The 56,738-nt window shown below is 56.0% G+C and carries 55 protein-coding genes, 1 tRNA gene, 2 pseudogenes and 1 riboswitch (1 of these 59 running past the window's edge); of the genes and pseudogenes, 28 read left to right on the forward strand and 30 right to left on the reverse strand.

Annotated features, from left to right (window positions below; translation table 11 throughout):
• Positions 1–139 precede the first annotated feature (139 nt).
• Genes HK24_RS12200 through HK24_RS12210 form a run of 3 tightly spaced genes read right to left on the reverse strand, consistent with a single transcriptional unit; the run spans position 140 to position 2,820 of the window.
• Positions 140–1,459: a restriction endonuclease gene (locus tag HK24_RS12200; protein WP_086634700.1), complete on the reverse strand. Its 1,320-nt coding sequence runs from the start codon at positions 1,457–1,459 to the stop codon at positions 140–142.
• A gap of 54 nt (positions 1,460–1,513) precedes the next feature.
• Positions 1,514–2,620: an HNH endonuclease signature motif containing protein gene (locus tag HK24_RS12205; RefSeq protein ID WP_086634701.1), complete on the reverse strand. Its 1,107-nt coding sequence runs from the start codon at positions 2,618–2,620 to the stop codon at positions 1,514–1,516.
• On the reverse strand, positions 2,617–2,820 hold the full coding sequence (locus HK24_RS12210) for a helix-turn-helix transcriptional regulator (RefSeq protein ID WP_086634702.1): 204 nt from the start codon (positions 2,818–2,820) through the stop codon (positions 2,617–2,619). Before HK24_RS12210 ends, HK24_RS12205 begins: the two co-directional genes overlap by 4 nt.
• A gap of 157 nt (positions 2,821–2,977) precedes the next feature.
• Between HK24_RS12210 and HK24_RS12215 the strand changes: the two genes are divergently transcribed.
• The 8 genes from HK24_RS12215 to HK24_RS12250 all read left to right on the forward strand — a co-directional run bounded on the left by HK24_RS12215 (position 2,978) and on the right by HK24_RS12250 (position 9,635).
• Positions 2,978–3,226, forward strand: coding sequence for a hypothetical protein (locus tag HK24_RS12215; RefSeq protein ID WP_086634703.1), 249 nt, complete (start codon positions 2,978–2,980; stop codon positions 3,224–3,226).
• Positions 3,223–3,639, forward strand: a complete 417-nt coding sequence (locus HK24_RS12220; protein ID WP_086634704.1) for a hypothetical protein — start codon at positions 3,223–3,225, stop codon at positions 3,637–3,639. Before HK24_RS12215 ends, HK24_RS12220 begins: the two co-directional genes overlap by 4 nt.
• Before the next feature lie 290 nt (positions 3,640–3,929).
• Complete coding sequence (locus HK24_RS13505; RefSeq protein ID WP_143412328.1) at positions 3,930–4,481, forward strand: hypothetical protein; 552 nt, start codon at positions 3,930–3,932, stop codon at positions 4,479–4,481.
• 362 nt (positions 4,482–4,843) lie between these two features.
• A complete protein-coding gene (locus tag HK24_RS12230) occupies positions 4,844–5,401 on the forward strand; it encodes a hypothetical protein (protein WP_233126257.1) in 558 nt (185 codons plus the stop codon).
• Positions 5,398–5,967: a hypothetical protein gene (locus tag HK24_RS12235; RefSeq protein ID WP_086634706.1), complete on the forward strand. Its 570-nt coding sequence runs from the start codon at positions 5,398–5,400 to the stop codon at positions 5,965–5,967. The genes HK24_RS12230 and HK24_RS12235 overlap by 4 nt, the downstream gene beginning before the upstream one ends.
• Positions 5,964–7,037, forward strand: coding sequence for a toprim domain-containing protein (locus tag HK24_RS12240; protein WP_198942135.1), 1,074 nt, complete (start codon positions 5,964–5,966; stop codon positions 7,035–7,037). The genes HK24_RS12235 and HK24_RS12240 overlap by 4 nt, the downstream gene beginning before the upstream one ends.
• Positions 6,988–8,901 carry a DUF927 domain-containing protein gene (locus HK24_RS12245; protein ID WP_086634707.1) on the forward strand — a complete coding sequence of 638 codons (1,914 nt, stop codon included), beginning with the start codon at positions 6,988–6,990 and terminating at the stop codon, positions 8,899–8,901. The genes HK24_RS12240 and HK24_RS12245 overlap by 50 nt, the downstream gene beginning before the upstream one ends.
• 185 nt (positions 8,902–9,086) lie before the next feature.
• Complete coding sequence (locus tag HK24_RS12250; protein WP_007282972.1) at positions 9,087–9,635, forward strand: recombinase family protein; 549 nt, start codon at positions 9,087–9,089, stop codon at positions 9,633–9,635.
• A gap of 737 nt (positions 9,636–10,372) precedes the next feature.
• Here the strand turns inward: HK24_RS12250 and HK24_RS12255 are convergent.
• The 8 genes from HK24_RS12255 to HK24_RS12290 all read right to left on the reverse strand — a co-directional run bounded on the left by HK24_RS12255 (position 10,373) and on the right by HK24_RS12290 (position 19,825).
• Positions 10,373–10,448: transfer RNA gene (locus tag HK24_RS12255), tRNA-Lys, on the reverse strand.
• A gap of 119 nt (positions 10,449–10,567) precedes the next feature.
• Complete coding sequence (locus HK24_RS12260) at positions 10,568–11,446, reverse strand: ParB/RepB/Spo0J family partition protein (RefSeq protein ID WP_046900405.1); 879 nt, start codon at positions 11,444–11,446, stop codon at positions 10,568–10,570.
• Positions 11,447–11,452: 6 nt separating this feature from the next.
• The gene (locus HK24_RS12265; protein WP_086634708.1) at positions 11,453–12,253 is read right to left on the reverse strand and encodes a ParA family protein; all 801 of its coding nucleotides are present in this window, start codon (positions 12,251–12,253) and stop codon (positions 11,453–11,455) included.
• Positions 12,243–12,824 carry a 16S rRNA (guanine(527)-N(7))-methyltransferase RsmG gene (rsmG, locus tag HK24_RS12270; protein ID WP_086634709.1) on the reverse strand — a complete coding sequence of 194 codons (582 nt, stop codon included), beginning with the start codon at positions 12,822–12,824 and terminating at the stop codon, positions 12,243–12,245. The genes HK24_RS12265 and rsmG overlap by 11 nt, the downstream gene beginning before the upstream one ends.
• Positions 12,821–14,677 carry a tRNA uridine-5-carboxymethylaminomethyl(34) synthesis enzyme MnmG gene (gene mnmG, locus HK24_RS12275; protein ID WP_086634710.1) on the reverse strand — a complete coding sequence of 619 codons (1,857 nt, stop codon included), beginning with the start codon at positions 14,675–14,677 and terminating at the stop codon, positions 12,821–12,823. The genes rsmG and mnmG overlap by 4 nt, the downstream gene beginning before the upstream one ends.
• Before the next feature lie 3 nt (positions 14,678–14,680).
• On the reverse strand, positions 14,681–15,976 hold the full coding sequence (mnmE, locus tag HK24_RS12280) for a tRNA uridine-5-carboxymethylaminomethyl(34) synthesis GTPase MnmE (protein WP_086634711.1): 1,296 nt from the start codon (positions 15,974–15,976) through the stop codon (positions 14,681–14,683).
• Positions 15,977–16,089: 113 nt separating this feature from the next.
• Positions 16,090–17,526, reverse strand: a complete 1,437-nt coding sequence (locus HK24_RS12285; protein WP_086634712.1) for a c-type cytochrome — start codon at positions 17,524–17,526, stop codon at positions 16,090–16,092.
• Positions 17,527–17,560: 34 nt separating this feature from the next.
• Positions 17,561–19,825, reverse strand: a complete 2,265-nt coding sequence (locus HK24_RS12290; RefSeq protein ID WP_086634713.1) for a PQQ-dependent dehydrogenase, methanol/ethanol family — start codon at positions 19,823–19,825, stop codon at positions 17,561–17,563.
• A gap of 423 nt (positions 19,826–20,248) precedes the next feature.
• Between HK24_RS12290 and HK24_RS12295 the strand changes: the two genes are divergently transcribed.
• Positions 20,249–20,734, forward strand: a complete 486-nt coding sequence (locus HK24_RS12295) for a methylated-DNA--[protein]-cysteine S-methyltransferase (protein WP_086634714.1) — start codon at positions 20,249–20,251, stop codon at positions 20,732–20,734.
• A 59-nt stretch (positions 20,735–20,793) separates the two neighbouring features.
• On the opposite strand, the gene rho is transcribed toward HK24_RS12295, so the two are convergent.
• The 3 genes from rho to HK24_RS12310 form a co-directional block, all read right to left on the reverse strand.
• The gene (gene rho / locus HK24_RS12300) at positions 20,794–22,095 is read right to left on the reverse strand and encodes a transcription termination factor Rho (RefSeq protein WP_046900397.1); all 1,302 of its coding nucleotides are present in this window, start codon (positions 22,093–22,095) and stop codon (positions 20,794–20,796) included.
• A gap of 254 nt (positions 22,096–22,349) precedes the next feature.
• Positions 22,350–23,879, reverse strand: a complete 1,530-nt coding sequence (locus tag HK24_RS12305) for a GMC family oxidoreductase (protein WP_086634715.1) — start codon at positions 23,877–23,879, stop codon at positions 22,350–22,352.
• A 14-nt stretch (positions 23,880–23,893) separates the two neighbouring features.
• Positions 23,894–24,526: a gluconate 2-dehydrogenase subunit 3 family protein gene (locus tag HK24_RS12310; RefSeq protein WP_086634716.1), complete on the reverse strand. Its 633-nt coding sequence runs from the start codon at positions 24,524–24,526 to the stop codon at positions 23,894–23,896.
• Positions 24,527–24,700: 174 nt separating this feature from the next.
• On the opposite strand from HK24_RS12310, the gene sucB reads away from it, so the two are divergent.
• From sucB to HK24_RS12330, 4 genes are all read left to right on the forward strand, one after another.
• Positions 24,701–25,798, forward strand: a complete 1,098-nt coding sequence (gene sucB / locus HK24_RS12315; protein WP_086634717.1) for a dihydrolipoyllysine-residue succinyltransferase — start codon at positions 24,701–24,703, stop codon at positions 25,796–25,798.
• Between the two features lie 110 nt (positions 25,799–25,908).
• Positions 25,909–26,889 carry a L,D-transpeptidase gene (locus HK24_RS12320; protein WP_086634718.1) on the forward strand — a complete coding sequence of 327 codons (981 nt, stop codon included), beginning with the start codon at positions 25,909–25,911 and terminating at the stop codon, positions 26,887–26,889.
• Positions 26,890–27,038: 149 nt separating this feature from the next.
• Positions 27,039–29,285: a TonB-dependent receptor gene (locus HK24_RS12325; protein WP_086634719.1), complete on the forward strand. Its 2,247-nt coding sequence runs from the start codon at positions 27,039–27,041 to the stop codon at positions 29,283–29,285.
• Positions 29,282–30,469, forward strand: coding sequence for a phosphoanhydride phosphohydrolase (locus HK24_RS12330; protein WP_086634720.1), 1,188 nt, complete (start codon positions 29,282–29,284; stop codon positions 30,467–30,469). The genes HK24_RS12325 and HK24_RS12330 overlap by 4 nt, the downstream gene beginning before the upstream one ends.
• Before the next feature lie 63 nt (positions 30,470–30,532).
• On the opposite strand, the gene HK24_RS12335 is transcribed toward HK24_RS12330, so the two are convergent.
• The 3 genes from HK24_RS12335 to HK24_RS12345 form a co-directional block, all read right to left on the reverse strand.
• On the reverse strand, positions 30,533–30,934 hold the full coding sequence (locus tag HK24_RS12335) for a DUF3597 domain-containing protein (protein WP_086634721.1): 402 nt from the start codon (positions 30,932–30,934) through the stop codon (positions 30,533–30,535).
• Positions 30,935–31,005: 71 nt separating this feature from the next.
• On the reverse strand, positions 31,006–32,301 hold the full coding sequence (gene ahcY, locus HK24_RS12340) for an adenosylhomocysteinase (RefSeq protein ID WP_086634722.1): 1,296 nt from the start codon (positions 32,299–32,301) through the stop codon (positions 31,006–31,008).
• Positions 32,302–32,391: 90 nt separating this feature from the next.
• Positions 32,392–32,745 carry a hypothetical protein gene (locus HK24_RS12345; RefSeq protein WP_086634772.1) on the reverse strand — a complete coding sequence of 118 codons (354 nt, stop codon included), beginning with the start codon at positions 32,743–32,745 and terminating at the stop codon, positions 32,392–32,394.
• Positions 32,746–32,940: 195 nt separating this feature from the next.
• Here HK24_RS12345 and HK24_RS12350 point away from each other — a divergent pair, with 195 nt between their 5' ends.
• A complete protein-coding gene (locus HK24_RS12350; protein WP_086634723.1) occupies positions 32,941–34,005 on the forward strand; it encodes a transporter in 1,065 nt (354 codons plus the stop codon).
• A 102-nt stretch (positions 34,006–34,107) separates the two neighbouring features.
• The gene (locus HK24_RS12355; protein WP_158093011.1) at positions 34,108–34,578 is read left to right on the forward strand and encodes a hypothetical protein; all 471 of its coding nucleotides are present in this window, start codon (positions 34,108–34,110) and stop codon (positions 34,576–34,578) included.
• Positions 34,579–34,883: 305 nt separating this feature from the next.
• Here HK24_RS12355 and HK24_RS12360 read toward each other — a convergent pair.
• The 5 genes and pseudogenes from HK24_RS12360 to mutY form a co-directional block, all read right to left on the reverse strand.
• Positions 34,884–35,400, reverse strand: a pseudogene (locus HK24_RS12360) (thiamine pyrophosphate-binding protein); the annotation flags it as partial.
• 28 nt (positions 35,401–35,428) lie between these two features.
• Positions 35,429–35,812: a hypothetical protein gene (locus tag HK24_RS12365; protein WP_233126259.1), complete on the reverse strand. Its 384-nt coding sequence runs from the start codon at positions 35,810–35,812 to the stop codon at positions 35,429–35,431.
• Positions 35,813–35,895: 83 nt separating this feature from the next.
• Positions 35,896–37,077: pseudogene (locus tag HK24_RS12370) on the reverse strand (Gfo/Idh/MocA family oxidoreductase).
• Between the two features lie 110 nt (positions 37,078–37,187).
• Positions 37,188–37,811, reverse strand: a complete 624-nt coding sequence (locus HK24_RS12375; RefSeq protein ID WP_086634726.1) for a hypothetical protein — start codon at positions 37,809–37,811, stop codon at positions 37,188–37,190.
• The gene (gene mutY / locus HK24_RS12380) at positions 37,808–38,869 is read right to left on the reverse strand and encodes an A/G-specific adenine glycosylase (protein WP_086634727.1); all 1,062 of its coding nucleotides are present in this window, start codon (positions 38,867–38,869) and stop codon (positions 37,808–37,810) included. Before mutY ends, HK24_RS12375 begins: the two co-directional genes overlap by 4 nt.
• A 10-nt stretch (positions 38,870–38,879) precedes the next feature.
• Between mutY and HK24_RS12385 the strand changes: the two genes are divergently transcribed.
• Together HK24_RS12385 and HK24_RS13510 are read left to right on the forward strand one after the other, a co-directional pair.
• Positions 38,880–39,398 carry a DciA family protein gene (locus HK24_RS12385; RefSeq protein WP_086634728.1) on the forward strand — a complete coding sequence of 173 codons (519 nt, stop codon included), beginning with the start codon at positions 38,880–38,882 and terminating at the stop codon, positions 39,396–39,398.
• 114 nt (positions 39,399–39,512) lie between these two features.
• Entirely contained in the window at positions 39,513–40,166 is a 654-nt protein-coding gene (locus tag HK24_RS13510) for a hypothetical protein (protein ID WP_143412330.1), read from the forward strand.
• A gap of 29 nt (positions 40,167–40,195) precedes the next feature.
• Here the strand turns inward: HK24_RS13510 and serB are convergent, their stop codons facing one another.
• Entirely contained in the window at positions 40,196–41,089 is an 894-nt protein-coding gene (gene serB, locus HK24_RS12400; protein ID WP_086634730.1) for a phosphoserine phosphatase SerB, read from the reverse strand.
• Between the two features lie 42 nt (positions 41,090–41,131).
• Here serB and miaA point away from each other — a divergent pair, with 42 nt between their 5' ends.
• From miaA to speE, 6 genes are all read left to right on the forward strand, one after another.
• Positions 41,132–42,139 carry a tRNA (adenosine(37)-N6)-dimethylallyltransferase MiaA gene (gene miaA / locus HK24_RS12405; protein WP_086634731.1) on the forward strand — a complete coding sequence of 336 codons (1,008 nt, stop codon included), beginning with the start codon at positions 41,132–41,134 and terminating at the stop codon, positions 42,137–42,139.
• A gap of 9 nt (positions 42,140–42,148) precedes the next feature.
• Positions 42,149–43,945, forward strand: coding sequence for a biosynthetic-type acetolactate synthase large subunit (gene ilvB / locus HK24_RS12410; protein WP_086634732.1), 1,797 nt, complete (start codon positions 42,149–42,151; stop codon positions 43,943–43,945).
• Positions 43,945–44,472: an acetolactate synthase small subunit gene (ilvN, locus tag HK24_RS12415; protein ID WP_064275493.1), complete on the forward strand. Its 528-nt coding sequence runs from the start codon at positions 43,945–43,947 to the stop codon at positions 44,470–44,472. Before ilvB ends, ilvN begins: the two co-directional genes overlap by 1 nt.
• Positions 44,472–45,491 carry a ketol-acid reductoisomerase gene (ilvC, locus tag HK24_RS12420; RefSeq protein WP_046900379.1) on the forward strand — a complete coding sequence of 340 codons (1,020 nt, stop codon included), beginning with the start codon at positions 44,472–44,474 and terminating at the stop codon, positions 45,489–45,491. The genes ilvN and ilvC overlap by 1 nt, the downstream gene beginning before the upstream one ends.
• Before the next feature lie 471 nt (positions 45,492–45,962).
• Entirely contained in the window at positions 45,963–46,442 is a 480-nt protein-coding gene (gene speD, locus HK24_RS12425; protein WP_046900378.1) for an adenosylmethionine decarboxylase, read from the forward strand.
• A 72-nt stretch (positions 46,443–46,514) separates the two neighbouring features.
• Positions 46,515–47,387, forward strand: coding sequence for a polyamine aminopropyltransferase (gene speE / locus HK24_RS12430; RefSeq protein ID WP_046900377.1), 873 nt, complete (start codon positions 46,515–46,517; stop codon positions 47,385–47,387).
• A 35-nt stretch (positions 47,388–47,422) separates the two neighbouring features.
• Here speE and HK24_RS12435 read toward each other — a convergent pair whose 3' ends face one another.
• From HK24_RS12435 to HK24_RS12445, 3 genes are all read right to left on the reverse strand, one after another.
• Positions 47,423–47,761 (reverse strand): MarR family winged helix-turn-helix transcriptional regulator, encoded by a 339-nt coding sequence (locus tag HK24_RS12435; RefSeq protein WP_232309318.1) that lies wholly within the window; start codon positions 47,759–47,761, stop codon positions 47,423–47,425.
• 230 nt (positions 47,762–47,991) lie between these two features.
• On the reverse strand, positions 47,992–48,261 hold the full coding sequence (locus HK24_RS12440; protein ID WP_086634733.1) for a DUF333 domain-containing protein: 270 nt from the start codon (positions 48,259–48,261) through the stop codon (positions 47,992–47,994).
• A gap of 1 nt (position 48,262) precedes the next feature.
• Positions 48,263–48,565, reverse strand: a complete 303-nt coding sequence (locus HK24_RS12445) for a putative quinol monooxygenase (protein WP_086634734.1) — start codon at positions 48,563–48,565, stop codon at positions 48,263–48,265.
• 98 nt (positions 48,566–48,663) lie between these two features.
• Positions 48,664–48,754: riboswitch (glycine riboswitch) on the forward strand.
• A gap of 139 nt (positions 48,755–48,893) precedes the next feature.
• Here HK24_RS12445 and gcvT point away from each other — a divergent pair.
• The 3 genes from gcvT (at position 48,894) to gcvP (ending at position 53,318) form a co-directional block, all read left to right on the forward strand.
• Positions 48,894–50,027 (forward strand): glycine cleavage system aminomethyltransferase GcvT, encoded by a 1,134-nt coding sequence (gene gcvT, locus HK24_RS12450; protein ID WP_086634735.1) that lies wholly within the window; start codon positions 48,894–48,896, stop codon positions 50,025–50,027.
• 17 nt (positions 50,028–50,044) lie between these two features.
• Complete coding sequence (gene gcvH, locus HK24_RS12455) at positions 50,045–50,404, forward strand: glycine cleavage system protein GcvH (RefSeq protein ID WP_064275498.1); 360 nt, start codon at positions 50,045–50,047, stop codon at positions 50,402–50,404.
• 76 nt (positions 50,405–50,480) lie between these two features.
• The gene (gene gcvP, locus HK24_RS12460; protein WP_086634736.1) at positions 50,481–53,318 is read left to right on the forward strand and encodes an aminomethyl-transferring glycine dehydrogenase; all 2,838 of its coding nucleotides are present in this window, start codon (positions 50,481–50,483) and stop codon (positions 53,316–53,318) included.
• 63 nt (positions 53,319–53,381) lie between these two features.
• Here the strand turns inward: gcvP and HK24_RS12465 are convergent, their stop codons facing one another.
• On the reverse strand, positions 53,382–53,852 hold the full coding sequence (locus tag HK24_RS12465) for a YbaK/EbsC family protein (protein WP_086634737.1): 471 nt from the start codon (positions 53,850–53,852) through the stop codon (positions 53,382–53,384).
• Positions 53,853–54,010: 158 nt separating this feature from the next.
• Here HK24_RS12465 and HK24_RS12470 point away from each other — a divergent pair, with 158 nt between their 5' ends.
• Complete coding sequence (locus tag HK24_RS12470; protein ID WP_233126260.1) at positions 54,011–54,322, forward strand: putative quinol monooxygenase; 312 nt, start codon at positions 54,011–54,013, stop codon at positions 54,320–54,322.
• Positions 54,323–54,406: 84 nt separating this feature from the next.
• Entirely contained in the window at positions 54,407–54,619 is a 213-nt protein-coding gene (locus HK24_RS12475) for a heavy-metal-associated domain-containing protein (protein WP_046900368.1), read from the forward strand.
• 21 nt (positions 54,620–54,640) lie between these two features.
• On the opposite strand, the gene HK24_RS12480 is transcribed toward HK24_RS12475, so the two are convergent.
• The 3 genes from HK24_RS12480 to glnA all read right to left on the reverse strand — a co-directional run.
• Positions 54,641–55,633, reverse strand: a complete 993-nt coding sequence (locus tag HK24_RS12480) for an MBL fold metallo-hydrolase (protein ID WP_086634739.1) — start codon at positions 55,631–55,633, stop codon at positions 54,641–54,643.
• 29 nt (positions 55,634–55,662) lie between these two features.
• A complete protein-coding gene (locus tag HK24_RS12485) occupies positions 55,663–56,292 on the reverse strand; it encodes a trimeric intracellular cation channel family protein (protein ID WP_064275503.1) in 630 nt (209 codons plus the stop codon).
• A gap of 84 nt (positions 56,293–56,376) precedes the next feature.
• Positions 56,377–56,738, reverse strand: the 3' end of a protein-coding gene (gene glnA / locus HK24_RS12490; protein ID WP_046900948.1) for a type I glutamate--ammonia ligase. The gene runs 1,021 nt beyond the window's last position; the window shows 362 of its 1,383 coding nt (coding positions 1,022–1,383); its start codon lies beyond the right edge, outside the window; its stop codon occupies positions 56,377–56,379.

Consider the following 56,738-nt stretch of genomic DNA (forward strand, 5'->3'; position numbering starts at 1 on the left):
AGCGTCAATCAGCACGCCAAAAGCCCAAAATCAAAACCAAGGTACATCAACCAATAGTTCTTCGATCCCTCCAACTGGTCCAAAAGCCGTAAAAGGCAATCTGTAAGAAATCCTTACAGGTTGCCGCCGAGAGTGGTATTTAAGCCGCCAATCGCTCGCAGAACGAAGCCAGTTCCTGATGATGCAGCAGATGCACGCCTGTTGTGGCTGCAAGCTGTCGGGCCGGAATTGTGTAACCGGCGTTTGAAGCCACGATAGCCTCATCTGCCTGCTGGTGCTGTTTGGCGGTGTAGATTTCCTGCACAGCTTTGTTTCCGACCGGCTGGCTATAGAGTTTGCATTGAACCACGATCTTCCGGCCGCCTTTGGTAGCAATGATATCCGCGCCCTGGTCGCCACTTGCCTGGGTGACGCGGGCGTTCCATCCGGCTTGCTCCAGAAGCAGCGCACAATGCCGCTCATAGTCGAAGGGGTCCATCTGAGGGTCGAATACACGTGGATCGCTCAGCGGCTTCTGATTGAGAACAGCGCCGGGCGGCATACGTTGGGCGATTTCTTCAATGCGTGCCTGTGCTTGGTCTGCTAGCCCCTGCCATTGATCGGCCAAGCCTTCTACCTGGAGAAGAGGTAGAACCCGGGTGTTGCAGAAATAGCCGACCTCCTTGGCCCATTTGGTCAAATGAATTGTGCCATAGGCGTCTGTTGTCACCAGTTGAAGGCGGCGAACCTGCAAAGCCGTTCCTTGGTCGCGAATTTCTTTGTCGATGATTTCCCAAGCCCGGCGTTTACGTGCGGCCCGGCGGCGTGCCCGAAGTACAAAATATCCGATCAGGCCTGCTGCTATCAGGGCGCATATCAGTAGTCCGCCCGAACCTGAATCTTGGGTTTTTGCAGAACTGGGAACAGCAGTGGATGTGACAGAAGGCGTGGGCTCACCTGGCGTATTGTCTTCTGGTGCCTCGTTGGTCGTGGCCTCTGTGTCGTGCCGTGGTTTCTGCCAGCCTTTAGGCAAAATATCCGTGGTCTCGCTAGAAGGCTGTGAGGCTTCTTGGTCTGGGCTTGCGGGGGCTAGCTGCACTGGCCCGTCTGCTGGGGCTTCTGCGGAAGACTGGGGAGGTATGGGTAGGCCAGCGGATACCTGCTCTGGAAGGAAGAACAGTGGGGGCATCCCTGCGCGTGGCGGATCGCGGCGCAAGAGAAGCAGCCCGTTCGCCTGGCTGATTTGTTCCCATTTCTCGCTGGGCTCAACCTGGAAGCATCGGCCATCAGTAATAACGAAGTGAACCCAGCCCGGATCGTTCTGGCGCGGATCTGCATGGTTGGCGAGGGCGCGCGTGGCTCGTGGGTTTACGCAGGCATAGGACTGCCCGGCGGGATGAAACACCCCATCTGCCAGGGCTGTAGCAGGAGAGAGCAGAGCAAGAGCCATGAGCAGAGAACTAAGATTTTGGCTGCGCATTCGATGTCTCCTGACAGTTGGCAGCGGGGAAATGACGAGAATGGAAACAGCTTTTTAATTAGCGCGCTGTTCTTTCTCCGTCACAACGGCTTGCATCTTCCTATTTACCTCGGCCGCATCTGCGCCGTGGTGAGCGCGTCTGTGACAGGTGGGGCAGATGCCGGCGACGAAATGGGGGTCATCTGGACCGCCATCGCTCAAGCGCCTGATATGATGGGCTTCTAGGTATGGTTGCCCCGCGGCTGTCTTAAATGGGGCTGGTCCAGCGCAGCTCTCACACTTGCCGGCAGCCCGGCGTAGAACATAGTTCCGGACATCTCGACTGCGGGCAGGGACTGAGCTGGCGCTTGTTTTATTCCGGCGTGGTGGGACTTTGGCGGCTTCTAACGCCCGGCGTCTCAGTTCTTCTAGGCTTAGGTCGGATGTATCCTGAAAGTCTGCGTCGCGCCCCTCTTCGGCTTCTTCTGTCTCATCAGACGTCAAAGGCGAAAGCGTGAAAACAATCGCTTCTCGCTCGTTTCCTTCAATGTCTTTCTGTCGTTCTGTGTGCCAGCCAGCACACGTGTAGAAACCTCGGAATCTTACCGGCGCGCCTTTTGCCTCTTGTGAAAAGAGCAGCAGGTCTTTTCCATTCTCCGCATGATTAAGGATGGCGGCATTGCCTCTTTCCATCCGCATGTCGCCGATTTGACCTTGGCCCGTGTAGTGAAATGATCCGTCAGGCTGAAAGGTATCTTGATACCCCAAGAACGAGGTCGCGTGGCCGGTGAAAATAAAGATGCCCGGTGCGTCTGCCGGGGTAGAAATGCCGCCTTGCTCCTGCCCGCCGTAGAGGTGGTGAATGTAGCGACGCCGGCTGTATGTTTTGCCTGCGACAAAAGGCCAAACGTCTGGAATCGGTCGGGGGATAACGTAGCTAATTTTGAGGGCAGGAGAGTGCCCGCTTGGTGGCTCATGCAAGACTGTATCGTGAACAGTTCTTGCCTTTTGCATTACTCCAGAGGCAGACGCCGGCCTTTTAATACCCTCATCGCCCAAATCTTTCATTAAGTCCCGCGCGATGATGGTGACTTCGGTTTGGCCAGCTGAGCGAGCGGCTTTGAAACGGGCGTCCAATGCTTCTTGGAAGTGTTGGGCAAGCTCCATATTTCTTTTGGTCATGGCTTTTGCAGCCGCACGCCGGGGCCGCCTCCGTTTTGGGGAATGAACTCTACGCCTGCGGCTTCCAGGGCTTTGCGGATGGCTATGATCGTATTCTCTTTAAGGGGTTCACCGCGCTCGAGCCGGGCAATCGTATCCGGCGATACATTGGCTTCACGAGCCAAATCACGGACGCCCCAAGCTATAGCGGCGCGCGCCATCTTACATTGAACAGGTAGCAAAATCAGAACCCTGATACGATTTCTATTGCAGAGAGATCGTAACTGTGTTCCGATATATGGGCAAGGAAATTGCAGCCGGTAGGGAAGGTGCAAGCTCCCAAACCGGCCTAACCACATACCGAGAGGAACCTCGGCAATGGCTATTCATGCCTTTACCACGTCCGGCTTACGCCGGGCAGTGATTGCGTCTGTGCATCTTGTTTCTGAGGCCGCGCCTGCTGTTCTGGGGGCTGGTCTGTTTCTGCTGTCTGTTGTGACACTTGCCCAGCCAGAAAACCTTCGCAGGAGATACGTTCCTGTCTCCCATCACATCGCGGCTAAGCCACCTGCTGGCCTCCTTCTGGCTAACGCTGTGGATGCCTGGCCTAAGGAGATGGCACCGTGAACCCTTCGCTTGGTGTATCGCGCCGTCTGGCAATCGTCGGGGGCTTGGTGGCGTTCGCCGGGCAGACGGCTGGGGCAATGGTGCCTGGGGATGCTGAATTGTTGGCCCGGTGCGATGCTTTCCGTGCTTGCGGGCAACGTCTGAGCAGCCTCAACTCTATTCCCGAACCCCCTTTTGGAACCGAGGCGCTGCGAGATCTGGAAGCTCGGCGAGATCCGATTCTTGATGAGCGCTGCACGATCTTGGGCCAGATCGCTGACATGCCCGCCCGAACGCGGCGGGGAATAGCTGCTAAAGCGGCGCTTGTTCAGGAGTTGTTACCGTCCGCACTGGAAGACTTTGGCTTGGATGTGTCTTCTGAGGAGATCCGGCTTGTTTTGTCTCTGGCCCGTGATGTGGGGGAGGCGAATTGATGCCTAGTCTAATAATAAACGCTCAAACTACGCGATTGCCTGTTCCTGTTTTGTGCCAGATGATGCAGGGAGGCGCGGCTAGGTCTGGCCGCCGAAAGCTGGTTCCCCATGACTGGCCCGCTGCGCCGTTAAGTGTGTGGCATGGGTTGAGTCGGTATGGGGCAGTTATGAGAGACGAAAGAGCGGCGTTTCCGCTACTAAGCGATTTCAGAACGAAAATCGGAACCCAAGATCTATCGGTTCGAAATGCTTGTCTCGTTTGGGGAAAGCCTCAAGATGCAGAAGCTTATTTGAGTCTTCCCAAGCCGCGACCATTGCCGGGTTGCCCCGGCCTGTTTACTTGCGGTCTCAATGAGAGTGAACGGCACACGGAAAAACTTTTAAGAGCTAATCTATTAAAAAATATAAAGGCGGAACTTCTGTCAGGAAGTTTGATCGCTACAGCAAGAAGTATCCATGATGACGGCTTTTCTGTGCCGCGTGTTGTACCAAAGGAAAATTGGAAAACATTAAAATTATCTTGGGATAACTGTAAAGCTCTACGGAATGGGGATGAGTGCCTCACGGATGTAAGAATTTCAAAAGAATACCATGATGAAATACTGCAAAAAATAAAAAATAAAGGCGGACGACCATCGAAAATTAGTTGGTCTAAAGCTGCGGCTATTATGGTGGCTTGGATAGCCGAAAATGGCGAGCCAGGCGCGGAAAGAGGCGATCACGCGCGTGCGGTTGAAAATTTACTTTTGAAAATGGGCGAACACGCCCCTTGTGAAAGTGAAGCCAAGAAATTTGTTTCAGACGTAACGCGAGAAGTCACGGCGTACAAATCTAAAGCATGAATGGATGGAAACTACTTTTCATCCGTTTCAGCTGATTAATTAGGCGCATGCAAGCAGCCTGACACGCATGGAATAGCCGCAAGGTTCATTCCTCATGTGTGAGGAAACATTATGGATAATAGGAATAATCGTGCTGCTTCTGAGCAACTTGTTGTCTCTGAAAGGCAGGCTGCGTCGATGGTAGGGCTCGGGGCTCGGACTCTACAAAAAAAGCGCTTGGATGGAACTGGTCCGACATTCGTTCAACTCACTGAGCGGCGTATTGGGTATGCGGTCATTGAGCTTCAACGCTGGATTTCCAGTCGTTCAGTGCGCTCTACGGCAGAGGTGACGGTACGAGCCCAGCGGGAGCGCTCGTCGTCATGCTGACAATTCCTGCTGTATCTTTATCCGGTTCCGAAGATGAAAGCCTGCTTTGGTCTGGCTCAGGTGCTTCTGGGTATTCAGATCTGTTAACTCGCTTCCTGACCTTTGCTCATGGCTGTGTCGATTATGTAGAAAACAGCCTGTGGCGGCGTGAGATGGAACCGACCTTGCGTTTGCATGGGCGATACGAATTTCAGCCGGTGCCATCTCAGGAAGCAGTTCTTGGGCTTTTGGCTGTGTGGGCGGATCTGCGGAAAGTGGTTCTGGCAGATGATGCCTTTCTTGCCCTGCTCGATCCAGACATGCCGGAAGACGGGCATAATCAGTTTCAGTCTCTAAAGGCCGCCTTGGTGTGGTTCCGCATTAGACTGGATCGGGATGTTCGCACGGTCGAGGCGAGGAACTGGCTGGACGTCCTCAAATTTGAGGACGTTCTCACCCTCGCAGAAAAGCGGGATCAGGCAGCCAAACGGTTGATTGCTGGAACTGCCATCGTCGGGCCGGAAGGTGACATCGTGGCTCTACCTGCGGCCTGGCGGGAGGGTGCGGTATGACCGTAGTTCTTGCAGGTTTTCGAGTTGGAATTGCAGAGCTGGCTATTTTAGGACTGCTCTTCCCTGCTGAATGTGATGACCTGCCCGTATGGTCAACAGATGAGAGAGAAGTCTTCCGTCGAGCTGCGCTCTTGGTGCTGAAAGAGGGCGAAATCGTTAAGGTGCCGCCGGGCGGCGAACGGGATGCGCTAACCGAGGCACAATGGGCGGTAAATGATCAGGATTCAGACTGGTGGCCCTATACGTGGCGTGAAGTTGCCTCCGATGGTCCTGCGATCCAGCAAGTTCATGTTCATGATTTAACGCTCCCTTTGCTTTGGGGAATAGAGTGGCTCTTACCAGAACTGGAGCGACGACGTTTTGCGTATGCAGATCCGGCAATAAGGGCAGCATGTAACCTCCTACAGCAGGCCAAGGCTCGGCTAGATGTATTGAGGGAGCGTCAGGGCGGCTTCATTGAAGATGTGCCGACTCTACACGATGCTTGTGAACGCTTCTCGGACGCGCTGCACGATCGTTGCCCTGTTCTTATGGCGTGGCCCGGTCTGGAGCCTGAACCCGTATGAGGCAGCATGACGCGGGCACACTCTCACGGATGCTAGCGGAACGCATTGGCGTTCTGGTGCGTGAGTTGCTGCCGAATGGCCGGAAGGACGGAGCGGAATGGCGGTGTGGGTCTCTGGCTGGTGAGAAAGGCCAAAGCCTTGCCGTTCATCTGAATGGTTCTCGTGCAGGTGTCTGGGCTGACTTCAGTTCAAGAGAACGCGGGGATGCGCTGGATCTGGTGGCGGCTGTCCTGTTCAGTGGCGAGCGGAAAGAAGCCATGAAATGGGCTGTCAGTTGGCTGGGGCTGGGTGATGGTTCTGCACCGACTTTCCGCGCTCCTGAACGGAGGCAGCCTGTTCCAGATAAGCGGAATGAGGAACTGGATCAGGAGGCCCAGCGCAAGCGAGCTTCTGCGCGTCGGCTATGGCATGACACGGCACCTGGTATCGCAGGAACGCCAGTAGAGGCTTATCTCGCCGGGCGCGGGATTGTTCTGCGTGAGCTTGGGCGTGCTCCTGGCGCGCTGCGTTTCAATCCGTCTGTCTGGTGCGGAGAAGTGCAGAGGCCGCTTCCAGTCATGCTTGCGGCGATCTGTGGTCCATCTGGAAAACTGGTGGCCGTTCATCGGACGTGGCTGGGTCAGACGCCGGGCGGCCAATGGGTCAAGGCTGATCTTCAGAACGCCAAGAAGGTGCTGGGATCGTTTGCCGGTGGGTGCATCCGCCTATGGCGCGGAGCCTCTGGCAAGGCGTTGGGTGTAGCTCCAGGCGATGACGTGACGGTTGTTGCGGAAGGCATTGAAACGGCGCTGTCCGTGGCTGTGGCCTGTCCTGAGTTCCGCGTGTTGTCTGCGGTCTCACTGAGCAACATGGCTGCCGTCGCTCTGCCAGACACGCTCAAAGACATCATCATCGCGGCTGACAATGACAGCGGGAATGAGAAAGCCCGTCGCGCTCTGGATGCCGCTCTCAAGAAATTCGTATCGCAGGGCCGCACTGTTCGGCTCGCTATGCCTGAAATCGTACATGGAGACTGGAACGATGTCCTCCGGGGAAAAGACACAGAAGGGCAGCAAGAGCGGCCAATCTGAAATTCGCAAGGGAATTGAGAACGCCAAAGTGGTTCAGTTTCCAGAAGCGGGACGGAATGACGCAAAACCGCAGGAAGTCAGTGAAGACCGGCGGTTTATTTATCGGGATGATGGGATCTGGCGTCGTAACGGTGATGGCGCTCCGTATTTCATCTGCGGACCTGTCGAAGTGCTAGGAGAATCACGCGATGAAGCCGGGCAGAACTGGGGGCTTCTCTTGGCTTGGCATGACCGTGATGGACATCGGCATGAAGAAGCTTTTGCCCGTGCTTTGTTCGCGGGAGATGGCAATGAGATCCGGAGCCGTTTGGCTGATGGTGGTCTGACACTTGGCGCCGGGCCGAAAGCCAAGGCCGCGTTCCTGGAGTGGCTGGCGAGTTTGCAGAGTTCGCAACGTGCGAGAAGTGTGACGAAGATCGGCTGGCATCGCTTCGGGGGTGGGGATGTGTTTGTTCTGCCTGATGAAACGCTGGGTGAAACTTCTGAGCGTGTGGTTTTGCAGACGCTGGATCGTGAAGCGTCTCTGTTTGGGGTTTCAGGCAGCGTAGAAGATTGGAAACTCCAGATTGGTGCGCTGTGCATGAAGAACAGCCGTCTAATCTTCGCAGCCTCGTGTGCCTTTGCTGCGCCTCTTCTGGGGCTGCTGGGTGAAGAGGGCGGCGGCATCTCCTTCAAGGGTTCTAGTCGTCTGGGTAAGTCTACGGCCTTGCGCGTGGCGGCCTCTGTGTGTGGTGGCACACCTCAGAACGGGGCAGGGGGTTACATTCGCTCCTGGCGTTCTACGTCCAACGGTATCGAGAGCACGGCCTTGGCAAGTTGTGACGTGCTGCTGCCACTGGATGAGATCGGGCAGCTGGACCCGCGTGAGGCTGGTGAGATTGCCTATTTGCTCTCGAACGGGCAGGGCAAGGCGCGTGCTTCTCGGACGGGTGGAGCGCGGACGGTGGCGCGGTTTCGCATTCTGTTCCTGTCCACCGGCGAGTTGGGGCTTGCGGATCTCAACCGGGAAGCTGGAAAGGCGACAAAGGCCGGGCAGGAAGTGCGGTTTGCTGATCTGCCAGCAGACGCCGGGCATGGTCGTGGATTGTTTGAAGATGTGCATGACCATGACACGCCAGACGCTTTCGCCCGTTACCTGCGCGTTGTCACAGGGCAGTATTATGGCGCACCGCTACGAGCGTTCCTGTTGCGGCTTACGGATGAACTGCGGATGAAAGGGAATGACGCCATACAGGATCGGTTGCGGGGTCGTATGGCGGATCTGACGGTTCAGTGGTTGCAGTCCTATCCTGAGGCATCCGGACAGGTGCGGAGTGTGGCTGCACGATTTGCGATGGTGGCAGCGGGCGGAGAACTCGCGACGGAATACGGGCTGACAGGCTGGGATCATGATACGCCCGGCGTGATGGCGGAGATCTGTTTTGCTGCATGGCTGGCAGAGCGCGGAACGGTTGGACGGCGTGAGGATGAGCAGGCTGTTGCCCAGGTGCGAGACTTCATTGCCAAGAATGGTGAAGCGCGTTTTGAACGGTGGGTTGATCCCACTCAAGATGAGGTAGCGCAGTCAGAAGAAAGCCAGCCGCCGGGCGAAAGGTTCCGGACGCAGAACCGGGCAGGCTGGAAGCGTTGGATGAAAGGTGAAGAAGGGCGGCATGAGTGGCGTTACTTCCTGACCGCGGAGGGAATGTCTGAAGCTCTATCAGGGTTGAACCGACGCAATGCCACACAGACGCTGATTGAGACGGGCTATCTCATGCCTGGCAAGAATAAGAACTCGACTGTCATTTCTCCGCCGGGCCATCGCAATATCCGAGCGTATGAGGTGAAGGCTTCTATTTTGGGAACGGAAGAGGGGGATCGCTGAGGCGATCTCCTTTCGCCATGCGTTGGACGCATGAGTTCAGGCTGTCTCTTTTGAGTATACCGATACGAGACGGTTTTGTGAGACACGGAATTGGCGGATTTCCTTGTCTCATTTGGGTTGATTTTTTCATATGAGACATTCTATGAGAAAGGTCTAGACCCAAACGAGACATTTGGAACCGCCATATGACTATCTACGGTTACGCCCGCGTCAGTACCACCGATCAGGATCTCACAATTCAGGAGCAGGCTCTCAAAGCGGCTGGGTGTCAGGTCATTCGTTCCGAGAAGGTGTCAGGGACTTCAACCGCCGGGCGTCGAGAGCTGCAAACCCTGCTCGCCTTCCTACAGGCAGGTGACATGCTGGTGGTGACGCGGATTGATCGCCTGGCTCGATCCATCGCGGATCTGCAAACCATCATGCTCACACTCAAAGACAAGGGCGCGGCTTTGCGTTGCACGGAGCAGCCAGTGGATACGACCACGGCAGCGGGCAAGGCGTTCCTGGACATGCTGGGTGTGTTCGCGGAGTTCGAGACGAACCTGCGGCGTGAACGTCAGCTGGAAGGAATCAAGGCCGCTAAAGAACGTGGCGTCTATACCGGCCGCAAGTCCTCGATTGATGCTGACGTGGTGAGGAAGCTGAGAGATGAGGGAATCGGGCCTGTTGAGATAGCCAAGCGTCTCGGCATTGGTAGGGCCAGTGTCTATCGCATTCTATCTGCTGATCTCTGAGCCTGCTGCGGTCCGGGTGCCTGGTCTGCGCGGGCAGCGCAGGAAGTTTCCTTCCCGCGTTTTTTGCCTCCCTATGCATTAAGCGCATATCGCTACCTTTTGAGGCTGGCATATGCGGATGGGCGTGTTTGGGAGGTGTTAAAGAAAAACCCTAGTTTTCTGCGGAATAGCCATAAGAGCCAATAACACCTTTTAGAAGGTGTTACGCCTGAACTACGAAAGGTGTTATTAGAAAATTGTTATAAAACAGATACTTATCAGTGCAATAACACCCTAACACCTTTAACACCGTTTTTAGGGCAAGGGTGAGAAAGGCAGGAGTAGAGACCTTCGAGATATGCGTTTTGTGCATATGTCTACAGGTATGACTGCCAAAGGGGGGAGGTCAAATCTTCAAAGGGCCTTGGGCACCCTAACCGCATCAGGCTCACGCGTAGATTTTCTGGGGTATCTTTGAAAACAATCAAAGAAATCAAACAGCCAGGTGCGGAGAGGGAAGGGGGATGCGAATCTCTAGAGGCAAAGCAGCCCGGACCGCAGCCTAGGCAAACTTTCATACCCGCGAAATTGCAGGAAAAAGCTACCTAGAGATTTCGGGGAGAGATTTTTCAAATGAGTCCGGATTGAGTCCGGAAGATTGGACCACCCAAAACTAAGCTCAAAAGCGAACGCTTATGACGAAAGCTTCTGCTAGCAAAAAGTCTAGGATTTTCAAGGGTAAGACCGGAAACGGAGCTTGGTGGGCACACAAGGGCTCGAACCTTGGACCCGCTGATTAAGAGTCAGCTGCTCTACCAACTGAGCTATGTGCCCGTCGCTCCGTTTCCGGTGAGGCGCCTTATAAAGGGGAAGCGGGAATGCTTGCAAGGGGTTTTTTCAGATTATAATGAATAAAATCCAAAAAAATGATGGCCCCCTTTGATGACCGCGTCTTATTCCCGGTTGAGAAGACGCATGAGGCTCTCAAACTGTTCAAGAGATCGGTAATCGATCTTTAGCGAGCCGCCCTTTTTTCCGTCGTAAGCGATGTGGACTTTAAGTCCCAGCCGGAGAGCCAGATCTTCTTCAATCTGGACAATCTCTGCGTCCCGGCGCTTTTTCTGAACGGCTTTCTTCTCTGATTTTTCAGCGACAAGAGCTTCTGTCTGGCGGACATTCAGCCCTTTTTCCAAAACAGTTTTGGCCGCAGCTATCGGGTCTGGATGGCTCAGAAGGGCACGGGCATGTCCGGCTGAGAGTTCACCGCGGCGAACATGGGCCCGGATCTCTGGCGGCAGGTTCAGCAAGCGCATGGTATTGGTGATGTGAGGTCGAGATTTTCCGACGGCGCCGGCCAGTTCTTCCTGCGTTAGGGTATAATCTGTGATGAGCCGCTGAAGGCCTTCAGCTTCTTCAATCGGGTTCAGGTCGGCGCGCTGAAGGTTTTCCACAAGCGCGGCTGCCATGGCGTCCGTGTCATCCAGCTGGCGCACATGCACGGGAACACTATGCAGCCCAGCAAGCTGAGAGGCGCGCCACCGCCGCTCGCCAGCGATAATCTGGTATCGCTCAGGGTTGGCCGGGTCTGGTCGGACGAGGAGGGGCTGCAGAACGCCGCGGGACCGAATGGAATTGGCCAGTTCTTCCAGGCGCTCAGGGTTCATGTCCTGACGGGGCTGAAAGGGGCTGGGCTCCAGCACGTCAACGGGCAGGGACGTATGCTGCTGAACAGGCGCATTGGCGCGCGTAGCACGGGCCAGTTGGGGAGCCTGATCGCCCAGAAGGGCGGCAAGACCACGACCGAGGCGCGGAGAAGTGTCCTTTTTGGCCATCGCAGCTTACGCCTTTGTCCTGTTCTCGGTTCGCTTCAGAAGTTCGTCCGCCAGTGCCACATAGGCGACTGCGCCTGTGGAGCGCGCATCATAATGCAGCACCGGGCTGCCATGGCTCTGAGCTTCGGAAATACGAATATTTCGGGGAATCAGCGTTTCAAGAACCTGCTCACCGAAGAAACCCCGCGCATCTTGTGCGACGAGTTCTGAAAGGTTGTTCCGCCGATCGTACATGGTCAGCACAATGCCTTCGAGATGCAGATCTGCATTGAAAGCGCGCCGCACGCGGTCAATGGTGCGCACAAGCTGACTGATCCCTTCCAGCGCAAAGAACTCACACTGTAGCGGCACGAGAACGCTGTCTGCAGCGACGAGGGCATTGAGCGTGAGAAGGCCAAGGCTGGGCGGACAATCGATCAGAATGGTATCGTAGTCGCCTTCCAGGGAGCGCAGAGCGTCCCTTAGACGATATTCACGACGCTCATCTGCGATCATCTCAAGTTCAGCACCAGCCAGCTCATTATTGGCGGTGATAATCGAAAGATTTTCGAACTCTGTCGGCTGTGCGAGAGCGTGTGGCTCTGCTTCCTGCATCAGGGCGGCATACGTGCCAATATTCCGCTGATCATACTCAATGCCCAACCCGGTCGAGGCATTGCCTTGAGGGTCCAGATCAACGAGCAGGACGCGCTGTTTCCGTGCCAGCGCTGCGGCTAGGTTGATTGTGGTCGTGGTTTTGCCAACACCGCCCTTCTGGTTGGTGACGGCAATGATGCGGGTGGTGGGGGATACGGAATTAGACGACACGCTTGAAATCACTGACCTTGATAATGGCTCCGCCGGGGTCGGTGCGGCTGGGAAGAATGGTAGATGTCATGTGCCAGTCACGGCTTGCCTCGGTCAACTCATCCTGCGCCTTTATGCCTTTGAGAAACAGACAAAATCCGTTTTCTTTCAGCAAAGGACGGGCCCATCCGAGCAGTTTGACGAGGGGCGCCAGTGCACGAGCTGTAATAATGTCTGCTTCTGGCGGAGTTGCTGACTCAATCCGCTTTGGAATGACCGTGACTTTGGCTCCGCAGATGCGACCAGCTTCTCGGAGGAAGGCACATTTTCGCTGATCGGACTCAATCAACGTCACAGGATTATCTGTTGCGATTGCTAGAATAAGGCCAGGAAAGCCTCCGCCTGAGCCCAGATCAGTAATGGTTGCACCGGCAGGAATCATGTCTGCGAGTTGCAGGCTGTCCTGGATATGGCGTGGCCACAATTGGCCCAGATCTTTTGGGCTGACCAGATTGATCTTCGCATTCCATTGCACGAGCAGGTCTGCGAAGCGTTCCAGTCTCTCCTGCGTTTCACGTGAAACGGTGGTCATGACAGGGTCCTTACATGGGCCAGCAGGGCAACCAGCGCAGCGGGGGTTACACCTCGCACACGTTGCGCAGCTGCAAAGCTGGTTGGTCGCGCCTGAGTAAAACGCTCACGCATCTCACTGCTCAGGCCGCCGATAGCGTTGTAATCCAGATTGTCCGGAAGAGCGATGGCGCTTTCAGATGCGAGCTGCTTGATCTCTCGATCCTGCCGCTGGAGATAGCCGCCGTAGCGGGCTTCCGTTTCCACATGGCGGCGGATACGGAGAGGCAGGTCACCAAACCATGGCGCCAGATCCAACACCTTCGAATGATCGCCGTTGCTGGCAAGAACATCCAGAACGCTCCGACGTCGCCCATCCAGAGAGACCTCAAACCCGACGTCCTTGAGGGCTTGGGGCAGGAAGGTCGTTGATGCTGCCAGTGCCATGGCCGCATCAATCTGGGTTTTCATGTCGGTAAAGGCTTCAGCGCGTTCAGAGAGAATGCAATCCGCTTCCATGCCTTTTGGCGTAAGTCGTAGGTCTGCATTGTCAGCCCGAAGGCTCAGGCGATACTCGGCCCGTGACGTGAACATGCGGTAGGGCTCGCTGATGCCGTGCAATGTCAGGTCGTCGATCATGACACCCAGATAAGCATCGCTCCGATCCAAAACGAGCGGATCGTTTCCGGCGGTCGCGCGAGCGGCATTCAGGCCGGCAAGAAGGCCCTGAGCGCCGGCTTCTTCATAGCCTGTCGTGCCGTTGATCTGCCCCGCAAGGTAAAGGCCAGGCAGGCTGCGCAACTGAAGTGAAGGCATCAGCTCCCGCGGATCGACGTAATCATACTCCACAGCGTATCCGGCTGTGACGATCCGTGCTTTTTCCAGCCCCGGCATCGAAGCGATCATGAGGGCCTGAACATCAGCGGGAAGGCTGGTGCTGATCCCGTTCGGGTAAACAAGGTCACCCCCGGGATTCCCAGGGAGCGCTTCGGGCTCAAGAAAAACCTGATGGGAAGACCGCTCTGCGAAACGGACAACCTTGTCCTCAATCGATGGGCAATATCGTGGGCCACGGCCTGCAATCGCGCCACCATACATGGCTGAACGGTGCAGGTTTTCGTTGATGATCCGGTGCGTTTCCGGTGTGGTCTGGCTGATCCGGCACGAGACCTGGGCGTTGGTGATGCTGCTCGTGAGAGGGCTGAACGGCTCTGGAACTTCATCCCCCCGATCTTCAGGCAGGCTCTCCCAGTCAATGCTGTCTCGGGCAATGCGTGGTGGTGTGCCAGTCTTGAGGCGCCCCATACGAAGCTTTAGAGCTTCCAGTCGTTCTCCCAGCTTGGTGGCGGGCGCTTCACCGATGCGCCCCGCAAGCTGCTGTTCATGGCCGACATGGATGACACCGCGCAGGAACGTGCCTGTCGTGAGCACCACGGCGCCACAGCGGTAGGACCGACCATCTTCGCAGATCACACCACGAATATTTCCGTTCTCTTCAATCAGATCTCCAACCGCACCTGCCATGATGGTCAGGTTGGGTGTTTCTGCCAGAAGGGTTTGAATGGCCGTTCTATAAAGGGAGCGATCTGCCTGCGCGCGAGGACCATGCACAGCCGGTCCTTTGGAGCGATTGAGCAGCTTGAAATGGATGCCAGCGCGATCAGCGGCTTTGCCCATCAGCCCATCCAGTGCATCAATCTCACGCACGAGATGTCCTTTGCCGATGCCGCCGATGGCAGGATTGCAAGACATAGCCCCGATGGTTTCGAGCTTATGCGTCAGCAGGAGCGTCTTGGCCCCAAAGCGTGCTGACGCTGCGGCTGCTTCACAACCAGCATGGCCGCCGCCGATCACGATGACATCGAAATCGCTCAAAACTTACTTCCCGATACAGAACTGCCCGAAAATTGCATCGAGCAGGGATTCAACATCAACACGTCCTGTCAGACGTCCCAGAGCCTGCATGGACAGGCGTAATTCTTCTCCGCGCAACTCGGGCCACATGGCACCTCGGGCGAGATCCAGGTGCGTAACAGCTTCCTGAATGCCTGCACGGTGGCGCGCACGGGTCAAAGGCGGCGCTCCGGCATTGGCCGTCATCGCTGAGACCCGTTGGGTCAGGAAGGCTCGCAGTTCTGACAGACCTTCACCCGTCTGGGTGCTGATGCCTAGCATGTTCGGAGGCGCTGGCGCGATGTCGATTTTCGTTCGGACTGCAATTTCATCGGAAGACAAAGCATCGGCTGCTTCATCTGGTCCAATGAGGTGCAGAATAACGTCCGCCTGTTTCACGTGAAACAGTGCCCTGCGAATACCTTCCGCCTCAATCTCATCTTCAGTTTCCCGCAGCCCGGCGGTGTCGATCAGACGAAGACGAACGCCATCCAGAACCCAGTCTACCGCAATGGCATCCCGTGTTGTTCCTGCGCGGTGAGTGACAATAGCTGCGTCATATCCGGATAACGCATTGAGAAGGCTTGATTTTCCAACATTTGGCGAGCCTGCGATCACGACCGTCAGCCCTTGTCGCATCAGTTCTCCACGGTTGTCCTGAAGATGAACGGACATCTCGCTATGTAAAGCGGACATCTCGGTCAGAAGAGTGTGTTCCACCTCGGGGGGAAGGTCTTCATCAGGAAAGTCGATCAGAGCTTCCTGATGGGCCAGAACAAGCCTTAACCGTTGAGCCCATCCATCATAAAGGCGACTTAGCGCCCCATCGGCTTGTTGCAGGGCCTGTTTGCGCTGGCTTTCAGTCTCGGAATCGACAAGGTCTGCGATGGCTTCTGCTTGCAGGAGATCCAGTCGGCCCTTCTGCACGGCGCGCTTTGTGAATTCTCCCGGCTCTGCAGGACGGGCGCCCAGATCCGTCAGGGCGTCAGCGACACGTGTAATAACGGCCGGACCTGCATGCAGGTGTAGCTCGAACCCATCTTCTCCGGTGTACGATTTTGGCCCTGGCAGCCATAGCACCACAGCATGATCCATCACCTCGCCCTGATGGCGAAGGCTCCGGAGGCTGGCACGCCGAGGTTCGGGTAGGGACCCGCACAGGCTTTGGAGAACAGAGGCGCTTCCCGGTCCGCTGGCGCGCATGATGGCGATCGCTGCGCGGCCTGCGCCTGTGGCCAGAGCAAAAATGACCTGAGGGTCCGAGGAAGAAAAGGGGTTCATGCCCCTTTATGTAATGCAGGACGTCGTCATGTGAAATCGGCCTGCACAAAAGAAAACGGGCGGTCCGTTTCCGGACCGCCCGTTTCTGTCAGACCGACAGGGTCAGAAGAGGCTTATTGAGCCTCGTCCACACCCGTATGTGTCTGCGGGGAGAAGGTCCAGCCTTCGCCGTAAGGCTGTGGCATGTAAGCCATCCAGCCTCTGGATGACACGTTCCAGCCTGCTGTGGAAACCGGAGCACCTGTTGTACGGAGCTTGCGGATGTCTGCGGCAGATAGCGTGCCTGGAGCCTGGTTGCCCCAGCTCTTGCGCATGAAGTTAACGGCATCAGCGATCTGCTGGTCAGACAGATGATCGCGGAAGCCCGGCATGGCAACAGCAGATGGTGCTGTGTTCGTCGGAGGCAGAATGCCGCCGAAGGTCACGATGTTGGCCATCGACGTTGCATTGTCGGTGATGACAACCGGATTGCCAGCCAGAGGCGGGAACATACGGTTGACGCCTGTACCGTCATTCATGTGGCAGATGGCGCAGTTATGCAGATAAACCTCTGCGCCCGCATCACCCTTGCCGCCAGCTTCCAGCAGGGCTGTTGCCTTGCCATCGTCCTGACCAAGGTTCTTACCCTCAGGCACGGCAGGCATGCTCTTCAGGTACTTGGCTGTGGCGTGCAGATCGTCATCAGTCCAATGCTGCGTGCTGTAGGCCACCACGTCAGCCATGCCACCGAAGACGGCGGAATGGTCGATACGGCCGCTCTTCAGGAATTCAGCAATATCGTCTTCAGACCAGCGGCCCAGACCTGTGTCGCTGTTGCTGCGCAGGCTTGGTGCAATCCAGTTGTCGATGGGGGCACCACCGGACAGGTAAGCATTGCCGTCCTTGGCCGTGTAACCCTTGACCTGCATGGCCATGCCCCGAGGTGTATGACACTCGCCGCAATGGCCCGGGCCGTTCACCAGATACTCGCCGCGAGCCACTTCCGGATCGGAAATGCTCTTGTCCAGACCCGGTGTAACGGTCGGCACGAACATGGCGCGCCAGATGGCCAGCGGCCAGCGCATGTTCATCGGCCAGGAGATGTCCGGCTGCTTGTTCTGAAGGGCGACCGGCTTCACGCCATGCATGAAGAAGGCATACATGGCCTTGATGTCGTCGTCAGACAGGCGGGCAAACTCAGGATACGGCATGGCCGGATAAACCGTCGCGCCGTCCTTGCGGATACCCTTGCGGATCGCCTTGGTGAAGTCTTCCAGTGTGTAGCTGCCAATACCGTATGTCGAGTCAGGCGTGATGTTGGTGGAGTAAATCGTGCCGATCGGGCTCTTGATCTCCAGACCACCAGCAAAAGGCTGACCGTGCAGGCTTGTATGACAGGCAACGCAGTCAGACAGGCGGGCCACGTAGGCACCGCGCTGAATCAGGGCGTCATCAGCGTCCTGGGCTTGGGCAGCGCCAAAAGACACTGCCATAAGGCCGACTGCGGCCGCGAATTTCCATCCCTGTTTCATCTCAGATACCAGTCTGTCCCGAGTTAATGCCTTGAGCATGTCACGTCATTCCTTTCAGCGTGACGGTTTCCCGTCACGGATGGTCCGGCGTTGCAGGCGCAACCGGACCCTGAGGGACGTTGAGGAATTCGCCGTTCGGGACGCCTGCCTCATTCTCTCGGGCCTTGACTTCGTCTGCGTAGGACTCGTTGGCGCGCTTTACGATGAAGTTACGGATGTCTTCGATTTCAGCCGGAGACATGGACGTGTCGAAACGATCCATACCGTAGGCCGTCAGAGCACCCTTGCCGACGAGCTTGTAGAACTTCTCAGGCCCGCGGATCGCACCGGACCAACGCAGGTCAGGCAGAACGCCGCCAGAGATGCTGTTGTCGCCGTGGCAGGCTGCGCAATAGGTCTGGAACTGGAAGTAGCCGTCCTTGGTCTTGGCTTCATCCCACTTCTCAGGCGGTTTCACCGGAACAAATCCAAGCTCGTTCTTGGCAGGCAGCTTGTCGTTGCCATCAAGAGCAAAGGCAATGATCCGTGAGTGGTTGACGGTCCAGCCGGATGTCCGAGCTACGCCACCGAGGAAGAACGGATAGATACCGCCCCAACCCACTTCAACCGCAACGTACTGCTTGCCGTGAGCCGTATAGGTCACAGGAGGAGCAATGATGGCGCTCTGGGCTGGGAACTTGAACAGATCCTTGCCTGTCGTAGCGTCGTAAGCATGGAATTCACCGGTCGCGAGACCCTGGAACAGGACGCCGCCGGCCGTGGCAAGAAGGCCACCATTCCACGGACCCTTGTGGTCAACCGTGAACGCTGCCTGCTGCTTCTGCGGATCCCAGGCCACGATCCAGCCCTTCAGATCTTTCAGGAACTGGGCTTTGTCAGCCTTGTGCTGCGGATCGTTGTCATCCAGCAGGCCGATCTTGTTCATGTCCAGACCAAGGTTCCAGCTATCGTGGTGAGCCTTGAAGCCACCCTTCTGCGGGTCATAGACGAACGGAACCTGCTGAGCCGGGATGTAAACCAGCTTCGTCTGCGGGCTGTAAGCCATGGCAGCAAAGTTATGGCCACCCAGATCGCCCGGAATGCCGTACCAGGGCTTGCCGTTCAGCGTCCACAGAGCATCCGGGTTATAGTTCGGACGTCCCGTTACAGGGTCCAGACCATTGGCCCAGTTCTCGTAGGTGTAGGGCTTGCCGGAAATGAACTTACCGGTCTTGGCATCGAGGATATAGAAAAAGCCGTTCTTTGGCGCATGAACGAGCACATGGCGCATTTCGCCATTGATCGGCATGTCGAGCGCCATGATCTGCTGAACCGAGGTGTAATCCCACTGGTCCATCGGCGTTTCCTGGAAATGCCAGACGTATTTGCCGGTATCAGGATTGATGGCCACGATGCTGCCGAGGAAGAGGTTGTTCCCTTTTCCTTCAGAACGGAACTTGTAGTTCCATGGTGAGCCGTTACCGACTCCCAGGTAGACGAGATCTGTGACCGGGTCATAGATCAGCGAGTCCCAGACGGTACCGCCGCCGCCCTGCTGCTTCCATGCGCCGCCCTTGCTCCATGTCGGGTAAGCCTTGGACATCAGCACATCGTCAGAAGCTGCGCCGTCCGGCTTATTGTCGGGGTTTGGAACAGTGAAGAAGCGCCAGTCCACCTTACCCGTTTCAGCGTCATACGCCGTCACGAAGCCACGGGCGCCAAATTCTGCACCACCGTTACCGACGATGACCTTGCCCTTGGCAATACGCGGCGCGCCATCAAGCGTGTAAGAGCGCTGATGACCGAGCTGTGCTTCCTTGGGAACCGTATAAACGCTCCAGACCAGCTTGCCGGTCTTGGCGTCCAGAGCGATCAGACGACCGTCAAACGTACCAAAATAGACCTTGCCGTTCCAGTAAGCCGCACCACGATTGACCGTATCGCAGCAGCCACGGTCAGCAATGTTGCCGGGAACTTTTGGATCATAGGACCAGAGCAGCTTACCTGTTGCTGCATCCAGAGCTTTCATCTTGCTCCAGTTGGTCGTGGCATACATGACGCCATCGATGATCAGCGGCGTACCTTCCTGCCCACGGTTGGTATCCAGGTCATAGTGCCACGCCAGCTTCAGATTGCCAGCATTGTCCTTGGTGATCTGGTCTAGGGGGCTATAGCGCTGCTCGGAGTAGGTCCGACCATAGCTCATCCAGTCTCCTGGATGCTGGTCGGCATTGGTGATGGCGGTACCGGTGTCCTCAGCGAGGGCAAGAGGGGAAGCTGCGCAGAATGCCAGTGCGGCCGCGCAGCCCAGAAGGCGCTTCTTCGTAACGTTGATCGGCGTCAGTAGACCAGAAACCATGATCCGACTGTCCTTTTTGCAAAGACTGTTCTTACTGCTGATATTCCGGACCGCTCAAGTCCTGATGGATACCTTACAGGTAAGGAATCATCAGTTTTTGAAGTTGCCTGGAAAACCAGCATCACGAGAACTTACTACTCCTTATCTTATTGTTTATAGAAAACTGAGCTTCTGACGTTTCCGTGAGCGTTATGCTGACAAAAATCGAAAAACAACTAGATGAGAATTGTTCTCAAAAACTAATGACCTGTATCTGAGCGATCCTGTCGCAGTTTTGACACACGAATGGCTATTTCCCAACAGATTGCAGAGTATTTCAGGAAAGAATACGAAAATAGTTCCATATGTTATTTGAGAATATCGGCTTCCCGGAATATGCAGAGCATGCATACGTTTTTTTGATCGGGACTCTTTTAGGGAAGCATGATTGACGCTTTCCAAGGCATCAGGCAGCCTAGCTGTATGCCACAGCTATCCTGTTATTCTCCTCTTGGAGCCCTTACCATCAGTGAAGACGAAGGGCGTATTGTCGCTCTCGACTGGGGATGGGGACGCGATCAGGAGGAAACTCCGCTCCTCGTAAAAGTTCGGGATCTGCTCGAACAGTATTTCGATGGCGAAAAGGTAGATTTTTCCATTCTGCCATTTTCTCCGTATGGCACGCCGTATCGCCAGAAGGTCTGGCAGGCAATCCTTGAAATCCCCTACGGAGAGACCCGGACATACGCCCAGATTGCGGCTCAGGCGGGTGGATCAGCCCGGTCCATAGGCGGAGCAATGGGCGCGAATCCGATCCCTGTTTTGATCCCCTGTCATCGGGTTGTGGGAACAAACGGTCTCGGAGGCTATTCGGGCCTGAATGGTGTTGTAGACAAGAGAATTCTCCTCAATCTCGAAAAGGGTGAGTGAGAAAGCCTAATAAAAAAGGGGAGCCATGGCTCCCCTTTTTTGTGATGCAAACAACAGGATCAGTTGTTCATCGCATCGAAGAAGTCCTGATTGGACTTGCTGTACTTGAGCTTGTCCAGCAGGAAGTCCATGGCATCCATCGTGCCCATCGGGGCCAAGATACGACGCAGGACCCACATCTTGGAAAGCTCACCGCGCTCAACAAGAAGCTCTTCCTTACGTGTGCCAGACTTTGTGATGTCGATGGCCGGGAAGGTACGCTTGTCTGCAAGCTTGCGATCCAGGATGAGTTCGGCGTTACCGGTGCCCTTGAACTCTTCGAAGATCACTTCGTCCATGCGCGAGCCCGTATCGATCAGGGCCGTTGCGATGATGGTGAGTGAGCCACCTTCTTCAATGTTACGGGCCGCACCGAAGAAGCGCTTGGGGCGCTGCAGGGCGTTTGCATCCACACCACCTGTCAGCACCTTGCCCGATGAAGGAACGACGGTGTTGTAGGCGCGGGCAAGACGCGTAATGGAATCCAGCAGGATGACCACGTCGCGCTTGTGCTCGACAAGGCGCTTGGCCTTTTCGAGAACCATTTCCGTCACCTGAACGTGCCGTGTTGCCGGTTCGTCGAAGGTGGAGGACACGACTTCACCACGCACCGAGCGCGCCATGTCCGTCACTTCTTCCGGACGCTCATCAATCAGAAGAACGATCAGGAAGACTTCAGGATGGTTGGCCGAAATAGACGCAGCGATGCTCTGGAGCATCACGGTCTTACCCGTACGGGGCGGAGCAACGATCAGGGCGCGCTGGCCCATGCCGATTGGCGTCACCAGATCGATTACGCGTGGGGTGTAGTCGCGCTGGTCCTTTTTGCCCTTGCTACGCGGAGAAGACTCGCTGGCGGCTGGCTCGGACTGCTCAACTTCCATCTTCAGGCGGCGCTCAGGGTAGAGCGGCGTCAGATTGTCAAAGTTGATACGAGTCCGGACAACGTCCGGGTCTTCGAAGTTGATGGTGTTGACCTTCAGCAGAGCGAAGTAACGCTCTCCGTCGCGAGGCGCACGGATCTGGCCTTCGACGGTATCGCCAGGGCGGAGGCCGAAGCGACGAACCTGAGTTGGGGAAATATAGATGTCGTCAGGGCCAGGAAGGTAATTTGCTTCCGGGCTGCGCAGGAATCCAAAACCGTCTGGCAGGATTTCCAGCGTCCCTTCGCCGTAGATCGCCTGATCGCGCTCGGCAAGGGTCTTGAGGATGGCAAACATGATGTCCTGCTTGCGCATGGACGAGACGTTCTCGATCTCCAGTTCCTCTGCATAAGCCAGCAGATCGGCCGGAGATTTTTTCTTGAGTTCGGCGAGATGCATGAAAGACGCGCCTTATGTGCCCTTTGGGCAGACCTTAATGGGGGAGGATGTGCCTGCCTGATGCAAGAACTGGATCGGAAGCAGTGGTTCGGGATGTCTGGCACCCATGAAGGGCCGGGCATCGCAAACGGGCATCATCCGGTTAGGAAAGGAGACCGGGCAGCTGATAGCCACCAAGAAGTCACGCTCGAATTACCGGAGTGCACAAAGGAGTGTCAAGCCTCGTGCGCTCCGGGGTGGCACTTTGATATAAATCAGTTTTTCAACATGGCATCTGCGGTGCGCAAAGACAGGGCCATAATGGTCAGGGCCGGATTGGCTGCCGTCGCACTGGGGAAGGTTGAATGATCACTTATCCAGAGGTTGTCGATATCAAAACTCTGGCCGTATGGGGTGACGACAGCAGAGCCGGACTCCGTCCCCATCCGTGCCGTTCCCATCATATGGGCTGCCCGATCAAGAAGACGTAGATCCTTGGCTCCGATGGCCTGCCACATGCGCGTTAACAGACGCGATGCATGAGCGTGCATTGCCAGCTCGTTTGGGCCGTAGCTGTGGGTAATCAATGGCTTTGGCAGACCCAGGGCGTCCTTTTCGTCTGACAGAACAACCCGGTTTTCAGGGCTGGGCATGCAGTCACCATGGATCCCCATGCCGATACTGCGGTTGTACCCGGCCAATGTTCTTACGAGATCTGCTCCACGACGCTTTGACCCACGTGCAATGTTGGAGGCCCAGGTGATAGGCATCATTCCGAGGGACTGAATCAGATAGCCCCCCGCAAAATCGGCATCTTTGGGACGCATCATGTCTTCTGTGATTGTGAGGGACGGATAACCCCGGTTCGGGCGTACCTCCTCATCAATTTCTCCCCAGATCTGCGTCGAGATATGGGTCATGTAGTTTTCACCGACCTGTCCGGAGCTGTTTGCCAGTTCGTTGTGCAATAGCAGTCTTGCCGTTTCGACAGCACCGGCAGACAGAACAAGGCGCTCACAGCGTTGACGGACGTTTTCACCGTTTCGGGTGTAGACGACGCCGGTGACGCGCCCAGCTTGGTTCGTCTCGATTGTATGGACGTGGCATCCAGAGCGAATTTCAGCACCATGCGCGACAGCAAGCGGAAGCCACGTATTGTCTGCGCCTGACTTGGCCCCGTTGCGGCAGCCCTGATGACATGCGCCGCAATTTGCACACGCTTTACGAGTTCCAAAATGAGGCTGGTTGAAATCGCGTGTAATGAGAGCCGTTGGCCCATCAGCATGACGAATGCCAACGGCGTCACAGGCTTCCCGCATTTTCATTGCAGCCGGATTGGCTGGTGGAGGGGCGTAGGCATAACGCCGGGCAGGATCCCATGGATAGTTTGACGGCCCTGAAACACCAATGAAGGCTTCAACCTCTTCGATGTAAGGGAGGAGTTCTTCATAAGAAAAGGGCCAATCCACGCTGCGGCCAGTCTCAGTATGAAGCCGAAAATCCCCAGCATGAGGGCGGGGTAGAAAAGCGCCGTAATGTAGCAGGGAGCCGCCCACGCCCGTGCCACTGTTATTTCCACCGAAAGGTTGAGGATTGCGTCCACCAGACAGACGTTCATGCAGCCAGTAGATTTCGCGCGCTTCAATCTCGTCTGATGTATAACGGGAGGGTGAAAAGCTCGGGCCAGCTTCAAGGACCAGGACACTTTTTCCGGCTTCGGCCAGACGAGCGGCAAGAGGAGCGCCGCCTGCGCCACTCCCAATGACAATGACGTCCAGAATCTCTGTTTCGGCATAGGTCTTCATGGAAGGGTCTTGTCTCACGGTTTGGCTGAAGGGATTTTGGATGAGAGTTCAAAGGATTCCCGCTCATTGGCATCAACAGTCTGGAACCCTTGGAACACACCATCCCCACCGTTAAGGTTGGCGGAAATTCCCAGTGCATCCTGAACACGAGCATCGGCAAGGAAGCATTCAATCGCGTCTGCCCGGAGATCGAATGACCACTTTTGCATCTGCTCAGGCGTCAGGCGGTTCGCCGCGTTTATGCCGTGGCGTCCTTCCGCGAGTTCATCGAGCGTCTGACCAATCGCTAAAGCATTAAGCGCCGGGAACGGCATGCTGTGCTGAGCTTGGGCGAGATCATCCAGAGTCAGTAATGCCTGCTCCCACGCCGTGACATCGGGAGGAAGTTCTGCAAACCGCCAGCCGTCGCGTGGTCCGGCAAGGGCGGTATCTATGCGGACGGCCAGATTAAGGGGACTGTTTCCCAGAATATCTTCCTGAGGAAGCAGAACCGGCAGAAGGGCTTCAAGAACTGCAAAGGCTCTTGGGGAAAGGACGCGTGGCGCCTGTAACAGGTCGTCCTCAAGGCGCGTGACGAGAATGTCGCGCGTCCTTCCAGAAAGATGATCGGATGCAAGAAATTCGGGATAATCCGAGGGAAGGGGCATGACGGTGTCCTTTGGTCTTCTTTTCAAAGTCCCGGCATAGGGATAGTTCCTGGCTCCCGTTTGGCCGCAAGATGCACTATCCTGTTTTTGTGATCCTGTCGTATGTCCGACGGAACGGGAATTTTATAGAGATCCATCCCTTGATCGGGATGTTTGTGCAAGTAAGGAGTGACGATGGCGGTCGAAATCCGGGTACCGGCGTTAGGGGAAAGCCTAACGACCGCAATCGTCGCGCGGTGGCTGAAGCAGTCTGGCGACTATGTTCAGCACGATGAGACAATTCTCGAACTTGAGACAGATAAGGTCAGCGTTGAGGTGACGGCCCCGTCCGCCGGGCGTCTTGAGAATTGCATCGCGGTTGGCACAGAGGTGGAAATAGGGGGTCTTCTGGGAGAAGTGGACGAAACGGCTGAAGCGCCGACTGTCGCTCCCGTTGCTCCTGTCGAAGCGGTAAAGCCTGAGCCTGTTTCCACGCCTGCCCCCGAACCTGTGCCTGCTGCTGCTCCGAAGCCGGAACCCGTTGCTGCACCGGCCAAAGCACCAATTCCTTCAGCGCCAAGGCCGGATGATGGTCGCGAGCGTCGTGTTCCCATGTCACGCCTTCGTCAGACTATCGCACGGAATCTGAAAGCGGCTCAGAATACGGCTGCCATTCTCACGACGTTCAATGAAATTGATATGTCAGCGGCAAAAGCTTTGCGGGCAGAATATCGTGATGAGTTTGAAAAAAAGCATGACGGTGCCCGGTTGGGCTTCATGTCATTTTTCGCCCGGGCTGTTGTTGGAGCGCTGAAGGATTATCCCGCACTTAATGCCCAGATCGAGGGCGATGAGATTGTTTATCGCGATTTCGTTAATCTAGGCATTGCTGTTGGCACGGAACGGGGGCTTGTTGTCCCGGTTCTGCATGAAGCCGATCAGATGAGCTTCGCCGAATTGGAGCGTCGGATTGCCGACTATGGAAAGCGTGCGAGAGTTGGGTCTCTCAAGCTTGATGAGCTTTCTTCTGGAACGTTTTCCATAACGAATGGAGGTATTTTCGGCTCACTTCTGTCCACGCCGATTCTGAATACTCCGCAATCGGGTATTCTGGGGATGCATGCCATTCAGGATCGACCCGTTGTGCGGGATGGTCAGATTGTTGTTAGACCGATGATGTATGTCGCACTTTCCTACGATCACCGAATTGTCGATGGTCGGGAAGCGGTCAGTTTTCTTGTTAGAGTGAAGCAGCTTGTTGAAGATCCAAGACGCCTGTTGCTCGACCTGTGACTTTTTGGGGAGATGGCGCGTTAAGGCTTGGCGTCTCCCGCTGAACGCTGGACGGTTCTGCCGATCCCCCGCGTTCATTGAACCATTATGAACCGAGGGTAATCCTGTCCATGCGGCCTGTTTCCACATTGTATCGCTCTGCCAGACTTCTTGTCGTGACAACCGCATTATGTGGTGGCGGTCCTTTGTTGTCAGCGTGTGCACATGCGGATCCAACTCCTCCTGCATCGAGCGCACCAGGTGGAGACGTTTCTGTTCCTCCGCCTGCCAGTAATCCTGTGACAGATGCTACGCCGGTAGTTCCTGCGGTTCAGATTCCGCCTCTTCCTGTCGTCAGCAATGCAGAGGCCCACAAGGAAGCTGCGCGCCTCGTGGAAATGATGGCAAAGACCGTGAAGGGTTTTACGACCTATAAGCAGGACCGTCGGGAGGCTTTTGTCTCTCTCGCCCAGGCTGAAGTTGCAAAAGCCAATCAGCCTGTATCACGCCCTCAACTGATTATGGTTGTGGATCGTAATGAGCGTATTCAGCATCTTGATTTTGTTCTGGCCTTACCAGACGAGCCTTGGGTGTCGCTGGGAGGCACTCCTGTTTCGACAGGAACAACAGGCCGGAAATACTATTACATTACTCCGACAGGTGTGTTCCAAAATTCAGCCGACCGCTTGGGCTATCGCGCTGAAGGCACAAAAAACAAATATGGTATTCGCGGTATTGGTGCCAAAGGATCCCGTGTTTGGGATATGGGATGGCAGACGGCAATGAAGGGCTGGCTCCCAAAACATGAAACCGGGCAGATCCGGCTGGAAATTCACGCTACGGACCCACAGTTTCTCGAGTGGAGACTTGGTCACTCTGCGTCTGAAGGGTGTATTCGAATTCCAGCGACGATGAACCGCTTCATGGATCATTATGGTCTGATAGATGCGCTTTACGAACAGGCGGCTAGCTATGATCCACGCTTTGCGGCACTCCTGCCCAAGGACCGGGAGGCGACCCCGATCGCAGGAGATCTGGTTGTTGTAGTGGATTCCGGCCCATTGACGGAACCGAAGATTGACCCCATCGCGGATAAGCGACCCCTACCCTGATACATTCCAACACCAAAATGTTTCATAATATTTATGACAGATTTTGGTATTCCGTATGAAGTTTATATTACAGGTTGGTAATTCCTGTTCTCAGCGCTGGGCAGTAACAGTAATGAGCGTTCTCTATTCCACGGGAGCGCGCAATTCCAATGATCAGTACCAGAAAAAAATTCGTCCTGCAGACAGGCGTTATGGCTGCGGCGATATTTTTTGGTTCAACGACCAACGCGGCAGAGCTCAAGCAGGCTGACACCGAAAAGGATGCATCCAAAGAAAAGCCGAAGGTCGAAAAGCTCACAGTTCTTGGGTATGCTGCACGTATCGCTCCCGCAACGGTACCACTAGACATTACGCAACCGACATCAAAAATTCAGTCGGGGTTTTTGGCAAATAATATTATTCCGCTCGCCAGCGTTGATGACATTATTCAATTCCAGCCAAGTGTATTTTCTCAGAACCCGAATGGTCCGGGAATGGGAAAAGCTGAAACCATGAGTCTGCGTGGTTTTCAGGACGGCCAATATAATATGACATTCGACGGCATTCCTTTCGGAAATGCTTCGGATATGGGTCATACGACGTCCTCACTGTTTATCTCTCACTTTCTGGGGGAGGCGCAGATTGATCGTGGGCCCGGGACAGCGTCAACGATTGGAAATGCGACGTTCGGCGGAACCATGGGATTTACGTCCAAAAATCCAGCAGCGCGGATGGGGACAACGCTTTACGGGACATACGGTAGTTTCAATACTCGTGCAGGTGGCATTGAATTCGATACAGGCAAAACCAGAATGGGCCGTGCTTTTATCGATATGCAGCATGAGGAAACCAATGGTTATCTGACCAATTCTTCTGAGCGTCGCAGTAACCTGATGTTCAAGGATGTTATCGATCTGGCGCCAGAAACAACGCTTACGATTGAAACGACGTATAACAAGGAATGGCAGTACACGACCCAGGGCGCCACGCTGGACGATTATAAAAAATATGGAAAGAACTACGGGTTATGCAATGATCCGTCGAAGCAGTGTTATTATGGGTATCAGCCAAGCGTTTATACATCTGATTTTGATTATATCTCCCTTAAAACAAAGATTCTGTCCTGGCTCACTTTAGAAAATCAGATTTACACCAGTGGCTTTGAGCATGATTATTCTGAAAGCACAGACGCAAGTCAGGGTGATGCCGCAGCAAACGGTGTGACATTTTATAGTGCCGCCGGGAAAAAGGTGGCGACCTATAAAAACGATATTCCTGGAAAATACGCAGATGCGGCGTACCGGACATATGGCGATACCCTTCGTCTGAAGGGGCATACGTCTTACGGTGATATTCTTCTGGGGGTTTGGGCTGATGTTCAGAAAGATCGTCGCTACACGTATGCTATTGATCTGAGCCAGAATTCCGTTCCGGTTCTTGGTAAAAATGGTTCAGCATATAGCTATGATATTTCAGACCTGAACACGACAATTCAACCTTATCTGGAGCTGAATTTTCATCCGTGGGCAGGGGCAACAATTAAGCCGGGTGTAAAATATTCCATTTTCAAACGAGATTATGACGCGGGCCTTAATAAGGGGACAAAGCTCCCACTGAAAGACACACAAAGCTATGGGTCATGGCAGCCATCCATTGCGATTAATCAACGTATTATGAAAAACTGGAGCGCTTATGCTCAGGTCGCGCGCGGCTTTCTCGCGCCACCACTGTCTGTTTTTCAGGTTAGTTCCGTTGGAAATGTAAAGCCTGAAACCACCATGAATTATCAGGTGGGATCGGTATATCATGGCCGCAACTGGATGCTTTCTCTGGATGGATATTACATCAATTTCTCGAATTATATTGCCTCTGCGCAGATTCAGGTTCCCAATATCGGTACGACATCGACATATGTGAATAGCGGTGGTGCAGTTTACCGAGGAATTGAACTCGAAGGGCAATATGTCATTGGTTACGGTTTTTCCCTTTATGGGAATTACAGCGTCAATGACGCAAAATATAAGCACAGCAATGTTCGCGTTGCCAAAAGTCCAAACGCTTTGGCGTCTTTCGGGCTGCTCTATGAGAGTGAGCACGGGCCCTATTTTTCAATCATGGGAAAATATGCCGGAACGCATTGGGGCTTGGACAGCACGACTGATGATGCAGATAATACGGTCTTCAAAAATCAGTACAAAATTGGAAGCATTGTGACGGCGGATCTCGCCATGGGCTGGCGCATTCATCATATTGGCTCATTTTTCAGTAACGTGACCCCAAGCATCAAGATTGCCAACCTGTTTAACAACCGCGCCATCAGCGACTTTGCGGGGAATCAGTCTTATGGAGATGCCCCACTGTTCTGGCGTATTGCTGGCCGGAGCGTGTTCTTCAACATGACGGCGACGATGCCATGATGCGGCGACTGTCTTCGCTTGCTATCTTGTTTGCCTTGGGGGGCTGTGCCTCTCAGGCGCAGCCAGATGTTCTCGAAAAAATCGTTTTTCTCGGCCGACATGGGATACGCAGTCCGACGCTCTCGCCGCAGGAAATGCAGCATCGGACGGGTCATACCTGGCAGGCCTGGTCTGTAGCGCCTGGAGAAATGACACAGCACGGTGCCGCAGCGTTGGCAGCGATGGTGCAGGCTGTTCAGAGAAACTATAGCGCAAGCGCTCTGTTTCAGGGCGCCGAGACGTGTCAGATCCTGGAGCAGGAGACTGTTGTCTGGGCTGACACGGCTGATCATCGGACGCGACAGACGGGGGACGTCTGGGCCAAAGAAATAGCCCCAGGATGCGCCATAAAAGCCCATTGGGCGACGACAGGTGTCGATCCGGTTTTTAATGCGCTTGGCACTCAGGCAGGCCAGATTGATCGTGGAGTTTTGGAGCAAGAATTTGCAGCCGCCACGAAGACATTGCCCGAACCGGTCTCTCATAACGCTCTGAAAGCCGTTCAGTCGCTCATGGCGCCGGATGCATGCTCGGAGAGTAATTCGTCGCCGCAATGCTTTTTAGGTGCAACGAAGATTGAGTGGAAAAAAGGAGCACCACATCTTCAGGGTGGCTTCGTAACGGCAGGCATGGCCGCAGAAAGTCTGTTGCTGACTTATGCAGAAGGTTTGTCTCTGGCTGACTTCGAGGTAGCTGACAAAGATGCGCCGCACGTTCTGGAAGCTGTTATGCCCGCGCATGAGGCAGAAAATCATCTTCTGAGGCGTCTGCCCGAATATGCCCGCGCCAGAAACGGGGTGATGGCGGAAAGTATTCGTGCGTTTTTGTCTGATGGCCCGGTTCTGTCTATCCCCGGGATATCGCCTTCCACAAAGGTCCTTGTTCTGGCCGGTCACGATACCAATCTGGCCGCCATGATGGCCCTGTTCGGGCTCGACTGGTCTTTCCCCGATCAACCGGATTCTACGGCCCCGAATACCGTTCTGGCATTCGAACGCTGGCGTCACGCAGATGGCTCACGGGATGTCAGGATCAGGGTTTTTCACCAGTCTCTGGCAGAACTGCGTCAGGGGAGGGCTCCTGATATCGAGACGTCTACCTTAACACTGTCCCCTTCGCGGCCCATTCTTTTTTCTACGCAGTGAAAAATAAAAAAAGCCCGGATGTTCTCATCCGGGCTTTTTCGTAACTGATCCTGTTGGAAAGGTTTAGTGAGCCCAGCCTTCAGGAACCTTACCACCGTTCTTGGCCAGCTCGGCATAGACCTGCTTGATGAGCCAGACGTTCATCGTTGCTGAGTCATCCGTGCTGCCCGTGTAGTGCAGTTCGCCTGCAAGCTGCTTGCGTGATTCAAGGGAACTGTCGAGGCCGAGCAGCTTCAGAAGATCCACAATCGAGGTCTTGTAGTTCAGCGGCTGGCCAGCCTTGGATGCCAGATCCGAAAGAACGGCATCCACATCTACTGGTGCGGCTGGAGTTGCAGGCGTCGCTGGGGCTGCGGCAGCCGGAGCGCCAGCGGAAGCCTGTGCATCAGCCGTGCCGGAAGTTGTCGGCGTGGCTGCTTCTGCATGTCCGAAAATCTTGGACATGATCGAGCTGAAAAGACCCATAGGAAATTCTCCTGACGGTTTGAAAAACAGTGTCGGGGTAGACAACGCCTACCCCGTGTCACCTGTTCCGCTCAGTAACGATATTCTTCGTGCTTGAACGGACCGGCAACCGGAACGCCAATGTAGTCAGCCTGCTTCGTGGACATCTTGGAGAGTTCGGCGCCGACCTTTGCGAGGTGCAGGGCAGCAACCTTTTCGTCCAGAGCCTTTGGCAGGGTGTAAACCTTCACCTCGTACTGGCCCGGCTTGGCGGTCCAGAGTTCAATCTGGGCCAGCGTCTGGTTGGTGAAGGAAGCGGACATCACGAAGGACGGGTGACCCGTGGCGTTGCCAAGGTTCACGAGACGGCCTTCGGAGAGCAGGATGATGCGGCGGCCTTCGGCCAGCTCGACTTCGTCAACCTGCGGCTTGATGTTGTTCCAGCGATAGTTGCGCAGCGCTTCAACCTGGATTTCGCTGTCGAAGTGACCGATGTTGCAAACGATCGCACGGTCCTTCATTTCGCGCATGTGGTCGATCGTGATGATGTCCACATTGCCCGTGCAGGTGACGAAAATGTCGCCGCGCGGAGCTGCGTTTTCCATGGTGACGACTTCATAGCCTTCCATAGCGGCCTGAAGAGCGCAGATCGGGTCGACTTCGGTCACGAGAACGCGGCAGCCTGCGTTGCGCAGGGAAGCAGCGGAACCCTTGCCCACGTCGCCATAACCAGCAACCACAGCAACCTTGCCAGCCATCATGACGTCTGTGCCACGGCGGATAGCATCCACCAGGCTCTCACGGCAGCCATACAGGTTGTCAAACTTGGACTTCGTGACGCTGTCGTTCACGTTGATGGCCGGAACCTTCAGTGTGCCAGCCTTTGCCATCTGCCAGAGGCGATGCACACCCGTCGTCGTTTCTTCGGACAGGCCGCGGACGTCCTTCAGGAGTTCCGGGAACTGGTCGTGCATCATGACCGTGAGGTCGCCGCCGTCATCAAGGATCATGTTCGGCGTCCAGCCGTCCGGACCCGTGATGGTCTGCTCAATACACCAGTTGAATTCTTCTTCCGTCAGGCCCTTCCAGGCAAAAACCGGAATGCCAGCGGCGGCGATGGCTGCTGCGGCGTGATCCTGCGTGGAGAAGATGTTGCAGGACGACCAGCGGACCGTTGCGCCGAGAGCCGTCAGCGTCTCGATCAGCACGGCGGTCTGGATGGTCATGTGGAGGCAGCCAGCGATACGAGCGCCCTTAAGCGGCTGGGAGTCCTTGTACTCTTCGCGGAGAGCCATCAGGCCGGGCATTTCGCCTTCAGCGATGGAAATTTCCTTGCGGCCCCAGTCTGCCAGGGAGATGTCGTGTACCTTGTAGTCCTGCGTGGTCATGATTGGCCCTTACTGCCCGTCTTGGATGGCAGCAGGTATAGAGATTTGGCGGAGCCACGCAAAGTGTGGCTCCGTCGCATCTGGTCTGTGTCAGTTCGGCTGTGCGGTGTCAGGCTTAGTCTTGACCGTCAGGTGAGACTGCTTCGTCCGCTTCAGATGGCTCTTGTATTCTGTCTTGCCCTGCTTGGACGTGTTGGACATGGCGTGTGGAGCCGCAGGAGCTGGCTGGTCCGGCTGTTCCGTAATGGTCCGCGGATTGGTCGGAAGGCGGTTCGCCGGCTGATCAATGGTGGAGTTCTGGGCCTTCTGCGCGGCGGTATTGGCCGTCTGCGTCTGGTCGTTGCTGGGGCTGCTGATGGCCTGCGCGAATGCTGTTGACGAGACGGCCGGGGCAGCCATCAGAACAGCGGTGGCAAGCAGGGAAGCTTTGAGGCGAATGGACATGATTATATTTCCTTTGATGGTGAAGAGCTGGCTCTTCCAGGAATAATCTGTTAACTCCCGGCCAGCGTAACAGTTGCCATAAAGAGCATATTGCGTCTGCTGTGCGGCCATGTCAGAGAACGGCAGATTACCCTCTGTCGTGCTGTTGAGTGCCGACAAAGGTCCAGAATACCCCCTGAAGAACAGGAGGATGCCGTGTCAGAGAACTCCACCTACAACTTTCCTTTCACGGTGATCGATCCTGCGTATCAGGAGACGGGGAAGCCTGCGTTCGCGAACGGGCTGGTCTGGGCTGTTCATGCTGTACCGGGACAAGACCTGCGACCTTTGGGTCAGGAAGAGGTTGAAGACCTTTTGACGCCGGGGCACGAGCTGACGTCGCAGGGTTGGTTCTGGCTTCATTTCGATACGGTCCACAGCTCCGCACGGTCTTTCGTCGCGCATTTACCCGATCTGCCTGAAGATGTGTGCGGGATGCTGGCAGAAACGGAATACGGGATCGCACTTGAAGCGGCTGATGACCTGATCTGGGGCGCCCTGCCTGCTTTTGATGATGCCTTGTCTGAAGATGACCGGGAGATCTGTGCATGGCGCTTTGCAATGCGACCCGATCTTCTGATTACGACAAGGCGCAATCCGATCCCGGTTCTTGGAGCCGCTTACCGGTCTTTGAAAGCCGACCATATTCCGCCGACGCCGGCAGGAATTATTGATCGTGCCCTTCGGGAGTTCACAGGGACAGTGCGGCGTCAGCTTGGCCAGCTTGATGACGACCTGGATCGCGCGGAAGATGCTCTTTTACTGATCGAGCATCGTTCTGATCTGGGTCATCTGGGTGGTATTGTCGGTAAGGTACGGCGTCGGGCGACGGAACTGCGTCGTGTTGTGACGCCAATTGATCGCGTTCTGAAAGACGAAGATCTGGATCTTCCGGATTGGGCAGAGGACGAACTGCGGGATCGGGCTGAACGCCAGGTGCATGCAGCTCTGGACGATCTTATAGCGCTTCAGGACCGTGCTCGGTCTTTGCAGGACGAACTGGGGTCAAATCAGGCGGAAGAAACCAACCGGCGGCTCTATATCGTATCGGTCGGCACAACCTTGATGCTTCCTGCTACGTTCGTAACGGGATTCTTCGGAATGAATACCGGCGGAATGTTTCTGGCTCAGGGAGCCTGGGGGACCATTGAAGCTGGTTTTGTCTGCTTCGTTTTCATGAGTGTGACGTTTCTGTTCATGAAATTCGCACGTCTTCTCTAAAAGCTTGGCAGGTTAGAAGCCGTAGAAATTTCGTTGGATAGGGTCTTGGCCTAATCGCCGGAGCGGTTAGTCTACGTTCTGTTACGAAAAGATACGGTTATTTTGACTGTGCTTGATGGTGGAGAGTGGACAGTGATAGCGCTTTTTCAAAAGACCCTTGCTCTTGGTATCGTGGGTATCAGTCTGGCTGCATGTTCACCTGAAGCGTATACGCCTGAAAAAGCGATCGCAGCGGCAGCGGCAGACCCAACGGGCGTTGTTGGAAAATTCGAGATGACTGTCCAGCGCGTCGGGCGGCAGAACAATATGGTCTATCTGGATTCCGCTGATAACTATCGGGATCCGAAGACGCTTATCATCGCCATTCACGAAAGCACGGTAAACGACCTGCTACAGGGAACATCCCAGACCGCAGAGCAATATTTCATGCATCGTCACGTTCAGGCTTCAGGTCTGGCCAAGAGGGTTTTAATCGCCCGGCTCAAGGCAGATGGCACGATTGGTAGCACTTACTACCAGACACAGGTGTTTATTGGCGGCGTTGAAGATATAAAGATCCTGCCTTCAGATTAAATACCGAATGCCCGGACGCTCTGAAAACAGCTCTATTCGACGTCATTTTGAAAGAGGAAGCAGATTAGCTCTTCCCAATGGGCTCAAGGGTTACTCACGCGCTGAGACCCGGTTTGGTGCGATGCTCGGCCCAGAAGCAACATGTCTTTGGTCGCGCTGTTGACTGTTTCTTGAAGCCTTTCGCTTGTTTGAAGCTTGCTGCCAACACGAATGATAATTTTCAGGCGCGCTCTAAGACGTCAGAGACGTTCCTCTGTTGTAGCGTTCAGGTATTTCAGATTGATAACTATCTAATGTCACGGCGGAAACCGGACTGGGTCTCACGCAGGGTTGGCCTGCGATGTGGCACGGAATTTCCAGATAGGCTGGTTTTTTCTCGCGTAGAGCTGCTCGGAGAACGTGATCTATTTGCCCCGGGGCTGTTTCAGCCGAAGTGATTTTCTCTGCGGCTACAGTGATGCGGCCGATTATGGCAATCTGACTGGGTAAAACGCGATCCGCCCCTTCGTCATTTGTGTTTGATATTCCTGAAATCAGGATGACAGGCAGGCTTTCAGCGTAGGCTTCGCCTATGACGTTCAGGGCGGAAGTTGCTCCAACCCCGAGCGTCATGATCGCCGCAGCTGCACCATTAACACGGGCATAGCCTTCTGCGGACAAGCTGCAATTCAGCTCATTGCAGCTGTAAATCTGCTTCATGCCGCCATGAGCCAGCATTTGATCCAGCAAAACGAGATTGTCGTCGCCCGTCACTGCGAAATGGTGCTTCAGCCCAATCTGGGTAAGGCGTTCAGCAAGATAGTGCCCGACGGTGAAGGTCATGGTGCACGCGCCTCGGGGACGAGGTCAGTTATTTGCCTGTTGCGGGCAGGTTTGGTGCCGGTGGGTTTGCCGTCGGCGGGGTAGCGTTACCGAGGGTTGGTACGCCATGGGGTTGCTGTGCCGCATATTTTTCGAAGGCTTCCTGCGTGCCGATATAAGCGCAGTCGCAGATATCACGGTCTGCGTAGATATAGCGCAGGCCTTCAGGTGTGGTGCGGGTCAGGAAGACATGCTGGGGCATGAGTTGAAGTTCGGCCCGGCGGGACGGGGAATTGGCCGGATGCCTGACAAACCCTGCTGAAGCGAGTTGCTGCTCCTGCGGGCTGAGAGGTTCGGACACGCAGCCTGCAAGGCTGAACGCTGCGAGGAAAAGGGCGGCTGGTACGGAGAGGGGAGAGGAGAGTTTAAGCATAGCAAAGATCCTAACTGTCTGGGCGGTGTGGGGTTCCATTGCATGCGAAGTGTGGCTTGCACGAGATAGGTTGAGGAGGGCGTTTACAACGCGTCTTTAGGCAGGTGGATCATCTGACCTGTTCTGGCGGACTGATAGAGCGCTTCCATCAGTTTCTGATCTCGCAGCCCCTCTTCGCCAGACGTTCGGGGAGGCTGGTTCTGGAGAATGCATTCAGCAAAATGGTCGATTTCCAGAGTAAACTGGTTCTCGGCCGGGATGTGCCATTCGCTGACGATTTTATGGTCACCCTGACGTCATCCAATGCGCAGGCGATGCCCCGTATAGGCAAATGCGTTTTCCAAAGAAATCCATCCTTTTTCCAGGTGGATGCGCAGGTCTTTGCTTTCGTGTGCACCGTAGCTGGTGGCGCAGTTGGCAATTACACCTGACGGGAAGCGGAGCATGAATGAAAATGTTTCGTCCAGATTTTTGTAGCGTGGATCATCAGGAGGGCTGACCATCTGTGCGAACAGACTTTCAGGCTCTTCTCCAAGCACAGAGCGTGTCCCGTTGAGACAATAGAGACCGATATCCGGAAGGGCTCCTCCGCCAGCCAGTTCGGGTTTGAGGCGCCATTGATCTGCGTTTCCCTGCATCTGGGTATTGATGGCTTCTACAAGTTTGGGTCGTCCCAATTCGCCGCTTTGAACCAGTTTTCTGACAAGCTGATTGAAGGGTTCATAATGGCAGCGATAGGCAACCATGAGCTTAACACCTGCAGCATGGCAGGCTTCAATCATGCGTTTGGCGTCTGCGCTTGAATTGGCCATGGGCTTCTCGCACAGGACGTGTTTGCCCGCGGCGGCAAGTGCTTCCACTTGACTGGCATGCAATGCGTTGGGGGTTACGACATACACGGCTTGAATGTCGGGCCTGTCTGCCAGTTTGTGAATTTCATCATAGGTGAAAAGCGAATCTTCCCCGATCCCGTAAGCATGTCCTGCGGATCGGGCTTTTTCCCTGCGACCGGAAATGAGCGCTACGGGTTTGGCCAGCTGACATTGAAGGAAGGCAGGAAGAATTTCTCCGAGGGTCAGCCGTCCCAGTCCCATGACCGCAAACCCGATACGCTCGGATGGTGGAAGTGCGTGTGGAGGCTGTGCTTCAGGAACGTCAGCATCTCCGCGCCAGTTTCCAAAAGTAATCTGGCCCTGTTTGACTGTTCCCGTATCCAATTCGGAGGGGAGAAGATGTTTGAGGTCAGAGGACGGTGTTTGAGGCATTGTCGCAGCTTTCCCTGAGAGGTTTTCAGGAAAAGCAACGCAGGTTCAGGCATGAAAGGTCTGGAAATCACCTGCACTCACGACAATCGTGAATTCCGTGTCCTGATGTGTCAGCTGGGGCGTCTGACATGAACTCGGAAGGGAGGCTGATCATCGTTTCGAATAAACGAGATTTCGGCTTCGTGCCGTGCGGGGAGCCGTCCGATCTGTTCAATATTCTGGATGTTGGCAGCGAGGGGAAGAGGCGCTTCTCCCAAGGACCATAGAAACCCTACGTCGGGTTTGATGGGCGGAAGTACTTTCCCGGTGGCTACATCAATCAGGCTGGCGGATTGAGGGGTTAGAAGAGTGGACAGGCCGCGCATGACGTCTTCCGTCATGGGGAGAAAGCGCTCCCAGTTTTTTGGAATAGAGGCGTCGGTGGTGATCTCGCCCTTTCCTGGTACGGGGGCGCTTTTCAGAAATTTGTCGTGCCCTTTTAACTGAAAAAACAGCAGCCCTTTTTCAGCATCCTGGGCTTCAAATACGGGCAGCGGGCGGGGCATTGAAACGCGCTTGGTAAACGTAATGTCGCAAGGAAGGTTGAGGGGAAGCGCAATCAGGGCCGACATGCCGGGATAGACGCCAGGCTGGAAGGGCGTCGGAGAAAAATAGTCGCTGATCGGGTCATGGTCCAGAACGCGGCTGTGCCAGTCCATGAACCACAACTGGGTTTTGGGAAAAGTCTGGCTCATTTTTTCTCCATATCAGTAACTGCAAGGGCGAGGCATTTCTTCATAACGCCCGGCAATGCTGCGCGTGTTGTTGACCGAAACGCGCCAAAGGATGGGTCGATCCCTGCATTATGTCCCGCAGGGAGGGTCTTTGCGTAAACCATGAGCTTAAGTGTGAAATGGGTAAAGACATGAGTGACCTCTCCCCGTAGAGACCACGGCCCAAGTGTTGGGGCATGGTGCATGGCATCAGCTTCAGTCCAGTGGGCCTCACGCCACTCCGTCCCCGGAAATTCGTCCATGCCGCCGAGAAGACCTTTTTCAGGCCGGGTTCTCATCAAAACCTGCCCACTTGTATCCAGAAGGACAAAGTGCACGCCATAACGCGTGGGACGTGCCTGTTTGGGCGCTTTGCGGGGAAGTGTGGACGCTATTCCTCTGGCATGACCAAGGCAGGATGGACGCCAGGGGCATGTCAGACAAGATGGGTTGCGGGGTGTGCAGATTGTGGCCCCAAGATCGAACAGGGCTTGGGCAAAGTCTGACGGACGATCCTGTGCTTCTGCTGACTGGTTGAGGAGCGCTGCCTGTTTGGCCAGAAGCGGGCGCGAGGCGGGGAGAGGGTTTTCTATGGCAAAAAGGCGTGATGTCACGCGCTCGACATTCCCATCGACCGGTACGACGGGGCGGCCGAAGGCAATCGCGGCGATGGCGCGTGCGGTATAAGCGCCCACGCCCGGAAGCTTCAGAAGGTCTTCGACTGTGTCCGGGAATTGCCCGAGTTCTGCAACGCGTTTGGCGCAGGCGTGGAGATTACGGGCACGGGCGTAGTAGCCGAGCCCGGCCCAAAGGTAGAGAACGTCTTCCTGCGGTGCTGCGGCCAGATCCTGCACGGTCGGGTAATGCGTGAGAAAGCGTTCGTAATAGGCTATGACAGCCTTTACGGTCGTCTGCTGAAGCATGATTTCGCTCAGCCAGACGGCATAGGGGTTAGGCCGCTGCCCCGGGAGGCTGCGCCAGGGAAGGGTGCGGCGGTGAGTGTCGTACCAGCGGAGCAGGTCGGAAGCATCAGGTGTCACGGAGAGGGATATGACGAAGGATCACGGTCCGGACAAGAACCTTCGTGGTCGGGCAGCGGGAACGGACCAAAAGCCTGCGTGGATTCCCAAGCGGGGAGGAGCGCGGCAGATTGGCGCTCTGGTGCCGGGAATTACCAGGCCGGCGTTCAAGAAGAAGTCTCCGCTTCTGGTTCGGCTTTCCATGGACTGGGAAGATTTTATCGGTCCACGTCTGTCTCGTGTGACCGAGCCGCGTCGGCTGTCGGCAGGGTCTCTGACGCTGGCGTGTTCGGGGCCGATTGCCATGGAATTGCAGCATCTCGCACCTCAGATCATTGAACGGATCAATACAGCCTGTGGTCTGCGGGGTGAGCATCTCATTCTTCGGTTGAAGATTGTTCAGGACATGACAGCATTTGAGAGGCCCAAGCCGCCAAGGCCCAAGCCCGTTCAGGTTGATGTTCCTGAGATTGAGGATGACGAGTTGCGGGATGCCCTGCAACGCCTTGGTGGCCATATCGGAGCGCGGGGTGGCCGCAGGCGTCGGTGACAGAAGTGTTTCACGTGAAACGACTTGTTTCATGCCCTGAAAGAGCCCTTTTCAGGGACCAGAGTTCTGACGATATGGAAAGTTGAAAAGCGGCTATTTCCAAGGAGACAAGCCATGAATATCACGAAAAAATCTGGTGGAGCCTTGGTGCTGGCCGCATTGATTGGTGCTGCACCGTTCTCGGCCATGGCGCAGCGTGGCGGCGGTCCGGGCGGTGGCGGCGGCGGTGGCTTCCATGGTGGAGGTGGAGGCCGCGGTGGTCCCGGAGGTGGCGGGATGGGCGGATTTCGTGGTGGTGGCGGTTATGGTGGTGGCCCGGGAGGTGGATTCCGTGGCGGGCCTGGCATGGGTGGCTTCCGGGGTGGTCCAGGCGGTGGTTACGGTTACGGCTATCGTGGAGGCCCCGGTTGGGGCTTCCGTCCCGGCTATGGTGGCTGGGGCGGTGGATGGGGTGGCCCGCGCTTCGTCGGTTGGGGTACGCCCGGTTGGGGTGGATGGAATGGCTGGGGCGGCCCGGGTTGGTTCGGTTACGGCTGGGGTACGCCGGGCTGGGGCGGCGGCTGGGGCTGGGGTGGCTGGGGCGTTGGTGCTGCCCTTGGTGTCGCAGCCGGTATGGCGATTGAAGGTGCTGCCAATTCCTATCCCGGCGGATACTACCCTGGTGGATATCAGGGGGGTGTTCCTGCTGGCGGGTATGCCGTTCCGCAGGGATATTATGGAGCGCCAGCCTATTACGGTGGTGTCCCGCCTTATACCTGGGGGTATTAAGGCGGGAGTTTAAAAGCGCGGCCTTTTCGTCAGTCAGTGACGAAATCGGCGGCGCGGTATCCCTGAGCGAACAGATGTGCCCGCAGACCTGAAAAATTGATCTGCGTGCCAATCACCTTCTTCACATTCGGTTTTGCGTGGAAGGCCAGACCCAGCCCGGCGCTGGCCAGCATTGGAATATCGTTTGCACCGTCACCAGTTGTGAGCGCAGCACGAAGCTGAACACCCCGCTCAGTTGTCAGGGCTTCCAGATGAGTCAGCTTTGCATCTGGCCCCAGAACCGGGCCGCCTAGCTTTCCAGTCATCTTGCCATCGACGATTTCAAGAATGTTTCCGTGATTTTCGTCGAAACCACATAGCTCTGCCACCCGTTGTGTGAACCATGTGAAGCCACCTGATACCAGAGCCGTGCGTGCGTTGTGCTTGCGCATGGTCTGCACGAGCTCTTTTGCGCCGTTCGTCAGGGTTACATTCTGCCAGACGTCTTCCAGAACAGACGCTGATTTTCCTGCGAGCAGAGCAACACGTTGTTCAATGGACGTTTCAAAGTCGATCTCTCCATTCATGGAGGCTCGGGTGATGGTCGCAACCTGCTCGCCTACACCAAGAGCCGCCGCCATTTCATCCAGCGTTTCTCCCGTCACGACAGTGCTGTCCATGTCTGCAACGAGAACAGCTTTGCGGCGGCCACGGGTTTTCAGCAGCAGTGTGTCAACCTGATAGGGGGCCAGCGTTGCGCGGATTGTTGCGGCGCTTGCGGCGCCGGGCCCAGGTGTAGGGCATGGAATATCGACGGCTTCCCCTTCAGACAGAACGATAGGGGCTTTGCCTTTCACCAGAGAGCGGGCGACGTCGATGGCTTCTGGTTTGAGGGGGCCAGCCTTGCGGTCGGCAATGAGTGTCAGAACGGAAGGAAGGGACATAAGCTCTCGTAACGATCCAGCGCGTGTGGCAGGAACAGGGGAATGAACGCCCCAAAGACAGCAATCATTGTGGCTGGCCCGACGTGCTCCGGCAAGTCTGCTCTGGCTCTTGATCTTGCGCGGACCTTCAATGGAACAGTGATCAATGCTGATTCCATGCAGGTTTACCGCGATCTTCATATTCTCACAGCCCGCCCCGATGCAGCGGATGAGGCGATTGTTCCTCACCGACTGTACGGTGTTTTGGATGCGGCAACGCCGGGAAGTGTGGCCTGGTGGCGCGAACAGGCTCTGACCGAAATGGACGCGGCCTGGAGGGCTGGGCGTCTGCCAATTCTGTGCGGAGGTACGGGCATGTATCTCCGCGCTCTCACTGATGGTCTGGTGGAAGTGCCTGACCCGGGGGATAGCGCGCGACAGGAAGCCCGAACGCTGGCGCAGGACATTGGCCCGGCAGCTCTGCATGAGAAGCTGTTGGAGGTAGACCCGGAAACTGCCTCCACGCTGTGCCCGAATGATACGCAGCGTATCTCCAGAGCATGGGAAGTCTGGCGTGGGACGGGGCATGGTCTTGTCTGGTGGCGGGCTCAACCCGGTCTGCCAGCGGCTCCCTGCCGATTTGTGTCCGTTCTTCTTGATCCACCTCGGGAGGAATTGCGGGCGTCTCTTGATGCCCGCTTCAGCCAGATGCTGGAGGCGGGGGCACTGGATGAAGTGCGTCAACTTGTTGCACGGGGTCTGGATTCTGTATTGCCAGCCATGCGCGCGCATGGGGTTCCTGAGCTTGCTGCAGTGTTGCAGGGTGATGTGACGATCGAGGCTGCGCGACAGGCTGCTGTTCTGGCGACAGGCCGATATACGCGCCGACAGGCGACGTGGTTTCGGCATCATGCCTTGGGATCAAATGGTAATTCGATGGTTTCGTTTCGTAGATACACCCCATTTGCGCAAGAATCGAAAACAGAACACGAAAAAATTGAGAATTTTATATCTGAGCGAGTTGACGAATCCTACAGAACTGTCCTAAATCCCGCGCCTCATACCCCTTAGGAGGATACGGTGACGGCTTCTGCTGAAAGAGACGCAACAACAGGCAACGAGGCGCTGAATGGCGCGGAGGTGCTTCTGCGCGTTCTCGATGAACAGGGCGTAGAGGTAGTCTTTGGCTATCCGGGGGGCGCTGTCCTTCCAATCTACGATGCGCTCTTCAAGCAGGACCGTATCCGCCACATTCTTGTCCGTCATGAGCAGGCTGCCGTTCATGCGGCTGAGGCCTATGCGCGTTCGACGGGCAAGGTGGGCGTTGTTCTGGTAACGTCTGGCCCGGGTGCGACCAATGCCGTGACCGGCCTTGTCGATGCGCTGATGGATTCGATTCCGCTGGTCTGCCTGACCGGTCAGGTGCCGACGAAGCTGATCGGCAATGATGCGTTCCAGGAAGCGGACACGACGGGCATTACCCGCCCGGCCACGAAGCACAACTATCTGGTGCGGACGCCGGGCGCTCTGGCTCAGACGGTGCGTGAAGCTTTCGAGGTGGCGCGTTCGGGTCGTCCGGGGCCTGTGCTGGTTGATCTGCCCAAGGACATTACAGTTGGTCAGGCTCCGCTAACGGCGCCAGCGCTCTCACGGTTGAAGCGTTTCCGTCGTCAGGGTGGGCCGGATGCCGAGGCGATTGCCCGCACGGTCCAGGCCATGAAAACGGCCAAGCGCCCGCTGTTCTACACGGGCGGTGGTATCATCAATTCCGGTCCGGAAGCGTCTGAGCGGCTGCGTCGTCTGGCGCGCAAGACGGGTTTCCCGGTCACGTCCACGCTGATGGGGCTGGGAGCGTTTCCGTCTCCTGATCCGCAGTTCCTTGGTATGCTCGGCATGCACGGGTCTGTTGAGGCGAACATGGCCACGCATGGCTGTGATCTGCTGATCGCTCTGGGTGCGCGTTTTGATGATCGCGTGACGGGCCGTGTAGACGCGTTTTCGCCGAATTCGTTCAAGGTTCATGCGGATATTGATCCGAGCCAGATCAACAAGATCATCCGCGTGGATGTGCGTCTGGAAGGTGATGTTCGCGATACGCTTCAGGCGCTGTTGGACGCGTGGGACGATACGCCGGCACCTGATCTGAGCACATGGTGGAACCAGATTGCGTCCTGGCGCAGCGTGGATGGCTTCGGCTTCACGCAGGACATGACGTCGTCTGCGGTGATCCGTCCGCAGCATGCCGTTCGTCGCCTCTACGAAATGGCGATGGAAACGGGGCGTGACACGTTTGTGTCCACTGAGGTTGGCCAGCATCAGATGTGGGCGGCGCAGCACTTCCAGTTCGCCAAGCCGAACCGCTGGCTGACGTCGGGTGGTCTGGGTACGATGGGTTATGGTTTGCCAGCGGCTGTGGGCGCGCAGGTTGCGCATCCGGATGCTCTGGTGATTGATATTGCGGGTGAAGCCTCGACCCTGATGAACATTCAGGAACTGGGAACGATCGCGCAGTATCGTCTGCCGGTGAAGATCTTCATCCTGAACAACCAGTATATGGGCATGGTGCGTCAGTGGCAGGAGCTGCTGCATGGGTCACGCTATTCCCAGTCTTACAGTGAGGCGCTGCCAGACTTCGTAAAGTTGGCGGAAGCGTTCCAAGCAACCGGGATGCGTGCGACCTGCGTGGGTGAGCTGGATGATGTCATTCGCCGGATGCTGGAGCATGACGGCCCTGTCATCGCGGATATCTGCGTGGCGGAAAATGAAAACTGCTATCCGATGATTCCATCGGGTGCGGCTCACAACCAGATGCTGCTTGGCCCGGATCAGGATTCCGCAGCCGCAGGTCTGACCGAAGAAGGGATGATGCTGGTCTGATGACGGAGACAATCCAACATTCGGTCATCTCGGTTCTTATTGAAGACGAGAGTGGCGCACTGGCCCGCGTGGTGGGTCTGTTTTCAGGCCGGGGCTACAACATTGAGAGCCTGACGGTTGCGCTGGTGGATGCCGAGCGCAGCCTGTCACGCATTACGGTTCTGACGTCGGGGACGCCGCAGGTTATTGAGCAGATCAAGGCGCAGCTGAAGCGTCTGATTCCGGTTCATGCGGTTTGTGATCTGACGGAAGAAGGCCCGTATGTGGGCCGTGAGCTTGCTCTTGTAAAAGTCGTTTCCCGTGGCGAGAACCGCACGGAAGGTCTGCGGATTGCGGATTCTTTCCGGGCGCGCCCGGTTGATACGACGGCCACCAGTTTTGTGTTCGAACTGACGGGGTCTCCCTCCAAGATCGACGCTTTTATCGAGTTGATGCGCCCCCTTGGCCTGGCTGAGGTTTCGCGCACGGGGATTGCGGCCATTGGTCGTGGCCCTTCTGTCTTTCACGTTAACGAGGAACATGTCTGATGCGGGTGTATTACGATCGCGATGCCGATCTGAATCTGATCAAGAGCAAGAAAGTCGCGATCATTGGCTACGGCAGCCAGGGTCACGCTCATGCCAACAACCTGCGTGACAGCGGCCTGACCGACATTGTCATTGGCCTGCGTCCGACGTCCTCTGCCGTTAAGAAGGCAGAAGAGGCTGGCTTCAAGGTTATGTCCCCGGACGAGGCTGCTGCCTGGGCCGACGTGGTCATGGTTCTGACGCCGGATGAAGGCCAGGGCGCCCTGTACAAGGACAGCCTTGAGAAGAACCTGAAGCAGGGTGCAGCTCTTGCATTCGCACATGGTCTGTCCATCCACTTCCGCATCATTGAAGCCCGTCCGGATCTGGACGTGTTCCTGATCGCGCCGAAGGGCCCGGGCCACACGGTGCGTTCCGAATACCAGCGTGGCGGTGGCGTTCCGTCCCTCGTTGCTGTGGCTCAGAATGCTTCTGGCAAGGCTCTGGACATCGCTCTGTCCTACGCTTCCGCAAATGGCGGCGGCCGTGCAGGCATCATCGAGACGAGCTTCAAGGAAGAAGTCGAAACCGATCTGTTCGGTGAGCAGGCTGTTCTGTGTGGTGGTGTCGTTGACCTGATCCGCGCTGGCTTCGAGACGCTGGTTGAAGGTGGCTACGCCCCGGAAATGGCTTACTTCGAGTGCCTGCACGAAATGAAGCTGATCGTGGACCTGATCTACGAAGGCGGCATTTCCAACATGAACTACTCCATCTCCAACACTGCGGAGTATGGTGAGTACGTGACGGGTCCGCGCATCATCACGCCGGAAACGAAGGCTGAGATGAAGCGCGTTCTGACGGACATTCAGGATGGGACGTTCGTTCGTAACTTCATCCTTGAGAACCAGTCCGGCGGCGTTGGCTTCAAGGCTATCCGCGCTCGCAATGACGCTCACCAGATCGAGAAGACCGGTGAGAAGCTGCGTGCGATGATGCCGTGGATTGCCAAGGGCAAGCTGGTCGACAAGGCCAAAAACTGATCTTTACGGATTAGGGCCCCTTAGTCGCTATCGGCTAGGGGGTATGAAAAGCACGCATTGCGAGGCTGAGATATTTCAGCCTTGGAGTGCGTGCTTTTTTATGCGCTGTGCAGGCCCCCCCTGCCTACGCCGCAGATGACGCATAGGACGAATCGTTGGCTATGACGGGGCGTATCTGTTGCCGTGTCAGAAAGACCCTGAAGTGAAGGGTAATCCCAAAAAAGCGACGGATTTTCGAGCTTTTGGAGGGTGTTTTTACTCTGAATTCCCAAACGGTGGTTCTTCTTGGGAGCGTCTGGCGGCAGTGGGACGATCTGTAATGTCGGTCCTGCTTCTTCAGGTAATGTGACATATTAGCGAATCAGGCCAGAAAACCCTTGCATCCGCAGGAAGGGGGCTCTAACTACCGCGCTTCTTGGCCCAAGGGGGCGATTTCGCCCAACAGGCTGTCTACTGGTTTGGGGGTACGTGATGAACGCACTTGCTCAACTGGGGATGGTATCGGAACTCCCGAGAGATATCCAGAACAGCGCTGCTCACTCTGTTGAAGAGGAGCGCAAAGACTATTTTATTGAACGGGATGGCGAACGCTATGCCGGTAATCATTTGCTGATCGATTTCTGGGATGCCCGGAATCTAGATGATCCAGCACGGATTGATGAGACGCTGCGCGAGGGTGCTATTGCAGCCGGTGCAACGATTCTGCACAGCCATTTCCACCACTTCACGCCGAATGGTGGCGTGTCTGGTGTTCTGGTGCTGGCAGAAAGTCACATCTCGATCCACACATGGCCAGAGCGTAATTACGCTGCGGTAGATGTGTTCATGTGTGGCGCCTGTGATCCGAATCTTTCGATTCCGGTCATGCAGCGTTTGTTCCAGGCTGGCCGCATCGAAGTTGATGCCGTACGCCGTGGACGCGTGCAGGACAGGAACGCTAGCGCGGCCTGATTCTCGGATAGGGGCCAGCCGAACCGGCTGGTCTTTACTCTGCTATTAAATCCCGACAAGGAACCGATGACCATGGCTGAAACATGGATCAACGAGACCCTGTACCCGGACTGGGGACAGCGTTTTCTCGTAACGCGCGAGCTTGCGCGCGTAAAATCTGATTTCCAGGACATTGTTGTCTTTGAAAGCTCCAGCCATGGCCGTGTGCTGGTTCTGGATGGTGTCATTCAGATCACGGAACGCGATGAGTTCGTTTATCAGGAAATGCTGACGCATGTTCCGATGCTGGCGCATCCATGTGCGAAGCGCGTTCTGATCATTGGTGCGGGTGACGGTGGCGTTCTGCGTCGCGTTCTTGAGCACAAGACCGTTGAAAAAGCCGTCATGGTGGAAATCGATGGTGCGGTAATTGAACTCTCCAAGCAGCATCTGCCGAACATTGCGGGCGATGCCTGGAATGACCCGCGCGCTGAAGTGATTGTCGGTGATGGTATCGACTATGTTGCCAAGGCTGCTGACGGTTCTTTTGACGTCATCATCGTGGACAGCACGGACCCGATCGGCGTGGGTGAAGTTCTGTTTACGGACGAATTTTACAGCAACTGCGCACGTATCCTGTCGGATGAAGGTCTAATCGTGAATCAGTGCGGTGTTCCGTTCATGCAGTCTGATGAACTGTATGAGACGAGCCTGCGTCGTGCGAAATTCTTCCCGCATGTTTCAGCTTATGTTGCCGCTGTCCCGACTTATGTCGGCGGTTTCATGACGCTGGGTATGGCTTCCAAAGGCCAGGCTCCGAACACGCAGACGCTGGAGCAGATTCGCGGACGTGCAGACGCTGCCAAGATCCTTGGCACGACACGCTATTGGACGCCTGAAATTCACGTCGGCTCTTTCAATCTGCCGCCGTATATTGCCGAGCATCTTCCTAAGACGGAGAAGTAAGGCCTGATCCTTCGCTCTTTTAGGAGTGAAGGATTTTAAAGACAGCTTTCGAGGCTGCTGCTCATGCGTTCCAGAAGCGTAATGAGAATGTCTCTTTCCAGTGGAGTGAAGCCTTTGAAGGCTTCCTCGCTGGCCCCTTCCATAATTGGAATAACCTGCTGGCTTTTAGTGAGGCCAACTGGCGAAAGCCGGATCTGGCTGACGCGTTTGTCGTCCGGGTCGGGTTCGCGTTCGATCAGGCCGTCGCGCTCCATGCGTGCCAGCAGTGTTGCCATGCCTGGTTGCTCAATCCCTGCGAGCTCAGCAAGCACCTTTTGAGTGCGGACTTCGCCTTTTCCGAGGGCAAGGAAAACCGGAATCTGTCCTGCGCGCATTCCAGCGGGTTTCAGTTTCTGTTCCATCAGACGCGTGAAAAGGCGCCCTGTCTTACTTGTTAATGAGCCTATGGAGAGGCAAGGGGCCTGATTCTGCATGGGGAACTGCCTTCAGGTGGATAGTGTGGATAACATACATAACATGTTATGTATTTATTTTAAGAAGACTGCTCATATCGTAAAGCGGTTTTCCTGATCTCTTTGGAAATCAGGAAAACGAGAGGAAGCACTTACGGTTTGGAGGTGGGTGGCAACGATTTGCACTGATGGCCGCGGTACAGGCTCCATTCTTCACAGGTTTGGCCGGAGGGCAGGTGGCACATACCAACCTGTCCAGCTGGCTGACTAACAATTTCCAGAGTTCCTCCCTGCTGTGTGCAGGAGACGCTGGCAGGGTTTGCCAGACCTATGAGATGCGGCTTCTGCGGTTGTTCCGCGTTGCATGCAGCCAATAGGAGAAGAGTGGCGCCACAGACGCTGTTTTTTAGCAAGAAGCGCATATCAGGGTGCCGTCCTTGTAAAGAAACGGACGTTGTTTTCTTTGGCACCAAGGGTTTTTACAGCCTCTGCGAATTTCTGAAAGTGCGGCGTTTTGAGGTGCACATCAAAGGCAGCCTGATCGCGATAGGTTTCGACAAGCACAATGAGATTCGGATCTTCATTGGATGTCATCACGTCAAAGCTATGGCAGTCGGGCTCGTCCGCGTTGGAATGCTTGCTGTCATAAGCACACATTTCAAGGAATTTTTCCCGATTTTCTGGGGGAATGGACAATTCTGCAATAACAGTCAGTTCGCCAGCCATGAAAGTTCTCCCGTTCTGGTTACAAAGGTATGCGGCAATCGTAACGCAGAACTAACCGTAACGATTGCGAAGAGATCAGGAAACTGGCAGGATCGAGTCCGACCAATACGGGAGAGACTGGCCTTGAAGGCTGGCGCCGAAGGAGCAACCGCCCCGGAAACTCTCAGGCCAAAGGACCGAGTTGGTCGGTAAATTCTGGAGAGAGGTGCGCCTGACGTACCCGCCGACGGGATAGCGATCTCAGGCAAAAGGACAGAAGGGGCGGCGTTTTCCGGAAGATTCCGGGTGCGTCTGCACCTTCACGTTCTGACCGGGCCGGACCTACCCCATGACCGACTCTCTCCAGCGTACCCCTCTTCATGCTCTCAATCTGGAACTTGGCGCCAAAATGGTGCCGTTTGCGGGTTATGAGATGCCGCTTCAGTATCCCGCAGGGCTGATGGCCGAGCATTTGCACACGCGTAGCAAGGCTGGGCTTTTTGACGTCTCCCATATGGGGCAGATCCGGATTGCTGCTCGCAGTGGTGATGTGCGTGATGCCGCTCTGGCGCTCGAAAGCCTGATCCCGGCCGATTATGTGGGGCTTGTGAAGGGGCGGCAGCGCTACGGATTTCTGACCAATGATACCGCAGGCATTCTTGATGATCTGATGGTCGCCAATATGGGCGATGATCTGTTCGTTGTGGTGAATGCGTCTTGCAAGGAGCAGGATGCGGCGCTGATTGAGGCGGCTCTTTCTGACCGTTGTGTTGTGACGCGGCAGTTTGATCGCGCGCTGATGGCGTTGCAGGGGCCGCAGGCTCAGGAGGCTATCGCACCTCTTTGTCCGGCAGCGGTCGATATGCGTTTTATGGACGTGATCGAGACGAAGCTTGCTGGTGTTCCGGTCACGCTGTCGCGCTCGGGTTACACCGGTGAAGATGGTTACGAAATTGGTTGTGCAGCCGCAGATGCGGAGACCGTTGCGCGGGCGTTGCTGGCTCAGCCGCAGGTTCTTCCCATTGGGCTTGGAGCCCGGGATTCGCTTCGTTTGGAAGCGGGGCTTTGCCTGTATGGCAATGATATCGACACGACGACCACGCCGATTGAAGCGTCTCTGGCCTGGGCTATTCAGAAAGCCCGGCGCGAAGGGGGCTCTCGTGAAGGAGGCTATCCGGGCGCGGAGATCGTTCTGCGTCAGGCCCGTGAAGGTGTCAGCCGCAAGCGTGTTGGCCTGATGGCGGAGGGGCGTGCGCCTGTTCGTGCGGGGGCGAAGCTTTTTGCGGATGCGGATGGCCAGAAAGAGATCGGTCTGGTGACGTCAGGGGCGTTTGGCCCGACGGTCCAGGCGCCGGTGGCGATGGGATATGTCGCAACAGATTACGCAGGGAACGACACGGCGCTGTTTGCCGAACTGCGTGGGAAATTCGTTCCGGTTCATGTTCGGGCGATGCCGTTTGTGGCGCCCGGTTTCAAGCGTTAAGCCAAGGAAAAGCAGCGATGACGACTTATTATACCAAATCGCATGAATGGATCCGTCTGGACGGGGAAGAAGCGACCGTGGGCATCACGGCTCATGCTTCTGAAGAGCTGGGCGAACTGGTGTTCGTGGAAGCCAAGGACGAGGGTACGGACGTAGCGGCTGGCGATGCTGCTGCGGTTGTGGAATCCGTTAAGGCGGCGTCTGACATCTATGCTCCGGTTGCCGGTGTGCTGTCGGGCTTCAATACGAAGCTGTCCGATGAGCCGACGCTGGTTGGTAATGACCCGGAAGGTGAGGGCTGGATCTTCAAGATGAAGGTTTCCAACCCGGAAGACGTGACGTCCCTTCTGACGGCAGAGCAGTACAAGAGCCTCTGACGTTCTGTGATGGGTCTGGCTTTTGTCGGGCCCATTTTTCTTTCCCTGCCCATCAAGACTTCCAGAGAACGATACCGTGACGATCCTGTGGCCTGAACAGACCGAAGACTTCAGCTCCCGCCATATTGGCCCACGCTCCTCTGAAATTACGGAGATGTTGCAGACGATCGGGGCGTCCAGCCTTGAGGATCTGATTGACCGGACGGTTCCGAAAGCCATTCTTGATCGTGGCGATCATGGGATTGGTGAGGCACTGACGGAGCAGCAGGCTCTGGCGCGTCTGCGGGAGATTGCGTCCCGGAACCGTGTTCTGACGTCCATGATCGGGCAGGGATATTACGACACGGTTCTTCCGCCGGTTATTCAGCGCAATATTCTGGAAAATCCGGCCTGGTACACGGCTTACACGCCGTATCAGCCGGAAATCAGTCAGGGGCGCCTTGAGGCGCTTCTGAACTTCCAGACGCTTGTGGCGGATCTGACGGGGCTCGATATTGCCAATGCGTCTCTGTTGGATGAGGGCACGGCCTGTGCGGAGGCGATGGCGCTGGCCAAGCGTGTCTGCAAGTCCAAGTCCGACCGGTTCTTCGTAGATGCCGACACGCACCCGCAGACGCTGGCTGTTCTGAAGACGCGGGCCGAGCCGCTGGGCTGGGAGATTGTGGTGGGTGATCCGACGACGGATCTGGATGCGGCGTCCGTGTTTGGTGTGCTGCTGTCCTATCCGGGCTCTTCTGGGGCCGTGCGTGACCCGCGTTCCGTGATTGAGGCTGTTCATGCTCAGGGCGGTATTGTTGCCGTGACCTGTGATCCGCTGGCTCTTGTGATGCTGGAAAGCCCGGGGGCTCTGGGCGCGGACATCGCCATCGGGTCCATGCAGCGTTATGGCGTGCCGATGGGTGGTGGTGGCCCGCATGCCGGGTTCATGGCGACGAAGGATGCTTACAAGCGGCACATGCCGGGGCGTCTGGTAGGCGTGTCCCGTGATAGCGCTGGGCGCCCGGCGTATCGACTGGCGTTGCAGACCCGTGAGCAGCATATCCGCCGTGAAAAGGCGACGTCCAACATCTGCACGGCGCAGGTTCTGCTGGCTGTCATTGCGTCCATGTATGCGGTGTATCATGGACCGGAAGGGCTGAAGGCGATTGCGGGTCGCACGCATCGTCTGGCGGCTATTCTGGCGGCGGGTCTGAAGGCTTTGGGTGTGACGGTTGAGACGGAAACATTCTTCGACACGCTGACAGTTCAGGCTGGTTCCGACGCGCAAGGCATTCTTGCCAAGGCTCTGGATGCCGGGATCAATCTGCGTGATGCGGGCGAAGGACGGATTGGTCTGTCCTGTGATGAGACGACCACGCCTGAGACCATCCGGGCGCTGTGGCAGTGTTTTGGGGCGGATGAGGCGCGTGTTGCGGTTCTGGAGCGCGAGCTTTCTGTTGAAGAAGGTCTGCCTCAGGCGCTGTCCCGTCAGGCGGCTTTGCTGACGCATCCGGTGTTCCATGTTCATCGTTCGGAGACGGATCTGCTGCGGTATATGCGGTCCCTGTCTGACAAGGATCTGGCGCTGGATCGGACGATGATTCCGTTGGGCTCCTGCACGATGAAGCTTAATGCAACGGCGGAAATGATTCCCATCACCTGGCCTGAGTTCGGGCGGATTCATCCGTTTGCTCCGAAAGATCAGCAGGCTGGATATGCGGAACTGTTTGCGTATCTGGAGCGGACGCTGTGTGCGATTTCGGGGTATGATGCTGTATCGCTTCAGCCGAATTCTGGTGCGCAGGGTGAGTTTGCGGGGCTTCTGGCGATCCGTGGGTATCATCAGGCGCGTGGGGATATGGATCGGGATGTGTGCCTGATTCCGGCATCCGCCCATGGGACAAACCCGGCTTCTGCCCATATGGTGGGAATGCGTGTCGTTGTTGTGGCCTGTGACAGCAACGGGAACGTTGATGTTGAAGATCTGAAGGCAAAAATCGCGCAGCATGATGGACGTGTGGCGGCCATCATGATTACCTATCCGTCCACGCATGGTGTGTTTGAGGAACGGATTGTCGAGATCTGTGATCTTGTTCATGCGGCTGGTGGGCAGGTTTATCTGGATGGTGCGAACCTGAATGCGCAGGTCGGTCTGGCGCGGCCGGGTCTGTACGGGGCTGATGTTTCGCATTTCAATCTGCACAAGACGTTCTGCATTCCGCATGGCGGTGGTGGGCCAGGCATGGGGCCGATTGGTGTGGGCAGCCATCTGGCGCCGTATCGGCCAGGCCAGAACGGGATCGCCGTTTCTGCTGCGCCGTATGGTTCAGCGTCCATTCTGCCGATCTCTGCGGCGTACATCATGATGATGGGGGATGAGGGGCTGCGCCGGGCGACGGAGGTGGCCATTCTGAATGCGAACTACATCGCGGCGCGTCTGGAAGCGCATTACCCGGTGCTATATCGGGGTAGCAACGGCTTTACGGCGCATGAGTGCATTGTTGACCTGCGGCCGATCAAGGATGCGGTTGGTGTAACGGTGGACGATATTGCCAAGCGTTTGATTGATCACGGGTTCCATGCGCCGACGGTCAGTTTCCCCGTAGCGGGGACGTTCATGATCGAGCCGACAGAGTCCGAGGGGAAGGTCGAGCTGGATCGGTTCTGCGATGCGATGATTGCCATTCGGGCAGAAATTGCGGACGTGGAAGCGGGGACAGTTGCCGTAGAGGATAGCCCGCTACGGTTTGCGCCTCATACGACGGCTGACTTGGCCGGTGAGTGGGGTCGCCCCTATGCGCGGGAGAAGGGCTGTTTCCCGGGTGGGGTTAACACGTCCAAGTACTGGTCGCCTGTCGGACGGTTGGATAACGCATGGGGCGACCGGAATCTGGTGTGTTCGTGCCCGGATATTTCGACTTACGCAGACGCATAATATTAATCTGTTTTCTGAGTAGAAAAGGGCGCCCTCAAAAAGGGGCGCCTTTTTTATGGTCTATCAGGATGTGACGGTGACCCACTGTGCAGACGTCAGTTCTGCCAGACGAGCCGGGGTGAGCATGACAGAGGCATTGGTGGCACCTGCAGCAGGGATCACGATGTTAAATGCGCGAAGAGACTCATCGCAATAAACGGGAAGTGGTTCTGATAGTCCAAAGGGGCAAACGCCGCCGGGCGGATGGCTTGTAAGTGCCAGCACTTCTTCTCCGTTAAGGAAGCGGGGACGCCCTCCCAGGGCGTCTTTTGTCAGACGATTATCCAGACGTTTTGTTCCTGCCATAACGATCAGAACAATTTTAGCCTGTGGACATGACCCAACCTTCACGCCGAGTGTTTTGGCAATCTGATCGGGTTCGACATTGTGTGTGGCAGCAGCCTCTTCAACGGTAGCCGTGGAACGCTCCGTCACGATGATGGAGAGATCAGGCGCGCGCTGGGCGAGATCAGTCCTTACGCTTTCAAGACTCATGAATAGGTGCCTCCGGAAATTTCGGGAAGATGTTTCATGTGAAACATGGGGGAGATTTCAGAAAACGTATCTTGTAGAAATGGCAGCCCACAGGGGCGAGGGCCATCAGTTTACCGATGGGAACCAGATCCTGTATCTTTTTTTGTGAGGAAAACATCGTGAGTCATGCTGCCTGTGTTGTCGCCATTCTAACTGTATCGTCTGACCAGGCACGAGAACTGGAGCTGGAACTGGTACGCTGCGTTGTTGCATCACGTGCGGAAGAAGGCTGCCAGCGTTACGTAATCAGCCGCGATCAGGACCATGCAGGACGCTTCACGGCCGAGGAGCGCTGGGCTTCGACTGAGGCTTTCGAGCAGCATCTGGAGACGCCACATTTTAGGTCTCTTGCCGCGTTGCTGGATCGTCTGGATGCTTCTGTGCAGTTGATGAAGGTGACGCCGCTTGATGAAATCAGTGACGCGATCTGAAAGCTGTTTCAATTCCAGCGGGAATATGTCTCTTCTGATGTGTCGCTGTTGGGGCGGCAAACCATGCACGAAGGAGAGACACCCATGACAGCAACCGTAACATTTCAGGTCGAAGGCATGTCCTGCACAGGGTGTTCAGGCAAGCTCCAGAAAGCCCTTGAAGCTGTTCCTGGCGTTTCTGCTGCGGATGTAACCCTGGAGCCAGCACAGGCTGTCATTCAGTATGACGATGCCAAGGTTTCTACGGCGGCGCTAAAAGAGACAGTGGAAGACGTTGGCTTTGACGTCGTTGGCTGACTGAGAGATTGCCTTTGGCGGTCAGAGCCTGAGGTGCAGGTTCTGGGCTGCCATAATGAAGTGGACGCCTGTTGTATTGCCCGCTTCCAGTTCTTTATGAATGCGCAGAACGGGATCTTGCTGGCGTTTGAGTGTCGGTTTGACGTGCGTGATTACGACGGGCAGATTTTTGAGCGAAACGCCTGCGATCTGCTGAAGATCTTCCAGTTCTGCCTCTACCCAGTGCGGCGTCAGATGCCCGTACAAGTGGCTATCGGAAATGGAGTTGTCATAAGAGCACTCTATCATGATGGCATGGAGATGTTTCTGACGCACAAGGGGCGCGACAGCCTGCCAGAGACGATGCAGGTGATCTGAGTGCTGTGGGGCGTCTGGCCCGGTATCTCCGAGATAGAGCAGGGCGTCTGGGCCGTTTGTGAGCAGAAATGCTGTTGATTCCACACCGCCGTGGTTCAATGGATAGGCCTGAACCTGCAAAGATGTTCCGCTAATAGGTGTTGGCTTCTCGGGTGTTAGGTCGTCATAGCGGTATGTGCCGAGCCGGGGTTTGACGCCTTGGTCGCCCATGTTGGGCCAAATCTGCCAGTTGAAGATATGTTTGGCGAGAATGGCGTTGACGGATGCGAGGGCCATGATCGGTTTGGGTGTGTCATCCGGGGAGATGGCGACCAGACCGGCAATATGATCCAGATGAGCATGGCTGATCAGATAGGCCGCAATGGTCGTGTGAAGGATTTCCCCTTCCGGCGTCAGTGTTGCGGACTTGAGAGAAAGGGTTTTGAACGCACCCGCTTTTGCGGCGTCTTTCAGGCCATGCAGAACGGTTCCCGCATCGCAGAGAACGCCTTTGTCAGAACCTTCAGGCCGGATCAGGTAGGCGCTTAACGTTCCGTCATCCAGGCCCCCGGCGGATCCCAGTACGACGATATCAAAGTCTGAGGCGTGCGCTATGGGGGCACAAAGAAGCAGAGGGAGAGCGGCTAGAAGTCCCTTCAGGACGGGGGCGATGCGCATGAGCGGGCGTTCTTTTCCGTGAGGAGGGGCTATTTTCGATAATGCGGTAGCGACAGTCCCTTGAGAAGAGCAAGTGCGCGAAGGGCAAACCCTGCGAAAATGGCGATGGCAGCCGCCAGTGTGGTGTCACACCCTGCTTTTGTCAGCAGCACATAGCTGCACGATGAGAGGGCAACAGCAGTAACATACAGCTCTGGACGAATGATGATGGATGGGACGCCAGCCAGCACATCGCGAAAAATGCCTCCCATGCAGGCACTGACAATTCCCATCAGAGCGGCTGGAACAGGTGGGATGCCATAGGCAATGGCTTTGGCTGCGCCATACACGCCATAAGCCGCAATACCCATTCCGTCGAACCAGTCTACGGCGCGCTCGGACCAGAGGCGACCTGGCGTGAACCAGACGAGCAGGGCGCAGACCATGCAGACAGTGATGCCAGTGGAGTTATGCATCCATGAGACAGGTGCACCGATCAGCAGATCGCGCACGGTTCCACCGCCAACACCTGTAATGGCGGCGAAGAACATGAAAGTCAGGATTGTCAGGCGTTCCCGTGCGGCGGCGAGGGCTCCTGAAACGGCAAAGACGGCCGTTCCGGCAATATCCAGAATTGGCAGGACGGAAGTTGAAAAAGCCTCGAAAGCGGGATGCATCATGACGGGTGCCGTAACAGGGAAAGCGGGTACGAAAAAGCCCGGCGCAAAGGCCGGGCTTCTCCGTTTTGCAGAAGTCTGCTCGGATTAGACCGAGTAGTACATCTCGAACTCGACCGGGTGGGGTGTGTGTTCGAACTTGTAGACTTCAGGCCACTTGATGTCGATGTAGCTCTCGATCTGGTCCTTGGTGAAAACGCCGCCTTCGAGAAGGAATGCGTGATCTTCCTGGAGAGCTTCGAGGGCTTCACGGAGCGAACCGCAGACCGTCGGGATCTGAGCTAGTTCTTCCTTCGGCAGCTCGTACAGATCCTTGTCCATGGCGTCGCCAGGGTGGATCTTGTTGCGGATGCCATCAAGGCCGGCCATCAGCATGGCTGCGAACGCGAGATATGGGTTTGCCATCGGGTCCGGGAAGCGGACTTCAACGCGCTTTGCCTTCGGGTTCG

Source organism: Gluconobacter sp. DsW_058, from assembly GCF_002153615.1.
In the GTDB taxonomy this organism is placed as follows: Bacteria; Pseudomonadota; Alphaproteobacteria; order Acetobacterales; family Acetobacteraceae; genus Gluconobacter; species Gluconobacter cerinus.

Coding starts and splice junctions, on each gene's coding strand:
- HK24_RS12485 (WP_064275503.1), bottom strand. CDS start 56,292: ATGATGCATCCCGCTTTCGAGGCTTTTTCAACTTCCGTCCTGCCAATT.
- HK24_RS12435 (WP_232309318.1), bottom strand. CDS start 47,761: ATGCGCGCAGGACAGATTCCGGTTTTCCTTGCCCTCGGAAAAGGCGAA.
- sucB (WP_086634717.1), top strand. CDS start 24,701: ATGGCGGTCGAAATCCGGGTACCGGCGTTAGGGGAAAGCCTAACGACC.
- HK24_RS12480 (WP_086634739.1), bottom strand. CDS start 55,633: ATGCGCATCGCCCCCGTCCTGAAGGGACTTCTAGCCGCTCTCCCTCTG.
- HK24_RS12285 (WP_086634712.1), bottom strand. CDS start 17,526: ATGCTCAAGGCATTAACTCGGGACAGACTGGTATCTGAGATGAAACAG.
- HK24_RS12260 (WP_046900405.1), bottom strand. CDS start 11,446: ATGGCCAAAAAGGACACTTCTCCGCGCCTCGGTCGTGGTCTTGCCGCC.
- HK24_RS12210 (WP_086634702.1), bottom strand. CDS start 2,820: ATGGCGCGCGCCGCTATAGCTTGGGGCGTCCGTGATTTGGCTCGTGAA.
- serB (WP_086634730.1), bottom strand. CDS start 41,089: ATGTCCCTTCCTTCCGTTCTGACACTCATTGCCGACCGCAAGGCTGGC.
- speE (WP_046900377.1), top strand. CDS start 46,515: ATGGCTGAAACATGGATCAACGAGACCCTGTACCCGGACTGGGGACAG.
- HK24_RS12305 (WP_086634715.1), bottom strand. CDS start 23,879: ATGAAGACCTATGCCGAAACAGAGATTCTGGACGTCATTGTCATTGGG.
- HK24_RS12325 (WP_086634719.1), top strand. CDS start 27,039: ATGATCAGTACCAGAAAAAAATTCGTCCTGCAGACAGGCGTTATGGCT.
- HK24_RS12475 (WP_046900368.1), top strand. CDS start 54,407: ATGACAGCAACCGTAACATTTCAGGTCGAAGGCATGTCCTGCACAGGG.
- mnmE (WP_086634711.1), bottom strand. CDS start 15,976: ATGAACCCCTTTTCTTCCTCGGACCCTCAGGTCATTTTTGCTCTGGCC.
- ilvC (WP_046900379.1), top strand. CDS start 44,472: ATGCGGGTGTATTACGATCGCGATGCCGATCTGAATCTGATCAAGAGC.
- HK24_RS12295 (WP_086634714.1), top strand. CDS start 20,249: ATGATTGACGCTTTCCAAGGCATCAGGCAGCCTAGCTGTATGCCACAG.
- rsmG (WP_086634709.1), bottom strand. CDS start 12,824: ATGACCACCGTTTCACGTGAAACGCAGGAGAGACTGGAACGCTTCGCA.
- HK24_RS12365 (WP_233126259.1), bottom strand. CDS start 35,812: ATGCTTAAACTCTCCTCTCCCCTCTCCGTACCAGCCGCCCTTTTCCTC.
- HK24_RS12440 (WP_086634733.1), bottom strand. CDS start 48,261: ATGCGCTTCTTGCTAAAAAACAGCGTCTGTGGCGCCACTCTTCTCCTA.
- HK24_RS12320 (WP_086634718.1), top strand. CDS start 25,909: ATGCGGCCTGTTTCCACATTGTATCGCTCTGCCAGACTTCTTGTCGTG.
- miaA (WP_086634731.1), top strand. CDS start 41,132: ATGAACGCCCCAAAGACAGCAATCATTGTGGCTGGCCCGACGTGCTCC.
- ahcY (WP_086634722.1), bottom strand. CDS start 32,301: ATGACCACGCAGGACTACAAGGTACACGACATCTCCCTGGCAGACTGG.
- HK24_RS12250 (WP_007282972.1), top strand. CDS start 9,087: ATGACTATCTACGGTTACGCCCGCGTCAGTACCACCGATCAGGATCTC.
- HK24_RS13510 (WP_143412330.1), top strand. CDS start 39,513: ATGAATATCACGAAAAAATCTGGTGGAGCCTTGGTGCTGGCCGCATTG.
- HK24_RS12330 (WP_086634720.1), top strand. CDS start 29,282: ATGATGCGGCGACTGTCTTCGCTTGCTATCTTGTTTGCCTTGGGGGGC.
- HK24_RS12375 (WP_086634726.1), bottom strand. CDS start 37,811: ATGAGCCAGACTTTTCCCAAAACCCAGTTGTGGTTCATGGACTGGCAC.
- HK24_RS12385 (WP_086634728.1), top strand. CDS start 38,880: ATGACGAAGGATCACGGTCCGGACAAGAACCTTCGTGGTCGGGCAGCG.
- speD (WP_046900378.1), top strand. CDS start 45,963: ATGAACGCACTTGCTCAACTGGGGATGGTATCGGAACTCCCGAGAGAT.
- HK24_RS12235 (WP_086634706.1), top strand. CDS start 5,398: ATGACCGTAGTTCTTGCAGGTTTTCGAGTTGGAATTGCAGAGCTGGCT.
- gcvH (WP_064275498.1), top strand. CDS start 50,045: ATGACGACTTATTATACCAAATCGCATGAATGGATCCGTCTGGACGGG.
- HK24_RS12290 (WP_086634713.1), bottom strand. CDS start 19,825: ATGGTTTCTGGTCTACTGACGCCGATCAACGTTACGAAGAAGCGCCTT.
- HK24_RS12310 (WP_086634716.1), bottom strand. CDS start 24,526: ATGCCCCTTCCCTCGGATTATCCCGAATTTCTTGCATCCGATCATCTT.
- HK24_RS12230 (WP_233126257.1), top strand. CDS start 4,844: ATGCTGACAATTCCTGCTGTATCTTTATCCGGTTCCGAAGATGAAAGC.
- HK24_RS12335 (WP_086634721.1), bottom strand. CDS start 30,934: ATGGGTCTTTTCAGCTCGATCATGTCCAAGATTTTCGGACATGCAGAA.
- HK24_RS12205 (WP_086634701.1), bottom strand. CDS start 2,620: ATGACCAAAAGAAATATGGAGCTTGCCCAACACTTCCAAGAAGCATTG.
- HK24_RS12465 (WP_086634737.1), bottom strand. CDS start 53,852: ATGAGTCTTGAAAGCGTAAGGACTGATCTCGCCCAGCGCGCGCCTGAT.
- gcvT (WP_086634735.1), top strand. CDS start 48,894: ATGACCGACTCTCTCCAGCGTACCCCTCTTCATGCTCTCAATCTGGAA.
- HK24_RS12240 (WP_198942135.1), top strand. CDS start 5,964: ATGAGGCAGCATGACGCGGGCACACTCTCACGGATGCTAGCGGAACGC.
- HK24_RS12445 (WP_086634734.1), bottom strand. CDS start 48,565: ATGGCTGGCGAACTGACTGTTATTGCAGAATTGTCCATTCCCCCAGAA.
- rho (WP_046900397.1), bottom strand. CDS start 22,095: ATGCATCTCGCCGAACTCAAGAAAAAATCTCCGGCCGATCTGCTGGCT.
- HK24_RS12200 (WP_086634700.1), bottom strand. CDS start 1,459: ATGCGCAGCCAAAATCTTAGTTCTCTGCTCATGGCTCTTGCTCTGCTC.
- HK24_RS12345 (WP_086634772.1), bottom strand. CDS start 32,745: ATGTCCATTCGCCTCAAAGCTTCCCTGCTTGCCACCGCTGTTCTGATG.
- HK24_RS12245 (WP_086634707.1), top strand. CDS start 6,988: ATGTCCTCCGGGGAAAAGACACAGAAGGGCAGCAAGAGCGGCCAATCT.
- HK24_RS12215 (WP_086634703.1), top strand. CDS start 2,978: ATGGCTATTCATGCCTTTACCACGTCCGGCTTACGCCGGGCAGTGATT.
- ilvN (WP_064275493.1), top strand. CDS start 43,945: ATGACGGAGACAATCCAACATTCGGTCATCTCGGTTCTTATTGAAGAC.